The sequence below is a fragment of the Janthinobacterium sp. GW823-FHT03B06 genome, assembly GCF_058796955.1.
Map to the genome: position 1 here is coordinate 1 of NZ_JBXAJE010000012.1, position 57,671 is coordinate 57,671.

The 57,671-nt window shown below is 60.9% G+C and carries 49 protein-coding genes and 2 riboswitches (1 of these 51 running past the window's edge); of the genes, 9 read left to right on the forward strand and 40 right to left on the reverse strand.

The features are described from left to right. The 10 genes from AC1RBA_RS26415 to AC1RBA_RS26460 all read right to left on the reverse strand — a co-directional run. Nucleotides 1–2,478, reverse strand: a 2,478-nt coding sequence (locus AC1RBA_RS26415; RefSeq protein WP_492420379.1) for a two-partner secretion domain-containing protein, incomplete at its 3' end; no start/stop codon positions are given. Nucleotides 2,479–2,535: 57 nt separating this feature from the next. Beyond that, the gene (locus AC1RBA_RS26420) at nucleotides 2,536–3,084 is read right to left on the reverse strand and encodes a toxin-activating lysine-acyltransferase (RefSeq protein ID WP_070221506.1); all 549 of its coding nucleotides are present in this window, start codon (nucleotides 3,082–3,084) and stop codon (nucleotides 2,536–2,538) included. Nucleotides 3,085–3,100: 16 nt separating this feature from the next. Continuing rightward, nucleotides 3,101–4,873 carry a ShlB/FhaC/HecB family hemolysin secretion/activation protein gene (locus AC1RBA_RS26425; RefSeq protein WP_121669227.1) on the reverse strand — a complete coding sequence of 591 codons (1,773 nt, stop codon included), beginning with the start codon at nucleotides 4,871–4,873 and terminating at the stop codon, nucleotides 3,101–3,103. 597 nt (nucleotides 4,874–5,470) lie between these two features. Then, on the reverse strand, nucleotides 5,471–6,295 hold the full coding sequence (locus AC1RBA_RS26430; protein ID WP_492420382.1) for an immunity 49 family protein: 825 nt from the start codon (nucleotides 6,293–6,295) through the stop codon (nucleotides 5,471–5,473). After that, nucleotides 6,292–6,858 (reverse strand): hypothetical protein, encoded by a 567-nt coding sequence (locus AC1RBA_RS26435; RefSeq protein ID WP_070288032.1) that lies wholly within the window; start codon nucleotides 6,856–6,858, stop codon nucleotides 6,292–6,294. The genes AC1RBA_RS26430 and AC1RBA_RS26435 overlap by 4 nt, the downstream gene beginning before the upstream one ends. A 51-nt stretch (nucleotides 6,859–6,909) precedes the next feature. Further along, on the reverse strand, nucleotides 6,910–7,932 hold the full coding sequence (locus tag AC1RBA_RS26440; RefSeq protein WP_070288030.1) for a tyrosine-type recombinase/integrase: 1,023 nt from the start codon (nucleotides 7,930–7,932) through the stop codon (nucleotides 6,910–6,912). A gap of 398 nt (nucleotides 7,933–8,330) precedes the next feature. Beyond that, nucleotides 8,331–9,941, reverse strand: coding sequence for a glutamine-hydrolyzing GMP synthase (gene guaA, locus AC1RBA_RS26445; RefSeq protein ID WP_070288027.1), 1,611 nt, complete (start codon nucleotides 9,939–9,941; stop codon nucleotides 8,331–8,333). Nucleotides 9,942–10,011: 70 nt separating this feature from the next. Further along, on the reverse strand, nucleotides 10,012–11,472 hold the full coding sequence (gene guaB, locus AC1RBA_RS26450; RefSeq protein ID WP_034752206.1) for an IMP dehydrogenase: 1,461 nt from the start codon (nucleotides 11,470–11,472) through the stop codon (nucleotides 10,012–10,014). 133 nt (nucleotides 11,473–11,605) lie between these two features. Then, nucleotides 11,606–11,902: an RnfH family protein gene (locus AC1RBA_RS26455; RefSeq protein ID WP_070221508.1), complete on the reverse strand. Its 297-nt coding sequence runs from the start codon at nucleotides 11,900–11,902 to the stop codon at nucleotides 11,606–11,608. Further along, a complete protein-coding gene (locus AC1RBA_RS26460) occupies nucleotides 11,895–12,326 on the reverse strand; it encodes a type II toxin-antitoxin system RatA family toxin (RefSeq protein ID WP_035818194.1) in 432 nt (143 codons plus the stop codon). Before AC1RBA_RS26460 ends, AC1RBA_RS26455 begins: the two co-directional genes overlap by 8 nt. Before the next feature lie 93 nt (nucleotides 12,327–12,419). Here AC1RBA_RS26460 and smpB point away from each other — a divergent pair, with 93 nt between their 5' ends. Further along, nucleotides 12,420–12,869: an SsrA-binding protein SmpB gene (gene smpB, locus AC1RBA_RS26465; RefSeq protein WP_034784131.1), complete on the forward strand. Its 450-nt coding sequence runs from the start codon at nucleotides 12,420–12,422 to the stop codon at nucleotides 12,867–12,869. Nucleotides 12,870–13,174: 305 nt separating this feature from the next. On the opposite strand, the gene AC1RBA_RS26470 is transcribed toward smpB, so the two are convergent. The 5 genes from AC1RBA_RS26470 to ppsA form a co-directional block, all read right to left on the reverse strand. Beyond that, nucleotides 13,175–13,483, reverse strand: coding sequence for an H-NS histone family protein (locus tag AC1RBA_RS26470; RefSeq protein ID WP_010397665.1), 309 nt, complete (start codon nucleotides 13,481–13,483; stop codon nucleotides 13,175–13,177). 607 nt (nucleotides 13,484–14,090) lie between these two features. After that, nucleotides 14,091–15,035, reverse strand: a complete 945-nt coding sequence (locus AC1RBA_RS26475) for an SPFH domain-containing protein (protein WP_070221509.1) — start codon at nucleotides 15,033–15,035, stop codon at nucleotides 14,091–14,093. Nucleotides 15,036–15,050: 15 nt separating this feature from the next. Then, complete coding sequence (locus AC1RBA_RS26480; RefSeq protein WP_070221510.1) at nucleotides 15,051–15,467, reverse strand: NfeD family protein; 417 nt, start codon at nucleotides 15,465–15,467, stop codon at nucleotides 15,051–15,053. A 176-nt stretch (nucleotides 15,468–15,643) separates the two neighbouring features. Beyond that, nucleotides 15,644–16,141, reverse strand: a complete 498-nt coding sequence (locus AC1RBA_RS26485; protein WP_034752224.1) for a Dps family protein — start codon at nucleotides 16,139–16,141, stop codon at nucleotides 15,644–15,646. Nucleotides 16,142–16,286: 145 nt separating this feature from the next. After that, on the reverse strand, nucleotides 16,287–18,719 hold the full coding sequence (gene ppsA, locus AC1RBA_RS26490) for a phosphoenolpyruvate synthase (RefSeq protein ID WP_070221573.1): 2,433 nt from the start codon (nucleotides 18,717–18,719) through the stop codon (nucleotides 16,287–16,289). 152 nt (nucleotides 18,720–18,871) lie between these two features. On the opposite strand from ppsA, the gene ppsR reads away from it, so the two are divergent. Beyond that, nucleotides 18,872–19,720 carry a posphoenolpyruvate synthetase regulatory kinase/phosphorylase PpsR gene (gene ppsR, locus AC1RBA_RS26495; protein ID WP_070288024.1) on the forward strand — a complete coding sequence of 283 codons (849 nt, stop codon included), beginning with the start codon at nucleotides 18,872–18,874 and terminating at the stop codon, nucleotides 19,718–19,720. Between the two features lie 44 nt (nucleotides 19,721–19,764). Here the strand turns inward: ppsR and AC1RBA_RS26500 are convergent, their stop codons facing one another. The 17 genes from AC1RBA_RS26500 to rpsB form a co-directional block, all read right to left on the reverse strand. Continuing rightward, nucleotides 19,765–20,967 (reverse strand): aminotransferase class V-fold PLP-dependent enzyme, encoded by a 1,203-nt coding sequence (locus AC1RBA_RS26500; RefSeq protein ID WP_492420385.1) that lies wholly within the window; start codon nucleotides 20,965–20,967, stop codon nucleotides 19,765–19,767. Between the two features lie 11 nt (nucleotides 20,968–20,978). Then, nucleotides 20,979–21,764, reverse strand: a complete 786-nt coding sequence (locus AC1RBA_RS26505; protein ID WP_492420387.1) for a TrmH family RNA methyltransferase — start codon at nucleotides 21,762–21,764, stop codon at nucleotides 20,979–20,981. After that, nucleotides 21,761–22,399 carry a ribonuclease HII gene (gene rnhB / locus AC1RBA_RS26510; protein ID WP_070288016.1) on the reverse strand — a complete coding sequence of 213 codons (639 nt, stop codon included), beginning with the start codon at nucleotides 22,397–22,399 and terminating at the stop codon, nucleotides 21,761–21,763. The genes AC1RBA_RS26505 and rnhB overlap by 4 nt, the downstream gene beginning before the upstream one ends. A 44-nt stretch (nucleotides 22,400–22,443) precedes the next feature. Continuing rightward, a complete protein-coding gene (lpxB, locus tag AC1RBA_RS26515) occupies nucleotides 22,444–23,628 on the reverse strand; it encodes a lipid-A-disaccharide synthase (RefSeq protein WP_070288510.1) in 1,185 nt (394 codons plus the stop codon). Continuing rightward, nucleotides 23,612–24,403: an acyl-ACP--UDP-N-acetylglucosamine O-acyltransferase gene (gene lpxA, locus AC1RBA_RS26520; protein WP_070221515.1), complete on the reverse strand. Its 792-nt coding sequence runs from the start codon at nucleotides 24,401–24,403 to the stop codon at nucleotides 23,612–23,614. Before lpxA ends, lpxB begins: the two co-directional genes overlap by 17 nt. A 1-nt stretch (nucleotide 24,404) precedes the next feature. After that, the gene (gene fabZ, locus AC1RBA_RS26525) at nucleotides 24,405–24,899 is read right to left on the reverse strand and encodes a 3-hydroxyacyl-ACP dehydratase FabZ (protein WP_034752234.1); all 495 of its coding nucleotides are present in this window, start codon (nucleotides 24,897–24,899) and stop codon (nucleotides 24,405–24,407) included. Then, nucleotides 24,896–25,951, reverse strand: a complete 1,056-nt coding sequence (lpxD, locus tag AC1RBA_RS26530) for a UDP-3-O-(3-hydroxymyristoyl)glucosamine N-acyltransferase (RefSeq protein ID WP_070221516.1) — start codon at nucleotides 25,949–25,951, stop codon at nucleotides 24,896–24,898. The genes fabZ and lpxD overlap by 4 nt, the downstream gene beginning before the upstream one ends. Nucleotides 25,952–25,972: 21 nt before the next feature. Further along, nucleotides 25,973–26,491 carry an OmpH/Skp family outer membrane protein gene (locus AC1RBA_RS26535; protein WP_046684967.1) on the reverse strand — a complete coding sequence of 173 codons (519 nt, stop codon included), beginning with the start codon at nucleotides 26,489–26,491 and terminating at the stop codon, nucleotides 25,973–25,975. A gap of 51 nt (nucleotides 26,492–26,542) precedes the next feature. Next, nucleotides 26,543–28,879, reverse strand: coding sequence for an outer membrane protein assembly factor BamA (gene bamA / locus AC1RBA_RS26540; protein WP_070221517.1), 2,337 nt, complete (start codon nucleotides 28,877–28,879; stop codon nucleotides 26,543–26,545). A gap of 83 nt (nucleotides 28,880–28,962) precedes the next feature. Further along, complete coding sequence (rseP, locus tag AC1RBA_RS26545; RefSeq protein WP_099411123.1) at nucleotides 28,963–30,324, reverse strand: RIP metalloprotease RseP; 1,362 nt, start codon at nucleotides 30,322–30,324, stop codon at nucleotides 28,963–28,965. Continuing rightward, nucleotides 30,321–31,505: a 1-deoxy-D-xylulose-5-phosphate reductoisomerase gene (gene ispC / locus AC1RBA_RS26550; protein WP_492420390.1), complete on the reverse strand. Its 1,185-nt coding sequence runs from the start codon at nucleotides 31,503–31,505 to the stop codon at nucleotides 30,321–30,323. The genes rseP and ispC overlap by 4 nt, the downstream gene beginning before the upstream one ends. 8 nt (nucleotides 31,506–31,513) lie before the next feature. Next, nucleotides 31,514–32,347 (reverse strand): phosphatidate cytidylyltransferase, encoded by an 834-nt coding sequence (locus tag AC1RBA_RS26555; protein WP_070288002.1) that lies wholly within the window; start codon nucleotides 32,345–32,347, stop codon nucleotides 31,514–31,516. After that, on the reverse strand, nucleotides 32,347–33,114 hold the full coding sequence (uppS, locus tag AC1RBA_RS26560; protein WP_121669221.1) for a polyprenyl diphosphate synthase: 768 nt from the start codon (nucleotides 33,112–33,114) through the stop codon (nucleotides 32,347–32,349). The genes AC1RBA_RS26555 and uppS overlap by 1 nt, the downstream gene beginning before the upstream one ends. A gap of 100 nt (nucleotides 33,115–33,214) precedes the next feature. Continuing rightward, complete coding sequence (frr, locus tag AC1RBA_RS26565; protein WP_070221522.1) at nucleotides 33,215–33,775, reverse strand: ribosome recycling factor; 561 nt, start codon at nucleotides 33,773–33,775, stop codon at nucleotides 33,215–33,217. A gap of 166 nt (nucleotides 33,776–33,941) precedes the next feature. Then, a complete protein-coding gene (gene pyrH, locus AC1RBA_RS26570; RefSeq protein WP_034752258.1) occupies nucleotides 33,942–34,658 on the reverse strand; it encodes a UMP kinase in 717 nt (238 codons plus the stop codon). Nucleotides 34,659–34,805: 147 nt separating this feature from the next. After that, a complete protein-coding gene (gene tsf, locus AC1RBA_RS26575; RefSeq protein ID WP_070221523.1) occupies nucleotides 34,806–35,717 on the reverse strand; it encodes a translation elongation factor Ts in 912 nt (303 codons plus the stop codon). A 158-nt stretch (nucleotides 35,718–35,875) separates the two neighbouring features. Further along, nucleotides 35,876–36,628, reverse strand: a complete 753-nt coding sequence (rpsB, locus tag AC1RBA_RS26580) for a 30S ribosomal protein S2 (protein WP_010397614.1) — start codon at nucleotides 36,626–36,628, stop codon at nucleotides 35,876–35,878. 400 nt (nucleotides 36,629–37,028) lie between these two features. On the opposite strand from rpsB, the gene map reads away from it, so the two are divergent. The 4 genes from map to AC1RBA_RS26600 all read left to right on the forward strand — a co-directional run bounded on the left by map (nucleotide 37,029) and on the right by AC1RBA_RS26600 (nucleotide 42,168). Beyond that, nucleotides 37,029–37,841 carry a type I methionyl aminopeptidase gene (map, locus tag AC1RBA_RS26585; RefSeq protein WP_070221576.1) on the forward strand — a complete coding sequence of 271 codons (813 nt, stop codon included), beginning with the start codon at nucleotides 37,029–37,031 and terminating at the stop codon, nucleotides 37,839–37,841. Nucleotides 37,842–37,899: 58 nt separating this feature from the next. Then, nucleotides 37,900–40,467 carry a [protein-PII] uridylyltransferase gene (locus AC1RBA_RS26590; RefSeq protein ID WP_492420393.1) on the forward strand — a complete coding sequence of 856 codons (2,568 nt, stop codon included), beginning with the start codon at nucleotides 37,900–37,902 and terminating at the stop codon, nucleotides 40,465–40,467. 41 nt (nucleotides 40,468–40,508) lie between these two features. Then, on the forward strand, nucleotides 40,509–41,258 hold the full coding sequence (locus AC1RBA_RS26595; protein WP_034752263.1) for a pseudouridine synthase: 750 nt from the start codon (nucleotides 40,509–40,511) through the stop codon (nucleotides 41,256–41,258). A gap of 145 nt (nucleotides 41,259–41,403) precedes the next feature. Beyond that, complete coding sequence (locus AC1RBA_RS26600) at nucleotides 41,404–42,168, forward strand: flagellar brake protein (protein WP_083287073.1); 765 nt, start codon at nucleotides 41,404–41,406, stop codon at nucleotides 42,166–42,168. Nucleotides 42,169–42,263: 95 nt separating this feature from the next. Here the strand turns inward: AC1RBA_RS26600 and def are convergent, their stop codons facing one another. The 7 genes from def to AC1RBA_RS26635 form a co-directional block, all read right to left on the reverse strand. Then, nucleotides 42,264–42,800, reverse strand: coding sequence for a peptide deformylase (gene def / locus AC1RBA_RS26605; protein WP_070221525.1), 537 nt, complete (start codon nucleotides 42,798–42,800; stop codon nucleotides 42,264–42,266). Continuing rightward, nucleotides 42,797–43,690, reverse strand: coding sequence for a UTP--glucose-1-phosphate uridylyltransferase GalU (galU, locus tag AC1RBA_RS26610; protein ID WP_070221526.1), 894 nt, complete (start codon nucleotides 43,688–43,690; stop codon nucleotides 42,797–42,799). Before galU ends, def begins: the two co-directional genes overlap by 4 nt. 20 nt (nucleotides 43,691–43,710) lie before the next feature. Further along, the gene (ligA, locus tag AC1RBA_RS26615) at nucleotides 43,711–46,062 is read right to left on the reverse strand and encodes an NAD-dependent DNA ligase LigA (RefSeq protein WP_492420395.1); all 2,352 of its coding nucleotides are present in this window, start codon (nucleotides 46,060–46,062) and stop codon (nucleotides 43,711–43,713) included. Between the two features lie 14 nt (nucleotides 46,063–46,076). Further along, the gene (locus tag AC1RBA_RS26620; protein ID WP_492420397.1) at nucleotides 46,077–47,243 is read right to left on the reverse strand and encodes a cell division protein ZipA C-terminal FtsZ-binding domain-containing protein; all 1,167 of its coding nucleotides are present in this window, start codon (nucleotides 47,241–47,243) and stop codon (nucleotides 46,077–46,079) included. Further along, nucleotides 47,240–50,767 (reverse strand): chromosome segregation protein SMC, encoded by a 3,528-nt coding sequence (smc, locus tag AC1RBA_RS26625; protein WP_492420399.1) that lies wholly within the window; start codon nucleotides 50,765–50,767, stop codon nucleotides 47,240–47,242. The genes AC1RBA_RS26620 and smc overlap by 4 nt, the downstream gene beginning before the upstream one ends. Before the next feature lie 184 nt (nucleotides 50,768–50,951). Then, entirely contained in the window at nucleotides 50,952–51,587 is a 636-nt protein-coding gene (locus AC1RBA_RS26630; RefSeq protein ID WP_492420401.1) for a phosphatase PAP2 family protein, read from the reverse strand. A 161-nt stretch (nucleotides 51,588–51,748) separates the two neighbouring features. Further along, nucleotides 51,749–52,321, reverse strand: coding sequence for an ATP-dependent Clp protease proteolytic subunit (locus AC1RBA_RS26635; protein WP_070221578.1), 573 nt, complete (start codon nucleotides 52,319–52,321; stop codon nucleotides 51,749–51,751). A 169-nt stretch (nucleotides 52,322–52,490) separates the two neighbouring features. After that, nucleotides 52,491–52,577: riboswitch (glycine riboswitch) on the forward strand. A 26-nt stretch (nucleotides 52,578–52,603) separates the two neighbouring features. After that, nucleotides 52,604–52,709, forward strand: a riboswitch (glycine riboswitch). A 74-nt stretch (nucleotides 52,710–52,783) separates the two neighbouring features. Here AC1RBA_RS26635 and gcvT point away from each other — a divergent pair. From gcvT to gcvP, 3 genes are all read left to right on the forward strand, one after another. Further along, nucleotides 52,784–53,905, forward strand: coding sequence for a glycine cleavage system aminomethyltransferase GcvT (gene gcvT, locus AC1RBA_RS26640; protein ID WP_492420403.1), 1,122 nt, complete (start codon nucleotides 52,784–52,786; stop codon nucleotides 53,903–53,905). A gap of 73 nt (nucleotides 53,906–53,978) precedes the next feature. Continuing rightward, the gene (gene gcvH, locus AC1RBA_RS26645) at nucleotides 53,979–54,359 is read left to right on the forward strand and encodes a glycine cleavage system protein GcvH (RefSeq protein WP_070221532.1); all 381 of its coding nucleotides are present in this window, start codon (nucleotides 53,979–53,981) and stop codon (nucleotides 54,357–54,359) included. A gap of 118 nt (nucleotides 54,360–54,477) precedes the next feature. Further along, entirely contained in the window at nucleotides 54,478–57,378 is a 2,901-nt protein-coding gene (gene gcvP, locus AC1RBA_RS26650) for an aminomethyl-transferring glycine dehydrogenase (protein ID WP_492420405.1), read from the forward strand. A gap of 156 nt (nucleotides 57,379–57,534) precedes the next feature. On the opposite strand, the gene AC1RBA_RS26655 is transcribed toward gcvP, so the two are convergent. Beyond that, nucleotides 57,535–57,671, reverse strand: partial view of a hypothetical protein gene (locus tag AC1RBA_RS26655; RefSeq protein WP_162995629.1) — the 3' portion only. The gene runs 22 nt beyond the window's last position; the window shows 137 of its 159 coding nt (coding positions 23–159); its start codon lies off the right edge, out of view; it ends in the stop codon at nucleotides 57,535–57,537.

The window sequence follows — 57,671 nt, forward strand, 5'->3', positions numbered from 1 at the left end:
CAGGGCCAGCTGGCCCGCCGCCAGGTTTTGTCCCTTGGCCAGCAGCGCCTGTGCCGTCGTCACGCGCAAGTCGCCCGCCGCCAGCAAGCCGCCATCGGCCTTCACGCCCGCGCCCAGCAGGCTCGATGCCGAACTGTCCAGGCTGGCCGCCTGGAGCGTCGCATTGCCCTGCGCCGCGATCACGCCCGTATTCACAATGGCACCCGTCGCCTTGAGCGTTTGATGCGCGCCTGCGTACAGGCTGCCGCTGTTGTCGACCTTGCCGGCCGCAATCGCCAGGTCACCCGCCGCAAACACGCTGCCGGCCGTATTCCGCAAATCGCCGATGGCCAGGCTGGCCGCACCGGATACCGCCTGGATCTGGCCGCGCGTATTGTTCACGTCGCCAGCATTCAAGGTCAGGGAAAGTCCAGCAGCCAACACACCGCCCGTGTTGTTCAGGCCCCCGGCAACGTTCATGTTGACGGCCTGCGCTGCGGCAATGCGGCCATGCTCGCTCAGCACACTGGCTGCCGACAGGCCAAGACTGCCGTTGGTTTCCAGCCTGCCGCCGCTATTCTCCAGCCCCCGCGCAACATCCACCGTTGTTTGCTCGGTTCCCGTTTGAATGAGGCTGCCACCGCGGTTATCCAGCGTACCTGCTTGCACAGTCAGATGCCTGGCCAGCGTCGTCGCCTCGCGGTGGTCCACTGCGTCAGCCGCGAGCGCAAGGTCGCCATTGCCGGTTATCTGTCCACGCTGATTTGCCAGCGAGGCGGCATGAATAGCAAGGGCACCCGTGCCCGCATGTTCGATCTTGCCGCCTGTATTGACCAGCGCCGCCACATCCACGGTCAGGTTGTGGCTATTGGTGGCAATCCGTCCAGCACTATTATCGAGTTGACCAGGCAGACGAAGCGCAAGGTCGCCTTCGCCAAGTTGCAAAATCTGGCCCCCCACATTCGATATGTCATGCGCAGCAATACTCACCTCTCCGCCCGTTGCCTGCGCACCATCGGTACGCAGTAAACGCGTGGTCTGCAGCGCCAGCGTGTCGCGCGCGGCCAGCCCGGCGTGCCGGGCATCCAGGTCTCCCTGGCTTGCCACGGCAGAAAGCTGTCTGGCGGACAGATTAGCCCCGGCGAGATCGACTGCGGTTGCCGCAATCCGCACCGTATTGCCCGCGGCGCCGATGCCATGGATACCTGCACCTGCATTTGCCTCGACGGTCAAATCGCCCGTTGGACGAAGCATATTGTCAGCATTCAGGCCAGCAGCCAGCACCGCACCGGCGGCTGAATCAACGCGGCCGCCTCCATGCAGCGCAGTATTGCCAGCAGCAGCGATCACGCCGTTGTTGCTGATATCACCACCGCTTGAAATACCAGTATCGCCTGCGGCATAAATCGTGCCCGCATTTTGCAAATTCCCCGCTGCGCTGGCCTGTACCTGGCCACCTTCAGCACCAGACTGAATATAGCCACTGTTGCTGATCCAACCATCCGAATGCAGCACCACATTACCCACCGATGCGGCCACGGTTCCGGCGTTACGCGTACCGATACCAGCCTCGGTGCCTATCAGTGTAATTTTTCCGGCATACATGCCGCCCAACTGGGCGACATCCAGTGCAAACGCAGGCTTCGCGCCATCGCCAGATGCGGCAGCCTCGACCGCATGATTTGCATCCATCCGGTTCGCGCCCGTGACGACCCGCAGATCGTTGGCCCATATGCCAGCATTCACTTGCACAGCCCGAGCCAGAATGGACGTGTAATCGCTTTGTGACGTATCCAGTCCCCTGCCGCTGACGGTGACCATGCCCCGCTGCACCACATAGCCGTCGAGATTGCCGCCATTGACAATGGGAGAACCTGTCGTCAACGTCACGCGGCTGGCGTTGATAAAGCCGCCGCCATCCACAGCTACCCCGGAAGGATTGGCGATGATGACCTCTGCGCGTTGTCCCGCCACTTCGACATAGCCGCGCAACTGGCTGGGATTGGCGGAATTGACTTCGTTCAGGATGACGCGCGCGCTGCCGCCGGCCAGCCACGGATTGCCTTGTACCCAGCCACCGGTCTGGGTTTGCGTATTGCCACGGCTGTTATTCAGGATGACGCCATTGCTCTGCACGTCAAACTGGCTATACGTATTGCGCGACACGCCTGCCCCGCTCGGCGTCTGGATATTCACTTGCGGTATGCCATTTGCTGTCTGCAACACGGTTGGACGCTGGCCTCCCGGGGCATTGCGATCCGCCACGACCTGACCATGCGCAGCACCGGTCACAAAAAGCAGCATGCCCAAGGCACTGAATACCGCGAGGCAGGCCGGCCGCAACGTTGCCAGCGTCAATTCCGCGCCACCTCCCCCTGCACCCTCGTTCATGACACTTTCGCCGCCAGGAGCTTTACCTTGCGACGTGGCATTCTCGCCCACCACCATCAATTGGCCACGGCGTTGATTGAATATGATGCGGTACAGGTGCTTATTCATGGATTCTTCTCGTTGAGAACACCTAACAAAACTTGCTGCGCTAGGTGTTATAAATATTTAAATGGATGTCGTTTTGGCGTAATTGGCATGCATGGGCCTGGCGCTCCACCAGCTGGCCGCCTGCTCCTTGGAAACCGCGCAACCGCGGGATGTTTTTACTTGCAAACCCGTCTCGTCTCCCTTGTGATACAAAAACCGGTAACAGGATTCGGAAAGGCGTGTAGAAACTTCGCGTACGAACGATGCCGTGTGGCCAAATGGAGCGACCCAGTCCGTAATCCACATGCGGTCGCCGCTATTCCAGTCTTCCGGGCGCATCAAGGTATGGTTACCGTCTGCCAGATAGCGGCTTTCGGCATCGGCATCGAAATTTGCCCAGGCCACGTAAGCCACCGGCTGCTGAACGCCATCGAGCGACGTCAACGCCAGCATGAACTGCTGCTGTTTGATCGGATTCAACAAAGTCTGGCTGAAAGACGCTAGCGGCAGATCGCGATGATTCTTAGAATGCATGCAAAGCCATGTCAGCGCGCCAAACAGTTCTGCCTCGCTGTGCCCAGGCAAGCCCAAGGCGGGGGCGATAATGTCCAAAGAAGAGGTACTCATGGTGTCGGATATATGATTAAAAGCTCGCGTTCAAATTGAAGCCGGCCGTATGGCTGGCCGTACGGAACAGCTCAGGTTTGCGCACGGGCCAGCCGACAAAGGCGTCGTACTGCACGCCCAGCCACTGCCCGCGCAAGCCGACAAAGCCGCCCGTCAGGCGCCGCGCGATCAGCCATTCGGCGGACGGTCCCGCTACTTCGCCGTGGTCCAGGCCCGCATACGCTTCCTGGCCGCTGCTGCCCAGCGGCACGCCGAGCTCGTTGCGCAGCAGCCAGCCGCGTTCGGCCGACAGGCTGCTTTCGCCGTCGTAGCCGCGCACCGTGTAGCGCCCGCCGATGGCAAAGCGGTCCTGCGGCACCAGCGGCGTGCGGTTGTGCTGCATGCGCCAGCTGCCCGCGTAGCGCAGCGGCTGGCCGGCCAGCTTGAACGGCGCCGACAGGGCCGCGTCGGCCAGGATCAGTTTGAAACGCGACGTACCCTCGCCAAACGCTTCCTCGGGCGCCGCCATCGCATGCATCGCGCCCGTGCCGCGCCGGTATTGCAGGTTGAGGTCCAGGGTGGCCTGCCCCAGGAATTCGCGGTGGCCAAGGCCCAGTTCCCAGCCGGCCATGCGGCGGCGCTGCACTTCCACTTCCGTGTCGTCGATGAAGTTTTGCGCGGCGCGCTGCCAGCCGCGCAGGGACAGCGTCGTCTTGCGCGACGCGTCGCGGTACACCAGGCGCGACAGTTTCACTTCCTTGTTTTGGCTGGCGCCGCTGTAGTTGTAATCCTGGCTGATGCCGGCCACGGACTGGTGATAGCGGCTGTCGCTGGCCGTGAAGGCCAGCAGCCAGTAGGCGTAGGGAATCGAATAGTGGGCCACCATGCCGCCTGTGCCGCGCGGACCATTGCGGTTGCCGTCGACGTTCTGGTTCAGGCTCAAATAAAACAGATCGTTCAGGGTCAGCCAGTGGTCATACGACAGAGTCACGCTGCCCTGCAGTTTGCCCGTCGAGCGCGAACCGCCGTCGTCGAGGCCCAGCGCCAGGCGGAACGGCAAACCCTGCTTCCACTGGATCTGCAGGTCGCTCTCGCCCGGCTTCGCATTGCCGCCCTCGGCCGGCATGATCTGGATATCGGCTTCGGCCGTCGGCACGCGCTTGAAGTTTTCCAGCGCCTGTTCCGTATCGCGCACATTGAGCAAGTCGCCGGGCCGCGCCGGCACGGCATTCCACCAGGTGGCGCGGGGGTTGGTGCCGGGCGCAAAACCAATCTGGCGGATGCGGCCCGGTATCAAGGTCAAGGTTAAGGTGCCCTTGCTTAAATCCTGCGGCTCGGCCAGCACGCGCGTAGTGACAAAGCCGCGCGCGATGATGGCGTTCTGCATGCGCCCCATCAGCACATTGATGGCCTGCGTGCCCAGGCAGCGGCCCAGCGGCGAGTCCGGTGCCCCCAGGTCGTCGTGCCCGGCTGCGGCCAGCGCCCACTGGAACCGGGCGGCGTCCTCGCCCCGCAATTGCAGATGATCGATGGTAAAGCACGGCGATTCGCCTGTGGGCACGCGGTTGGCGGAAGCGGCCGCGGGCGCCTCGAGCAGGCGCACGTCGGGATTGCGCTCCTGCTGCTGGCGCAGGAGGCGCTCACGTTCTTGCTGGCGGATCAATTCTTGGCTGGCATCGTCGCGCTGGCTGCTGCCAGGCGGGGTGGGAAGGGGCGGCGCGATTTCGGGACGGGTCTGCGCGGACACGGCGGCACACAAGGTGCCGCTGAACAAAAATACACCGCACCATGGCGTCAAGCGCAGGTGCATATGTTGCCTTAAGTAATTATTTACGTAAGGAAATTATAAATTAATTATTTCTATGGGGCAACTTTATTTATTTCTTGAGAACTTTACCTGTTTGGTAACTGTCTTTCAACTATCCAATTACCACTAGTAAAACCCCGCGCGGCCCGGCGGCGGCACAGCAGGCAATGGCGTCCGGCATTGATGTATAAAAAAAAAGCCCTGTAAAAACAGGGCTTTGGCTTACTCGCTTTATTCGGAAATGCAAAGTTTCTTTATGGGGACTCGCTCCCACTCGATTGTCAACGAGCTGGCTAAACGCTTGATTTTTCAGTGTTTTCCACGTTATTCAGTTGCCGATACCCTCAGAAATACCCACACGGGATCAGTACTTCACTAGCGAGAACAATCAATCTCACAAACATATGGCCCAACAACTTTCTACGGCCTATACCATGCTCCACACTGCCGCCGCTTTTCACGTATCGAGCAAAACAGTCAGTCGAGCCGTATCGGTATTTAGTAAAGCGCACCTGCTGCAGATCAAGACGGCCAAGGCTGAGATCGTATATGAATGATGGACCTGCCCCCGGCCCGCTGCTGGCTCAGCAGCTTACCGAATTACTTAAACTGTCTTTTTAGCCAACGGAGAATGTCTGCGACGACACCTTGGGGAGCAGGAACCCATTCAGGAGCAAGAAATTCATAGACATCGTCATAGTGCGCCAAGGGGCGCACCGGCATCAATGCCATCGGTACCAGAGGGCTATCGATTTGGACAGGAATACCCCTGATCCAGCATAGCTTGGTCTGCAGTACACCCAGATAGGAAAAGAAATCCTCCTCGGCCACATCCGAGCTTTTGATGCTTGCGCTTCGCGTCTGTATGAAATTCTCCAAGCCAGCTTGGTCACGTTTAAGCAAAAGGGAGAAAAAATCCTGGCCTGCAGCACTATCGGCACGATCTGGCTTGCGGCCATTCTTGGCCACCTTCTCAATTTTGGACAGTAAGGCACCGTCGTCACCACGCAATGCAAGTTGGATCATGTGGACATGAAATGCAGTGAGGGTGGGGGCGTTACGCTGTCGAATAAGCTCTTCGGTTTCCGCAACTGCGATTGCTGCGATCACTTTCTCGTTGTCGGAAAGCATACCATACAACAATTCACCTCCAACACAGAAGCTCGCGCCACCATCCTGCACAATGCTCGCCAGTGTCAACCGGCTAGCGAGATAACAGTTCTGCTTGAACTTATCGAGATTTCTTTCCACGAAGAAACCGTAAATGGCGCACGCACGCGCGTGTTCAGCCAGAGTTGTGAGAACAGCACCTAGCCGCATTTGCTTGCGCCGATACATATAGCTATCAACGGAGTCGGGAACTCCCCCCTCAAAAATCGACAAAAGATTTTTCAACCTGTCTGCTGGACTACGTTCTACCGTCACTTTTTACCTCCATTTAATTTTATGACCACTGCCCCATCATCGCCAACACCTGTAACCATTTTTACAAGTCGACCGCTATTCTTCGCCTTGGTCAACAACGCGGCGGTCTGCATCAAAGTTTCGTCACCTGAGTCATTAAGACGCTTAATCGCTCCAGATATCCATTCATCGGTCATCTGTGCGTCCAGCTTAGTTCCGCTATTCGCTCCAGTGAGTTTTATCGACCCATTCGCATTCAACGGTTTGACCTCGTTGATATACACCAGATCCCCCTTGACATATACCCCATCAAAGCAATTTCTACCGCATTTACCCTCAAACGACGTGAATCCATTTCGCATGAAATAGCTATTGGCCACATACTCGCGCAGGTCGCCTTGCAGCGTCGTGTTGGGCAGTTTGCCTATTTGCGCAAGGACGGCTTGTTCCGACGGGAGCAATCGTAACGGCATGCTTTTATCGGTGATTTTACTGGCGCTCAGATTGCCGCCAGCCGACGAACTCACTTTCCCGGCCAAGGCCACATCCGCTCCCGCCCACCACCGCCCGAACGTGCCCGACAAGGTGTTGCCGAGCTTTCCCCCCAGCAGCCATTCCTCGGCCCAGTACTCCTTCTAAGCGGAACCATTCAAAGCAACAAAATAGTCGAGCCGGTTCTGGTCACGGGTCTCCACGCCAGGCATCACAGAACCAGGCGGTTGCATACCTAAAACGTCGTTGAGATATGGGTCGCTACGTTGCGATGGCGTGGCCCCGATATAGCTCTGCGGCGCCCCGTCCCCTGTCATAACGACGCCCCTCACCGTGATCAGCGTTCCCATGTAGGGCCGCAGCATGCTCTCCGCAGTTTGTAGTCGCGTCAAGTAGGACTGCAATTGACCGCGCGCACCCTCACTCCATGTTGCGTCCGTCAGTTCGGATTTGCGCACCATCGTGAGCAACAGTAATTTGCAAGCCAGGCGCAAGGTCGGCGCGCACTGCACGTACTCGATATGTTCGTAGAAAAGCGCGATCTCTTCGGCACCCAACGCGCGGTCGCGCGGCTCAAATACAGCAATGGATGAGGGAGCAACCAGATCCGCAGGATTTTCAACCTTCTTCCCTCTTTGTTCTGCGTACTTAAAGACCAGTTTCACGATATCGCGCGCATGCACGGCCGTCGCGGGGGCGCCACGTGCGAGGATGGCATCGCATACGGAACGCAACTCGTTGTGCGTAATTTCATGTAGCAGGAGACTGCCAAAGGGGCGTTTCAGATCGCGTTCGTACACCGCACGCCGCATGTCGCGCGTCGACTCCGCCATTTTGTACTTCAGTAACCAACGCTCCGCCCACACGCTAAAAGGCTCTCCATCGGCCAGCTGATTGCGCGATTGGGCTTTGAGCCGCGACGGGGACTTGCCTTCCGATTGCGCTTTCTTCGCGTCCTGCAGGCGCTCCCTCGCCTCTTGCAAACTCAAGCCACCGGCACCGTACCGTCCAAGCACCAAGGTTTCGTATCGGCCATTGAGGCGGTAGTTATAGCGAAACGAGATCGTGCCACTGGGAAGGACCGTTGCATACATTCCATCACGATCCGGCACCTTGTAGGCTTTTTCAGCTGGTTTCAGATTTTTCAATTTTGTATCGGTCAGCATGGGCACCTCCCATTCATTCACAAGTCTGTACCGGCACCGGACGCATTTCAAACAATCAATCGCTGAGTACGAAAAAAGTGATATCCACCACCACTCGCGAGGCCCAGATACCCTCGCCCCGACGAGCTTCCCCGGAACCTAAAATTAACCTTAAAATCAATGACTTGGCATAAAAAATACCCTCATTGATACCCTCGCGGTGGAAATGACCAGTAAGAACCAAATGTTAAATATTCCCTACGGCAATTTGAGTCCCCTTAAAAATACCCACAAAAAAGCGTGCTTGGCTCTGCCATGGGTTGCTTGGGTTTGCCAGACAAAATAAAAAAAGCCCCTGAAAAATCAGGGGCTTAGCTGTTGCATTGACCCGGCGTTACCTTACGGTGCCGGACGGGAGATTATTCCCACTCAATGGTCGCCGGCGGCTTGCCCGAAATATCGTAGACGACGCGGTTGATGCCGCGCACTTCATTGATGATGCGGTTCGAGACCTTGCCCAGCAGACTGTGCGGCAGGTGCGCCCAGTGAGCCGTCATGAAGTCCTGTGTCTGCACGGCGCGCAGTGCCACCACGTATTCGTAGGTGCGGCCATCGCCCATCACGCCCACCGATTTGACGGGCAGGAAGACGGCAAAAGCCTGGCTCGTCGCTTCGTACCAGTTGGTCGGCACGCTATCCTGGTCGAAGCCAGGCACCACCACCGGTTCATACGGCGTATTGCGCAGTTCTTCGATGAAGATGGCGTCGGCGCGGCGCAGCAGGTCGGCGTAGTCTTTCTTGACTTCGCCGAGGATGCGCACGCCCAGGCCCGGACCCGGGAACGGGTGGCGGTAGACCATGTCATGCGGCAAGCCCAGGGCCACGCCCAGTTTGCGCACTTCGTCCTTGAACAGTTCGCGCAGGGGTTCGAGGAGCTTGAGCTTCATGGTGTCCGGCAAGCCGCCCACGTTGTGGTGGCTCTTGATGGTCTGGCCCTTCTTGCCCTTGCCGGCCGATTCGATCACGTCCGGGTAGATCGTGCCTTGCGCCAGCCATTTGGCGTTGACCAGCTTGCCCGATTCGACCTGGAACACTTCGACGAACTCGCGGCCGATGATCTTGCGCTTTTGCTCGGGGTCGGTGACGCCGGCCAGGTGGCCCATGAACTGGTCTTCCGCATCGACGCGGATGACTTTCACGCCCAGGTTCTTGGCGAACATGTCCATCACCATCTTGCCTTCGTCCAGGCGCAGCAGGCCGTGGTCGACGAAGACGCAGGTCAGCTGGTCGCCGATGGCGCGGTGGATCAGGGCAGCGGCCACGGACGAATCGACGCCGCCGGACAAGCCCAGGATGACGTCATCGGTGCCCACTTGCGCGCGGATCTTTTCCACCGCTTCGCTGATGTAGTCAGGCATGTTCCAGTCCGACTTGCAGCCGCAGATTTCATGCACGAAACGGCCGATCATGGCCTTGCCCTGCACCGTGTGCGTTACTTCCGGGTGGAACTGCACGCCGTAGAACTGGCGCTCTTCATCGGCCATGGCGGCGATCGGGCAGCTCGGGGTGTTGCCCATCAGCTTGAAGCCTGGCGGCATTTCCAGCACCTTATCGCCATGGCTCATCCATACTTTCAGCATGCCGTGGCCTTCGTCGGTGACGAAGTCGGCAATACCGTTGAGCAGCTTGGTGTGGCTGCGGGCGCGCACTTCGGCGTAGCCGAATTCGCGCACCAGGCCGTTTTCCACCTTGCCGCCCAGCTGGGCCGCCATGGTTTGCATGCCGTAGCAGATGCCCAGCACGGGCACGCCCAGCTCGAACACGGCTTGCGGCGCGCGCGGCGAGTCGCCGTCCAGCGTGGAGTTGTGGCTGCCCGACAGGATCACGCCGGCGGCGCCATAGTTGCGCACGAATTCGTCGCTGACGTCATACGGAAAGACTTCGGAAAACACGCCGGAATCGCGCACGCGGCGGGCGATCAACTGGGTGACTTGGGAACCGAAATCGAGAATGAGGATTTTAGAATGCATGGTCGGAGCTTTATTCAGGGTCAATTGCAAAACCGGCGCACTGGGCGCCGGTCTGGACTTTCGTTACCGCTTACTCGGAGCGATAATTTGGCGCTTCTTTCGTGATCTGCACATCATGGACATGCGACTCGCGCATGCCGGCCGAGGTGATTTCCACGAATTCCGCTTTTTCGCGCAGTTCGTCGATGGTGGCGCAACCGCAGTAACCCATCGATTGACGCACGCCGCCCACCAGCTGGAAGATGATCGCCAGCACGCTGCCCTTGTAGGCCACGCGGCCTTCGATACCTTCAGGCACGAACTTGTCGGCCTTCATGGTGGCGTCCTGGAAATAACGGTCAGCCGAACCGTCGGACATCGCGCCCAGCGAACCCATGCCGCGGTACGATTTGTAGCTGCGGCCCTGATACAGGATCACTTCGCCTGGTGCTTCTTCCGTACCGGCAAACATGGAACCCATCATGACGGTCGAGGCGCCAGCGGCCAGCGCTTTCGAGATATCGCCCGAGAAACGGATACCGCCGTCGGCGATACATGGCACGCCCGTGCCTTCCAGTGCTTCGGCAACATTCGAGATGGCCGTGATTTGCGGCACGCCCACACCGGCGACGATACGCGTGGTGCAGATCGAGCCAGGACCGATGCCGACCTTGACCGCATCGGCGCCGTATTCCACCAGCGCCTTGGCGGCGGCGGCGGTAGCGATGTTGCCACCAATCACTTCTACTTGCGGGTACTTGGTCTTGATCCAGCGTACGCGGTCGAGGATGCCTTGCGAGTGGCCGTGGGCCGTGTCGACCACCAGCACGTCGACACCGGCGGCGACCAGCAGATCGATGCGCTCTTCATCCTTGGCACCGACGCCGACGGCAGCGCCGACCAGCAGTTTGCCCTGGCTGTCTTTCGACGCGAACGGGTGCGAGGTCGACTTCTGGATATCCTTGACGGTGATCAGGCCGCGTAATTCGAATGCGTCATTGACGACCAGCACGCGCTCGAGACGGTGCTTGTTCATCAGGCGCTTGGCTTCGGCCGTATCGGCGTCTTCCTTGACGACGACGAGTTTTTCGCGCGGGGTCATCTTGGCGGAAGCTTCCGCGTCGAGTTCCTGCTCAAAGCGCAAATCGCGGTTGGTGATGATGCCGACGACTTCCTTGCCTTTGACGACAGGGAAACCGCTGATGCCGTATTGTTCCGTCAGTGCGATCACGTCGCGGATTTTCATTTCCGGCGGAATCGTGATCGGATCACGCAGCACGCCAGCTTCGAAACGCTTTACGCGGGCCACTTCACGTGCCTGGTCCTTCGGATTCAAATTCTTGTGGATGATGCCGATGCCGCCTTCCTGGGCCATCGCGATCGCCAGACGGGCTTCCGTCACCGTATCCATGGCTGCGGACAGCAAGGGAATATTCAGGGTGATGTTGCGGGTCAGGCGAGTTTTGAGGGACGTATCGGCGGGCAGAACGTTGGAGTAGGCTGGGACGAGCAGCACGTCATCGAATGTGAGTGCTTTTTGAAGTAGACGCATAGCATTTCCTATTGGCGCAAAAGCAGATTATACAGAAAAAAGCGCCCTTCGTCCTTGCAGCATAGAAAAGATATTTGAAAATAGCAAAAAATGGCGCTCGCCAGGCAGCGGCCGCCCTGCCCGCCCTGCCCGCTCAGCCCTTCGCAGGCTTGCCGCTGGCCCTGCGCCGGCGCGCCTCTTTCGGGTCCGCCTGCAAGGGGCGGTACACTTCCACGCGGTCATGCTCGTGCAATACGGTATCGAGCGGCTTCTTCTTGCCATAGATGCCGACCATGTTCACGGCCAGGTCGATGCCGGGCATTTCCTGCAGCAAGCCGCTCAGCGCCACCGCCTGCCCGATGGTGGTGCCGGCAGGCACCGTCAAGGTGCGCAAAAAGCTGCTGTCCGGCAAGGCGTGGCACACTTGCACCTGCATGCTGGTCTCAGCCATACACGGTCTCCGCGCGCTTGCAAAAGGAATCGACCATGCTGTTGGCAATCATGCCGAAGACGGGGCCGATGATCTGTTCCAGTACGCGGCTGGAAAACTCGTAGTGCAGGTCCAGTTCGATCTTGCAGGCGTCTTCGCGCAGGGCCTTGAAGGTCCACACGCCGTCGAGGGTCTTGAAAGGACCGTCCACCAGCTTCATCTTGATGGAAGTCGGCGGCACGTTCTCGTTGGACGTGGTGAAGCTTTGGCGCACGCCGTGGTAATGTATGCCCACGCTGGCGACGACCGTGTTCTCGCCCCGCTCGCGAATCTCGACCGCACCACACCAGGGCAGGAATTTGGGATAATCTTCCACCGCCGCCACCAGCGCGAACATTTGTTCGGCGCTATAGCCGAGAAAAACTGATTTATGTACTACTGCCATTGAAGAACCATTTGCTATGATGTTGGATACATTTGATTTTATCGCGCTTGCGCGAGACAGTAGTTTAACCGACCCGCGCACATTTACCATCTCATGACCATAGCAGACAACAGAAAAGCCTTCCACGACTACTTTATCGAGGATCGCTACGAAGCGGGCATCGTGCTGGAAGGCTGGGAAGTCAAAGCCATCCGCGACGCCCGCGTACAAATCAAGGAAGCCTACGTCGTCGTCCGCGGCGATGAGCTCTTCCTGTTCGGCGCGCATATCAGCGCCCTGCCGACCGCCTCCACCCATATCCACCCGGAAGCCGTACGCACGCGCAAGCTGCTGCTGCACCGCGCTGAAATGGATAAACTGATCGGCAAGGTGGAACGCTCCGGCTATACCCTGGTGCCGCTCAACCTGCACTACAAGGGCGGCCGCGTGAAATGCGAGATCGGCCTGGCCAAGGGCAAGAAACAGCACGACAAACGCGCTGCGGAACGCGACCGCGATGGCGCGCGCGAAGTGCAAGCGGCCATGAAATCGCACCGCCGCTGATCCGGCACCGCGCGCAGCGTGCTGCGCCAATACCAACAAGCCCGGCTATATGCCGGGTTTTATTTTGCCGATTGCCTGCGGCAAGCGGGAAAAACTCAGCGCGACGGAATAAAGCAGGGAAAAGAAAGAAGTAAGGCGGGAAATAAAGCGGTATTGGCGAAAAAGCCATGGAGATACGGCGAAGGACATCAACTCTGCCTGCCTCGCCAAAGACAAAAAACGAGGAAAGTTCCGGATGCTTGCATGCTGCCTTATACACCTGTATTACCGCTCAGGACAAGCATCCGAATGAATGGCGTATTACATTACACCTTCAGCAGGTCACGCGACTTGCCCGAATCGGTCCACTCTTTGACCCATTTCGGTTGACGGCCACGGCCAGTCCATTGCTGCGTCGCATCATCCGGATTGCGATAGCGTACGGCAACCGTGCCCGTTTTAGCGCGGATACCCGTACCAACCAGATCTTTTACGGAAACGCCGACGCTCTGTGCGATCGCCAGGATTTGTTCACGCGCTTTGGACAGATCGTCTTGTTCGCGTTTTTTCATTTGCTTCTTGATGTCGTCCTGCAAGGTGCGCAGTTCGGACAGGGATAAGCTGGACAGATCCATGATATTTCCTTGTGTGAGTTGAAAAATATAACTGAACAGTTAAATTCTATCCAATTGTAACGCGATTGAGGTGATTTTTTCTGAAGATTTGATTGTTTTTTACAATTCTTTTCCCAAAAACCCCACTTCCCGGCTTTCAGGCGATGCAAGTCTTCAATCAAGGGGACGGACACCGCAGTGTACCGTCTGCGCCAGTACCTGTATTTTGTGCGGCGGCGATTCAATACAGCGCCATCGGTCACATTTATTCTGCAGTATTTTTTGTTTCATTGCAATTTATAGTAATTAAAAATTGCAATTCAAAACATACACGGGGCCAATACTATCGGCCACCATGCACCGGCCTCCAATCCCGCGTCGTCGTCCATCGCGGACATCGGTGCAGCAGATTCCACTTCAATCAAAAAGATAAGCGTCGCACGACAACATATAACCCAGAAAGTGCGCACAGCATAGCATAAAGAAAATATTCTCAGCGCTACTGATTTCAACGCTGATACTCCAGCTCTGCTGCTGCCATATATTCCAGTGGCGCAAATGAAAACTGCCCGCGATATGGCGGGCAGTATTGACGAAAACTTGCTACGAGTTTGCTATTCACCGGCAATCAAGGAATCGCCACGCCACCTTTCGGCTTCTGGGTTTTGACCACCTGCATTGCCGCGGCGATCAAACCACTCATATCGCCCAGATTGGCCGGCACAATAATCGAGTTATTTGTCTTCGCCAATTGCGCGAAGGCGCCCACATACTGTTCGGCCACTTTCAGGTTGACGGCATCTTCGCCGCCCGGCTCGCGGATGGCGGCGCCGACCTGGCGCAGCGCCTCGGCACTGGCCTGTGCCAGCGCAACGATGGCTGTGGCCTGACCTTCGGCGCGGTTGATCGATGCCTGCTTCTCGCCTTCGGAGCGGGCAATGTTCGCTTCGCGCTCGCCGCTGGCGATATTGATCTGCTCCTGCTTGCGTCCTTCCGAGGCGGCAATCAGCGCGCGCTTTTCACGCTCGGCCGTGATCTGCGCCTGCATCGCATGCAGGATTTCCTTGGGCGGCGTCAAATCCTTGATTTCATAGCGCAATACCTTGACGCCCCAATTCGCCGCCGATTCATCGATGGCATTCACGATGGCAGTATTGATATGGTCGCGCTCTTCAAATGTCTTGTCGAGTTCCATTTTACCGATCACCGATCGCAAGGTCGTTTGCGCCAATTGCGTAATGGCGGCAATATAATTCGACGAACCATATGAAGCACGCATCGCATCGGTAATCTGGAAATACAGAATGCCATCGACCTGCAATTGCGTGTTGTCACGCGTAATGCACACCTGCGGCGGCACGTCGAGTGGAATTTCCTTGAGTACATGCTTATAAGCGATGCGGTCAACAAAAGGCACGACAATATTCAGGCCAGGCCCCAATACCGCATGGAACTTGCCCAGCCGTTCCACCACCCAGGCATGCTGCTGCGGCACCACATTGACCGTCTTGAAGACAAATACCAACGCCAGCAATAACAAGATCAGCGACACGCTTCCGATGCTTACTTCCATAATCTATTCTCCAGGTTATCCAACAATCAAACGGCTGCCACGCACGGCACGTATGGTGTAATGACCGGCCTGCGTATCGCTGCCGGGAATCAATTCCACATCCCATAAGGCGCCGCGATACATGACGCGCGCCGCGCCATCGACCCAGTGCGCGACCGCCACGCTTTGGCCGATATCGAGATTCACATTCGGATCCTGCGCCGCATCGCGCCGCGCCGCCCTGCCAAAACGGCTGCGCCGCAATAACAGCGTAGCCGCCACGCCGACAATGGCGGCCGTCAGGGCCTGCCAGCTGCCATTTCCGCCCGCCAGCGCCACCAATCCTCCGGCGCTGACGCCGATGGCGATCATCAGCAGATAAAACGTGCCCGTAAACAGCTCCAGGATCAATACCGCGCCAGCCGCGACAAACCAGCCCACCCATTCAGCCATGATGCCTCCATCCTTGTGAATCCAAAATAAAAAACCCCGCAGCCTATATAAGCGACGGGGTTTAATGCGCTGCACTGCCTGATATTATTCTTGCCAAACACCTATATACAAGCAGTCTAACGCAATTCCGGATGACGTCAATAGCCGGCGGCGAATTAGCGCCGCCGGCCCGGCGTTTATTCCTCGAGCAGGCTGCGCAACATCCACGCCGTCTTCTCATGCAAATCGAGGCGCTGCGTGATCAAATCGGCCGTCGGCTGGTCATTGGCTTTCTCGAGCAACGGGAACAAACGGCGCGCCGTGCGCGCGGTCGCTTCCTGTGCCGACACCAGGTGGCTGACCATGTCCAGCGCCGGCGGCACGCCGTCGATTTCCTTGATCGAAGCGAGCTTGACGAATTCCTTGTAGGTGCCCGGCGCCGGATAGCCGAGGGCGCGGATACGCTCGGCGATCAAGTCCAGCGCGGCCCACTGCTCCGTGTATTGCGTCATGAACATCAGGTGCAGGGTGTTGAACATCGGCCCCTTGACGTTCCAGTGAAAATTATGGGTCATCAGGTACAAGGTGTAGCTGTCGGCCAGCAGGCCGGACAGGCCTTCCGCAATTTTCGCGCGGTCCGCTTCGGAAATGCCGATATCGATCTTTGCCACTTTGCTCGGTTTCTTGCTTGCCATGTGAACTCCCGTTTCAATGTATTGGTGGAATCATTTTAGCTGATCTGGCGCAAGCCCATCAAATACTGCCGTGCGCAGCATGGCAGGCATAAAAAACCCGCTGCCAGGTCAGTGGCAGCGGGTTTTCAGAGGGCGGGAAAGACGCTTACGCTTTCAGCGCAGCGAGCTTTTGCCAGGTGTCGATCACCGAGTCGGGATTCAGGGACATCGATTCGATGCCCTGCTCCATCAGCCAGACGGCGAAGTCCGGATGGTCGGAAGGCCCCTGGCCGCAGATGCCGATGTACTTGCCGCGTGCCAGGCAAGCCTTGATGGCCAGGGCCAGCAGGGCTTTCACGGCGGGATCGCGCTCGTCGAAATCGGCGGCCAGCAATTCCATGCCGGAATCGCGGTCCAGGCCCAGGGTCAGCTGGGTCAGGTCGTTGGAACCGATCGAGAAGCCGTCGAAATGGTCGAGGAACTGGTCTGCCAGGATGGCGTTCGACGGCACTTCGCACATCATGATGACGCGCAGGTCGTTCTCGCCGCGCTTCAGGCCATTCTTTGCCAGCAGGTCGATGACTTTTTCGGCCTGGCCCAGGGTGCGCACGAACGGCACCATGATTTCCACGTTCGTCAGGCCCATGTCATTGCGCACGCGTTTCATCGCTTCGCATTCCATGTTGAACGCTTCGGAGAAGTCGGCCGACAGGTAGCGCGCCGCGCCGCGGAAGCCCAGCATCGGGTTTTCCTCGTCCGGCTCGTAGCGCGAACCGCCGATCAGCTTCTTGTACTCGTTCGACTTGAAGTCGGACAGGCGCACGATGACTTTTTTCGGCCAGAACGCGGCGGCGATGGTAGCGATACCTTCAGCCAGCTTGTCGATATAGAACGCCTTCGGCGAAGCATGGCCGCGCGCCACCGATTCCACGGCCTTTTTCAGGTCGGCATCGATGTTCGGATATTCCAGGATCGCGCGCGGATGCACACCAATATTGTTATTGATGATGAATTCCAGGCGCGCCAGGCCCACGCCCGCATTCGGCACGGACTGGAAGTCGAACGCCAGCTGCGGATTGCCCACGTTGAGCATGATCTTGGTATCGAGCTTCGGCAATTCGCCGCGCGACACTTCCGACACTTCCGTTTCCAGCAAGCCGTCGTAGATCTTGCCTTCGTCGCCTTCGGAGCAGACGACGGTGACGAACGTGCCGTCTTTCAGCACGTCGGTCGCGTCGCCGCAGCCGACGACGGCCGGCACGCCCAATTCACGGGCAATAATTGCTGCGTGGCAAGTACGGCCGCCGCGATTGGTGACGATGGCCGATGCGCGCTTCATGACCGGTTCCCAGTTCGGGTCCGTCATGTCGGCAACGAGCACGTCGCCTGGCTGCACGCGCTCCATGTCGGCCGGGTCGTGGATCACGCGCACGGGGCCGGCGCCGATCTTCTGACCGATGGCGCGGCCGGACGTCAGCACGGTGCCCGTGCTTTTCAGCTTGAAGCGTTCCTGCACGTCGGTCGCCTTTTGCTGCGACTTGACGGTTTCAGGACGCGCCTGCAGGATATACAGCTTGCCGTCGCGGCCATCCTTGCCCCACTCGATGTCCATCGGACGGCCGTAGTGGTTTTCGATGATGACGGCGTACTTGGCCAGCTCCACCACTTCGCTGTCGTTCAGCGAGTAGCGGTTGCGCATTTCGACCGGCACGTCGACGGTTTTCACGGAACGGCCGGCTTTCGCTTCGTTCGTGAATTCCATCTTCAGCAGCTTCGAGCCGATATTGCGGCGGATCACAGGCGACTTGCCTTTTTCCAGCATCGGCTTGTGCACATAGAATTCATCGGGATTGACGGCGCCCTGCACCACGGTTTCGCCCAGGCCATAGCTGGAAGTGACGAAGACCACGTCCTTGAAGCCCGACTCGGTATCGATGGTGAACATCACGCCGGCCGCGCCCAGGTCGGAACGCACCATGCGCTGCACGCCGGCCGACAAGGCCACTTCAGCGTGCGTAAAGCCCTTGTGCACGCGATACGAGATGGCGCGGTCGTTGTACAGCGACGCGAACACCTGTTTCATGGCTTCGAGCACGTTGTCGATGCCGACCACGTTCAGGAAGGTTTCTTGCTGACCAGCAAAAGAGGCGTCCGGCAAGTCTTCCGCCGTGGCCGAGGAACGCACGGCAAACGACATTTCGGTGTCGGAATCGGCCACCAGCTTGGCGTAGAACTGATCGATTTCAGCGGCCAGGCGTGGCTGGAACGGCGTTTCGACGATCCATTGACGGATCTCGGCGCCGGCTTGCGCCAGCGCGCGCACGTCATCGATGTTCAGCCCTTCGAGGCGCTGGGCGATGCGTTCGGCCAGCGGCAAGCCGCCGTTGGCGCTATACGAAAGGAAATCGCGGAATGCCTGCGCCGTGGTGGCAAAGCCACCGGGCACGCGCACGCCGGCTTCCGCCAGCTGGCTGATCATTTCGCCCAGGGAGGCGTTCTTGCCGCCGACGGATTCGACATCCGTCATGCGCAAATGCTCGAACGAGGCAACATACACCGCGTCCTTGTCTTCCTGCTGTTGCGATACTGCGTTGGTCATAATGACACCCTTACTGATGATAGAAATCTTTACGCGCGGCGCACAGACAGTCTTCTTGTTATTCTTGGCGTCGTGCAGCACAATCATACCGTTGCAGCCATTTTACCTTGTGCGGCGCAAATTGACGACGCACAATCTTGATCCGAAAACCCATGACACAAGAACCACGCCCTCCTCTGCCCTCCGCGGCCCGCACCGTCTTCTTCGTTTCCGACGGTACCGGCATCACCGCCGAGACGTTCGGCCACTCGGTGCTGACGCAGTTCGACCTGCGCTTCCGTCAGATCCGCCTGCCCTTCATCGACACCATGGACAAGGCATACGATGCGGCGCGCAAGATCAACGAAGCCTTCGCCGCCGATGGCCAGCGCCCGATCATTTTCTCCACCCTGGTGAAGAACGACCTGTCGGCCGTGATCCGCAAGTCCAGCGGCATGCACATGGACCTGATCCAGACCTTTGTGGCCCCGCTGGAGCAGGAGCTGGGCGTGATGTCGACCCATACCATCGGGCGCTCGCACAACATCGTCGACAGCGAGGAATACAAGAACCGCATCGAGGCGATCAACTATTCGCTGGCGCATGACGATGGGCAGTCGCACAAGAACCTGTCCTCGGCCGATGTCATTCTGGTGGGTGTTTCGCGCTCTGGCAAGACCCCGACCAGCCTGTATCTGGCCATGCAATACGGTATCAAGGCGGCCAATTATCCGCTGATTCCCGACGATTTCGAGCGCGACAAGCTGCCATCGGCCCTGCTGGAATTTAAGAATAAAATTTTCGGATTGAGCATTACGCCCGAACGTTTGTCGGAAATACGCAACGAAAGACGCGCTGGAAGCAAGTATGCGGCGATTGAAAACTGCCGTTACGAAGTCAACGAGGCGGAAAAAATGATGAAACGCGAGGGTATCCGCTGGCTCTCCTCGACCACCAAGTCGATCGAAGAGATCTCCACGACGATCCTGCAAGAGATCAAGCCGAACCGCCGCGAGTACTAGAACACCTGACCAAACCTGCTGCGCGTGCGCTCGCGACGGTTTTGTCAGGCGTTCGCCTCGCTGGACAGCACCGTCAGCGCCGCCACCAATTGGTCCAGTTCAGCGGTGGTGGTGGTGATTGCCACCGTGGCGCGCACGATGTCGGCATCGCCAATATTGCGCTGCACGGTAAATATTCCAAAACGCTGCAGCAAGGCTTGCTGCAGATCGCGCGCGCCCATGCCGTCGACGGCAAAGGCGACCAGCGCCGTGCCGCGTTTGGCATCGAGCGGCGACAGGATGCGCACGCCGGGCAACTGCGCCGCCCGCTCGACCCAGTAATTGCGCAGCCAGGCCAGGCGTTCGTTCTTGGCCGGCGTGCCGCCCAGGCGCGCATGGAAGTCCAAGGCGGCAGGCGCGGCCAGGATGGCGCCGATCGGCGGCATGCCCATGTGCAGGCGGCTGCGGATATCGTCCAGCGGATAATCGTCGTCGCCACAATGCGGCTCGATCTTGTGCAATTGCGATGCGCGGATATACACGACACCGAGTCCCGCCGGGGCCCCCAGCCATTTGTGCAGATTGAAACCGGCGAAATCGACGCCCATGGCCTGCACGTCCACGTCGACCTGCCCCAGCGCATGGGCGCTGTCGAGCAGCACGTCGATACCGTGTTCGCGCGCCAGCGCCATGATTTCCTGTAGCGGCAGTTGCTGGCCATTAGCCGGCGTCACCTGCGACAGCAGCAGCAATTTGGGCTTGACGGCCTGGCGCATGGCTTGCGCGTAGCGGGCGATGATCTCGTCATCGCCGATGGGCAAGTTCAATGCGACTGGCGTGCTGGTGACGCCACGGCGCTGCGCCAGCCAGCGCATGGCCGTGCGCATGGCCGGATAGTCGAGATTACTCCACAGCACGGTATCGCCGGGCGCCAGGCCGTGGTATTGCGTGATCAGCACCTGCATCGACTCGGTGCCGCTGCGGGTCAGCAGGATTTCATGCGGTTCCGCATGGATCAGCGCGGCGACGCGCCGGCGCAGAATATCCACATGCGTGCGCGTGAATTCGCCGCGCACGAAAGGACTCAGTTGCTCGTTGGTGTAGCGCACGGCCTGCTCGAAGGCCGCTTGCACGGGGGCGGCCATGGCGCCGAAATAGCCGTGCTCGAGATTGACGATGGCGTCCGGCGGCGCGGGATAAAACCTGGCTACCTGGCGCCACCAGGCCTCGTCACGTGCGGCGCCGTCGGCCAGCGGAGGGATGGACATGGCTACCCTGTTCAGGCCTGGCCCTGGCGCAGCTGCTCGAAGAAGCACACGGCGGCGCAGGCGGCCACGTTCAGCGATTCGATCTGGCCCAGGTGGGGAATGACCACCTGGTGCGTGGCCATCGACAGCAGGTCGTCGGCGACGCCCTGCCCTTCATGGCCGAACAGCCAGGCGACGGGCTGGCGCAGGTCAACGTCGTACAGACGCTGCGTGGCGTAGCCGCTGGTGGCCAGCGTCGCCACCTTGGCATTCGATACGAGTGCCGCCAGGTCGACGTTTTCAAAGATGTCGAGCACGAAGTGCGCGCCCATCGCCGCGCGCAGCACCTTGGGCGACCAGCAGAAAGCCGTGCCGGCGCTGCAGTACACCTGCGTGATGCCGGCGGCGGCCGCGCTGCGCAGGATGGAGCCCACGTTGCCCGGGTCTTGCAGGTTATCGAGCAGCACGGCCGACACGCTCAGGGGCTGCGTGACGGCCCGTTCCGGCGTTTCGACGAGGAACATCACGCCCACGCCATGTTCGACCTGGCTCACCGCGTTATACAGCGCATCGGGCAAGCCCAGTACGTGCGCGCGCCGGCTTTCCAGCTGGCCGACGATCTCCGCCACTTCCGGGTTCTGCAAGGCGCTTTCGCTGACGATGCACTGCTCCGGCATGCCGCGCAGCTGCAGATAGGATTGGCACAGGTGCACGCCGTCGAGCAGGGTGCGGCCCGACTTGCGGCGCGCCTGCGAACTGCCCGCCAGCTTCAATAAATCCTTGTATTGCGCATTGTCGCGCGAGGTAATCGTCTTCATGCCGCCACCTCCTGCCCGCCAAACAGCGCGATCACGTTGCGCACGGGCGCGAACGAGCGGCGGTGCACGGGCGAGGCGCCGTGCAGGTGCAGGCGCTCCAGGTGCAGCTTGGTGCCATAGCCCTTGTGCTGGTCGAAGCAGTACTCGGGATAGGCCGCATGCAGGTGCACCAGCGCCGCATCGCGCGCCGTCTTGGCAAGGATGGAAGCGGCAGAAATGGAATCGACCTTGTCGTCGCCGCCGATGATGGCCATGCCGCGTATCGGCATCACGGGGCAGCGGTTGCCGTCGATCAGGGCCAGGGTCGGCACGGTCGCCAGGGCCTCGACGGCGCGGCGCATGGCCAGCATCGACGCCTGCAGGATGTTCAGGCGGTCGATTTCCTCTTCCGACGCTTCGGCGATGGCCCAGGCCAGGGCCTTGGCCTTGATTTGCGGCGCCAGCAGGTCGCGCCTGGCTTCGCTGAGTTTTTTCGAGTCGCGCAAGCCGTCGATGGGCTGGTTCGGATCGAGGATCACGGCGGCGGCGAACACGGGGCCGGCCAGCGGACCGCGGCCTGCCTCGTCGACGCCGCAGATGATTTCATCGAGCGAGAATGGCAAGTCGTCAAACAGGCCGGGATAGATATTTTTCACGTTGAATCTTTGGTTGGTGCTGCGGTTGAAGCGGTGATTCGGGCTTACTTGCGGTTGGCGGCGATGACCTGCATGACGGCGTTGGCGCTTTCGCGCGCGCTGTCGCGCAGCAGACTGTGGTGCATGTCCGTGAAGCGCTGCACCAGGCGCAAACGGCCCGGCACGTCGCTCAGCTGCTGCCACATGGCGTCGGCGAGTGCTTGCGGGCTGGCCGCGTTTTGCAGCAGCTCGGGCACCAGGTAATCGCGCGCCAGGATGTTCGGCAAGCCTATCCACGGCTGGTAGCCCATGTGGCGCATGATTTCCCACGAAGCGCGCATCATCTTGTAGGCGATGACCATCGGTTTCTTGTACAGCGCCACTTCCAGCGACGCCGTACCGGAAGCCACCAGCACCGCATCGGCGGCGCAGATGGCCGTGTGCGAGCCGCCATCGGTGAGCAATATCTCGACGTCCTGCAAGCCCGCCTCACGGATCAGTTGCAAAAAATACTGGCGCTGCTTTTCGCCGGCCATGGGCGCGACGAAACGCAGGGAGCGGTCGCGCGCCAGCAGCAGCTTGCAGGCGCCGACAAACGCCGCGGTATTGTATTTGAGTTCGCCCATGCGGCTGCCCGGCATCAGGGTCACGACATTCGCGTCTTGCGGCAAGCCCAGGACACGGCGCGCGGCCGCCTCGTCGGGCTGCAAAGGGATCATCTCGGCCAGCGGATGGCCGACATAGGTGACGGGCACGCCCGCCTTGCGGTAGATCTCTTCCTCGAACGGGAAAATCACCAGCATGTGCGAGACGGCCTTGATGATTTTCTTGATACGGCCGCCGCGCCAGGCCCATATCTGCGGCCCGATGTAGTGCACGGTAGGGATGCCGCCTTCCTTCAGCTGCTGCTCAAGGCCCAGGTTAAAGCCCGGGTAGTCGGCGCCGATGAAGACGGCGGGACGCTCCGCCAGCAGCTGGTCGCGCAGCGCGTTCTGGATGCCCTTGATTTCGCGGTAGCGGGGAATGATCTCGAACAGGCCGCGCACGGTCAGTTTGTCGAGCGGCCAGTCGGACACGAAGCCCTGCCTGGCCATGTGCTCGCCGCCGATGCCGTGGAAGCGCGCGCCGGGCAGCTGCGGCACGAGGCCGGACAGCAGCCGGCTGGCCAGCAAATCGCCCGACACCTCGCCGGCGACGATGGCGACATTGGCGACACCGAGGCCGCGGTCCTGGTCAGCGGACGATGCCACGCGACGCCACGCCAAGGAATTCGCGCATGGCGCGAATGTGTTGCGCCACCTCGGGCGAGGAAGCCTGCTCTTCTTCGAACAGGGCCGCCTTGGACTCTTCCAGCGTCAGTCCCGCGCGGTAGATGAGCTTATACGCGGCGCGGATGCCGTTGATCTGCTCGCGCGTAAAGCCGCGGCGTTTCAATCCTTCGATGTTGACGCCATGCGCCTGTGCCGGATTGCCGTTCAACAGGACGAACGGCGGCACATCCTGCGTCAGGCTGGTGCTCATGCCGACAAAGGCGTGCGCGCCGATCTTGCAGAACTGGTGCACATTGGCAAAACCGCTCATGATGACCCAGTCGCCGATTTCCACGTGGCCCGCCAGCTGCGCGTTGTTCGAAAAGATAGTGTTGTTGCCCACCAGGCAGTCGTGCGCCAGGTGCACATACGCCGAGATCCAGTTGTCATTGCCCAGGCGCGTCACGCCGCCGCCCTGCACGGTGCCCGTGTTGAAGGTGCAGAACTCGCGGATGGTGTTGCGGTCGCCGATTTCCAGGCGCGTCGCCTCGCCCGCCCATTTTTTATCCTGCGGCTGCGCGCCGATGGAAGAAAACTGGAACAGGTGGTTGTCGCTGCCGATCGTCGTATGGCCGTCGATCACCACGTGCGGGCCGACCCTGGTGCCGGCGCCGATGCGCACGTGCGGACCGATGATGGTGTACGGACCCACCTCGACCGAGCTGTCAAGCTCGGCCTTCGGATCGATGACTGCCGTGGAGTGGATGGCCGCCATGTTACTGCCCCGCTGGCTGGCTCGCAGACTGGCTGGCATCCTGCGCGCTGCGGATGGTGCACATCAGTTCCGCTTCCACCGCCAGCTTGCCGTCAACCGTACCGACGGCCTTGTATTTCCAGATGCCGCGCGAGACGCGCAGGATTTCCACATCCATCTTCAATTGGTCGCCCGGTTCGACTGGACGCTTGAAGCGCGCATTGTCGATGCCGACGAAGTACACCACCGAATTTTCATCCGGTTTCACGCCCATCGACAGGAACGACAGCAAAGCTGCCGTCTGCGCCAGCGCTTCGATCATCAGCACGCCGGGCATGACCGGCTTGTGCGGGAAATGGCCCTGGAAGAACTCTTCGTTGACCGTCACGTTCTTGATGGCGGTGATGGTTTTATCGGCTTCCCAGTCCAGCACGCGGTCGACCAGCAGCAGGGGGTAGCGATGCGGCAGCAGCGATTTGATGGCGAGGATGTCGAGGGTCTTTTTTTCAGTAGTCATTTTTCGTCTTGCGTGGTCAGTGTTTTAATTGTTTTTTCAAGCGCGCGGATCTTCTCGCGCATGCTTGACAGGTTGCGCACGATGGCGGCGCTCTTTTCCCAGTCGGCGTTCTTGGCCAGCGGATAAAAGCCCGTGTACTGGCCCGCTTCCAGGATCGAACGCGAGACCATGCTGCCCGAGCCCACGTGGACGCGGTCGGCAATGGTCAGGTGGCCCAGCACCATGGCGGCGCCGCCAAAGGTGCAGTACTTGCCGATGATGGCGCTGCCGGCCACGCCGACACAGCCGGCCATGGCCGTGTGCGCGCCGATATGGCAGTTGTGGCCGATCTGGATCTGGTTATCGAGCTTGACGCCATCTTCGATGATGGTGTCGGCCAGTGCGCCGCGGTCGATGGTGGTGTTGGCGCCGATATCGACATCATCACCGATCACCACCCTGCCCGTCTGCGGTATCTTGATGTAGACGCCGCCTTCGTTGGCGAAGCCGAATCCGTCGGTGCCGATCACGGCGCCCGAATGGATGATGCCGCGCTGGCCGATCACGCAGCGCGCGTGAAAGGTCACGTTGGCGAACAGCTGGGTACCGGCGCCGATGACGGCGTCGCGCCCCACCACGCAGCCGGGGCCGATGACGCAGCCGGCGCCGATCACGGCGCCCGCTTCGATCACCGCATGCACGCCGACGGAGGCGCTGGCGTCAACCTGCGCGCTGGCGTCGACAAAGGCGCCCGGATGGATGCCGATTGGTGCCGTGATCTCGTGCAGGGCGGCGAAATACTGCGCCGCGCGCGCGAAATACACATAGGGATTCGGGGTGACGATGCGCGCGCCGGCGTAGTCGACGCCGATCAGCGCATCGTCGGCCGGCGTGAGGATCAGCGCGGCGGCGCCGCTCTGGGCCGCCTGTGCGCGGAATTTGCTATTGCTGAGAAAGCTGATGTGCGAAGCGCCGGCGTCGGCCAGCGGTGCGATACCTGACACTTCCAGGTTGGGATCGCCCGCCAACTGCCCGCCGAAGCGTTCGACCAATTCTCCTAGTCGAGTGCCCATCTAATTACCTCTATTCTAATATCACTTGTCCAGCGCCTTCAATACCTTGTCGGTAATGTCGATGCGCGGGCTGGCCCACAGGGCTTCCTGCAGCACGATGTCATATCCTTCGATATGCGCCATCTGCTGGATGATGGTGTTGGCCTTTTCCGCGATGGCGCTGCGCTCTTCATTCGTGCGCTGGCTCAGGTCTTCGCGGAACTCGCGCTGGCGGCGTTGCAGTTCCTTGTCCAGCTCGAAAAACTCGCGCTGGCGCTTGGCGCGCTCCGCCTCGCTCAGGGTCGGCATGTCCTTTTCCAGGGCTTCGTTGGCCACCTTGAAGCGGGCAGCCAGTTCCTGCACGGCTTTTTCGCGCGAGCGGAACTCTTCGGCCAGCTTGGCGCTGGCCAGCTTGGCCAGCCTCGATTCGTTATAAATACGTTCGCTGCTGATCCAGGCGATCTTCGACTCCTGAGCCTGCGCCTGCACCGGCAACAGCGAACTCCAGCACAATGCGATCACGGCAAGGGTCTTGGGCAGGGTAGCGGATGCGGTGTTCATGATACTCCATGGTCAAAAAGTAAAAGCTGTCGCCCCCGTTCAGATGGCCGGTTAGAAACCGGTGCCCATCTGGAACTGGAAGCGCTCCAGGCGGTCCGTCGGCTTGGCGTTCAGCGGCTTGGCGTAGCTCAGCTTGAGCGGGCCCACCGGTGAAATCCAGCTGATGCCCAAGCCAGCAGAATAGCGCAATTGCGAGATCCGCATTTTTTCGCCTTCCTGGTAGACCTGGCCGCCGTCAAGGAAACCGAACCAGCGCAAGCTGCGGTCATTGCCCGAACCGGGGAATGGCATCTGCAGTTCCGCGTTACCGATCAGGCGCGAAGCGCCGCCCAAGGCATCGTTGGTGCTCGGTTCGACCGCGCCCAGCGAGGAACTCAGGTAGCCGCGCACCGAACCGATGCCGCCGCCGTAGAAGTTCTTGAAGACCGGATACACGTGCTTGCCGATACCGTGGCCGTAATCGATCTCGCCCTTCAGCGCCAGGGTGACCTTGCTGAACAACGGACGGAAATACTGGTGCTCATAAATGGCGCGGAAGTATTTCTGGTCGCCGATCAGGTCGGCCTCGAGGTTGACGCGTTGGTAGCGGCCGATCGATGGCGTCAGGGCGCTGTCGCGGCTGTCGCGCTGCCATGCCGCCGTCAGCGGGATGGAATTCGTGGTGGCCGAACCGATACCGTCGGACGGGCCGCCATTGTCGATCACGTACTGCTTGAAGCGGATCGGGCTGGTGATGTCCGTTTCGATGCGTGAGCGCTCGGCGCCGATGCCGAAAAAGACGGTGTCGACTTCCGAGAACGGCACGCCGAAACTGACGCGGCCACCGGTCTGCTTGATCTTGTAGCTGCCGATGTTCAGCGCCGGCGGTTCCGTCGTGCGCAGATAGACTTCGAAGCTGCGCGAAATGCCGTCGTCCGTGAAGTACGGATTGGTTTGCGAAAACGCGATCGTGCGGCTGTAATGGCTGGTATTGAGTTCGATGCCGACCGTGTTGCCGCTACCGGCGAAGTTGGCTTGCGAAATCGAGGCCGACAGGGTGAATTTTTCCGATTGCGAGAAGGCGCCGCCGATCAGGAAGTTACCGGTGGGTTTTTCCACCACCGTCACGTTGACGTCGACCTGGTCGGTCGTGCCCTGCGCTTCCGGCGTGTCGATGGTCACGTCCTTGAAGTAGCCGAGGCGGTCGACACGGTCGCGCGACAGCTTGATCTTGTTGCTGTCGTACCAGGACGATTCGAACTGGCGGAATTCGCGGCGGATGACTTCATCGCGCGTGGTGGTGTTGCCGGCGATATTCATGTGGCGCACGTAGACGCGCTTGCCCGGATCGATGAAGAAGGTGAAACCGACTTCATGCTTTTCGCGGTTGATTTCGGGATTGGCGTTAACGTTGGCAAACGCATAGCCGAACGTGGCCAGGCGGTCCTGGATGCGCTTGTTCGTCGCCGTCAGGCGCGCGCCCGAGTAGATGTCGCCTTCGCGCATCAGGTTCAGCGCTTTGAGCTCTTCTTCGCGGCCGAACATCTCGCCTTCGAACTTGGTGCCGGCGATCTTGTACTTTTCACCTTCGGTGATGTTGATCGTCAGATAAATATCTTTTTTATCGGGCGTGATCGACACTTGCGTCGAATCGACCTGCATCTCGATGTAGCCGCGGTCCAGGTAGTAGGACTTCAGCGCTTCGATGTCGCCCGTCAGCTTGGTCTTCGAATACTGGTCGGCCTTGGTGTACCAGCTGAACCAGCCGCCCGTGTTCAGGGCCAGCTGCTCGCGCAGTTCCTTGTCCGTGAAGGCCTTGTTGCCGACGATGTTGATCTGCTTGATGCGAGCCACGTCTCCCTCGTCGACGGCGAACACCACGTTGACGCGGTTGCGCTCGATCGGCGTGACGGTGGTGGTGATCTTCACGCCGTACAGGCCATGCGACAGGTACTGGCGCTTGAGTTCCTGTTCCGCGCGGTCGACGGAGGCCTTGTCGAAAATCTTGGCTTCACCGACGCCGATTTCCTTCAGCGCCTTGACCAGCACGTCCTTTTCAAATTCCTTGGTACCGGTAAATGCCACGCTGGCGATGGCCGGACGTTCCTCGACCAGCACCACCAGCACGTCGCCATCGGCTTCCAGGCGCACATCCTTGAACATGCCCGTCGCATACAGGGCCTTGATGGCGGCAACGCTCTTCTCGTCGGAGAACGTTTCGCCGACCCGCACCGGCAGGTAGGCAAAGACGGTGCCCGCTTCAGTACGCTGGATCCCTTCGACCCGGATGTCCTTGACAGTGAACGGCTGGACGGCCAGCGCGTGGCCGGAACAGATGGCCATGACGGCGGCGCCGATCAGGCTGCGGCGAAAGGAAGGCAAGGCAAAACGAGCAGAATGTAATTTCATTGGGGTTATTCAATGGGTAAATCAATGGACAACATACACAAAAGATTGCTTGTGCGACTCACGCAATGGCCTCAACCAGCGCCCTAATTCAGCAATCGCAACACGTCATTAAAGACGGCAAGCACCATCAAGGTCAGCAACAAACCTATCCCCAGGCGCTGGGCAATCTCGCCTACGCGCTCCGGCAAGGGGCGTCCGGTCAAAACTTCCAGCGAATAATACAGCAAATGCCCGCCATCCAGAACAGGAATGGGTAGCAAATTCATCACGCCCAGACTGATACTGATGAAGGCGATGAAGCTCAGGTAGCTTACCAAGCCGATGCGCGCCGTCTGGCCCGCGTAATCGGCGATGGTAATGGGCCCCGTCACATTCTTCAGAGAAACCTGGCCGGTGATCATTTTGCCCAACATTTTCAGGCTCATGACACTGGTATCCCAGACCTTGGCGGACGCCTTGCCCACGGCAGAGATCGGTCCGGAGGCCACGGTGATCATATCCGGCACCTGTCCCAGCTTTGCTTGTATCTTACCAACTGTTACAGCTCCCTCTGCCCCGGCGCCCTGCACGGCGTCCGGCGTAATGGGCAAGGTCAAGTCCTGGCCCTGGCGCAAGAGCTGCAATTGCAAGGTGCGACCCGGCGCCTGGCTCAGGGTGGCGATGACGGCCGCCACGTCGTGCACGGGTTGTTCGTCAATGGCCAGGATCTGGTCGTTTTTCTGCAGGCCGGCGCGCGCGGCGGCGCCATCGGGCATGATTTCCATCAGCGTGGGCGCGGAACGGGCCAGGGTCAACCCCAGCTTGCCCAGCACGTCGCCTTCCAGGTCCGTCTCCGTCAGGCTGGCCGTCGGCAAGGTCGCTTCCTGCTGACCACGGTCGGGACGGCGCACTTCGATGCGCGCCGGCAACTTGTCGAGGGTAGCCTGGATCAGTTCCCAGCGCAGCTCGGACCAGCTGGCCACGGGCTTGCCATTTACCGACTCGACCGTATCGCCGCTGCGCAAGCCGGCCGCATAGGCGGCAGTCTGTTCGGCCACGGGACCGAGCTTGCTCGACGGCTCTTCGATGCCATGCATGAACAGGCCCGCGTACAGCACGATGGCGACGAGGAAGTTGGCCAGCGGGCCGGCGGCCACGATGGCGATGCGGCGCCACACGCTCTGGCGCGTGAATTCGCGGCGCAATTCGCTTTCCGGCAAGTCGCTGAGGTCTTGCGCGCGGCTGTCGAGCATGCTGACATAGCCGCCCAGCGGCAGCGCGGAGATCGCCCATTCCGTCTGGTCCTTGCCAAACTTGCGCGAATACACCACTTTTCCCATGCCGATCGAGAAACGCAGCACTTTCACACCGCACCAGCGCGCCACCAGGTAGTGGCCCAGCTCGTGCAGGGTAATCAGCGAACCGAGCGCGACGATAAAGGCCAGCAACGTGGTGATGAGCGTCATGCAGCAAGCCTTTGCGCGATATACGCTTGCGCGGCCGCTCTGGCCCGGCGGTCCTGCTCCATCACGGCGTCGATGCTCGAAGCGGCGCCATGCGGCACCGTCTCGATCACGTGCGCGATGACCCTGTCGATCTGGCGGAAGCCGATCTGTTCGTCAAGAAACGCTTGCACGGCCACTTCATTGGCCGCATTGAGCAAAGCCGGCGCCGTGCCGCCCGCACGCAAGGCGTCAAAGGCCAGCGCCAGGCAGGGGAAACGGCGGAAATCGGGTCGTTCGAACTGCAAGGTGGCCACTTGGGCCAGGTCCAGCTGCGCTACGCCGGAAGCGATGCGCTGCGGATACGCCAGCGCATGGGCGATCGGCGTGCGCATGTCCGGATTACCCAGCTGGGCCAGCACGGAACCGTCGATGTACGAAACCATCGAATGGATCACGCTTTGCGGGTGGATCAGCACCTCGATCTGGTCGGCCGGCGCGCCGAACAGCCAGTGCGCCTCGATCACTTCCAGGCCCTTGTTCATCATGGTGGCCGAATCGACGGAAATCTTGCGCCCCATGGCCCAGGTCGGATGCTTGCATGCCTGGTCCGGCGTGACCGTGTCGAGCGTCTCGACGTCGCGCGTCAGGAAAGGGCCGCCGGAAGCCGTCAACACGATTTTCGCCACGCCCGCGGCGCCCGGCGCGCGGCCATGGGCGTGCGGCATGCATTGGAAGATGGCGTTGTGTTCGCTGTCGATGGGCAGCAGCACGGCGCCGTTGTCATGCACGGCATCGATGAACAGCTGGCCGGACATGACCAGCGCTTCTTTATTGGCCAGCAACACTTTCTTGCCGGCACGCGCTGCCGCCAGGGTGGGCGCCAGGCCGGCCGCGCCGACGATGGCCGCCATCACGCCCGTCACCTGCGGCGCGCTGGCGATGTCGCACAGGGCGTCCACGCCGTACTCGACTTGCGTATCGACGCCCTGCCCGCGCAGCAAGCGCGTCAGTTCAAGGGCGGCGTCGGCCGTGCCGACGACGGCGCGCCGGGGGCGAAATTGCAAGCACTGGGCGGCCAGTTCGGCCACGCGGCTGTGGGCGCTCAGCGCATACACGCTGTATTGCTCCGGATGACGCGCGAGCACGTCCAGGGTGGACACGCCGATCGAGCCGGTCGCGCCAAGAATGGTGATGTATTGCATGAGTTTCCTTAAAGCCAGCTGGCCACGAGGGCGGCAAATGGCAAGACCGGGATCAGCGCATCGATACGGTCGAGTACGCCGCCATGGCCGGGCAGCAGCTTGCTGCTGTCCTTGATGCCGGCGCGGCGCTTCAGCTGGGATTCGAACAGGTCGCCGACGATGCTGGCCGCAACGATCAGCAGCAGCACCAGCAAGGCCACCAGCCAGCCGCGGCGCAATTGCAGCTGCACGGCGAAGGTGTCTTGCAAGACCGGCAGCGATGGCGCGGCCACGATGGTGATGGCGGAGATGACCAGCACGGCGATGCCGCCGCCGATGGCGCCTTCCCAGGACTTACCTGGGGAAATACTTGGCGCCAGCTTGCGCTTGCCGAACGCCTTGCCCGAGAAATAGGCGCCGATATCGGCGATCCACACGAGGGCCATCACGGACAGCAGGTACAAAGGGCTATGCAGGAACAGGGCGATGATGGCGACGAAGCAGCCGACGATGGTCACCGGGTACACGAAGCTGAGCAAGGTATTGCCCAGGCCTTCGGTGGGCGGCAAGCCTGTTGCCAGCGAAGGCACGAAGCGGATCAGCCAGATGGCCACGCACAGGGCGAACCAGAAATTGAGCTGCGCCATGCCGTTGCCGACAAAAAAAGTATACGCGAAGGCGGCAGTCCAGACGGCGGCGATCAGCAGCGCCTGGCGATTTTTGAAGATGCGGAAGCTTTCCCATACGGCGGCGCCGAAGAACGCCGTGGCGATCACGGCGAAGGCGGGGAAATAATTCAGATACAGAACCGGCAGCAAGACCGCCAGGAGGACCAGGGCGGTGATTATCCGTGTTTTCAGCATCAGTTTGTCTTTTCAGTTAATTGCGCGCTGGTACGGCCAAAGCGCCGTTCGCGCTGCTGGTAAGACGCGATTGCCGCGTCGAGGCACTCGCCATTGAAGTCGGGCCAGAAAGTTTCGGTGAAAAACAACTCAGTGTACGCCAGTTGCCACAGGAGGAAATTGGAAATGCGCTGCTCGCCGCCCGTGCGGATGAACAGGTCGGGCTCGGGTGCGTAAGCCATGGCCAGGTGCGGCGCCAGTTGCTCTTCCGTGTAAGCGTGTCCGGCAGACTGGCCATCGGCGAGCACCTGGGCCGTCATTTTATTGACTGCCTGCATGATGTCCCAGCGGCCGCCGTAGTTGGCGCAGATGGACACCGTCAGGCGCGTGTTGTTCGCCGTCTTGCGCTCCGCATTGGCGATCAGGGTTTGCAGCTCGTCGTTGAAGCGCGACAAGTCACCCACCACCTTCAGGCGGATGTCGTTCGCATGCATCTTGACCACTTCGCGTTCCAGCATCGTGACGAACAGGCGCATCAGCATCGACACCTCTTCTTCCGGGCGGCGCCAGTTTTCCGAGCTGAAAGCAAACAGGGTCAGGTATTCGACGCCGCGCTCGATGCAAGCCTCGACGATGCCGCGCACGGCATCCGCGCCCTTGACGTGGCCAGCCACACGCGGCAGGAAGCGCTTGGTTGCCCAGCGACCATTGCCATCCATAATGATTGCCACATGGCGCGGCACCGTGCCCACTTCAGGTACTGCCGTTGTCGAACTCGAATAGATCATGAAAACACGAATACCAAAAAATAAAAGATAACTATTATGCTCCAAATAGCACTGCCCGGAAAAGCCGTGCTTTTCCGGGCAGCGCCAAAAGGACTGAAAACTAGACGGTCAGCACTTCTTTTTCTTTGTCGACAACCATCTTGTCGATGTCGGCAATAAACTTGTCCGTCAGCTTCTGCACTTCTTCCGACGAGCGACGCTCATCGTCCTCGGAGCAGGCTTTTTCCTTGACCAGTTTTTTCAGCGACTCATTCGCATCGCGGCGAATGTTACGCACGGCGATTTTCGCGTCTTCCGCTTCGCTCTTGACCAGCTTGACCATTTCCTTGCGGCGCTCTTCCGTCAGCGGCGGCGTCGGAACGCGGATCAGGTCGCCCTGTGCCGATGGGTTCAGACCCAGGTCGGCGTCGCGGATGGCTTTTTCGATGGTGTTGGCCATCTTCTTCTCGTACGGCTGCACGCCGATGGTGCGCGCATCGATCAGGGTCACGTTGGCCACCTGGGTCAACGCCGTCGGCGAACCGTAGTACTCGACCATCACGTGGTCCAGGATACCCGTATGGGCGCGGCCGGTACGCACTTTGGCCAGGTCGGCCCGCAGTGTTTCCAGCGACTTCGTCATGCGTTCCTGGGTATTTTTCTTAACGTCAGCTAAGGACATTGCTGTACTCCTTGTCTTGATAATAATGAATATTGCTACTTCGCTTGCGATGAAAACACCAGCGCAGTCGGGAGTGCCGAAAACCGTTCAGGGCAAGGCGCGGCGCCGAATGTACGGCAAGGCACTGCAACGCAGCCATGGACGGCTTCTCGGCGCTCCGCTTCCCTTATACGTGAACCAAGGTGCCTTCGTCTTCGCCCATGATGACGCGCATCAGCGCGCCCGGCTTGGTGATCGAAAACACTTTAATCGGCAGTTTCTGGTCGCGGCACAGGGCGAATGCGGTGGCATCCATTACTTGCAGATGCTTGGCGATGGCGTCGTCGAACGTAATCGTGTGGAACAGGGTGGCGTTCGGATCCTTCTTCGGATCGGCTGTGTAGACGCCGTCGACCTTGGTGGCCTTCAGGACGATCTCGGCGCTGATCTCGGAACCGCGCAGGGCGGCTGCCGTATCGGTGGTGAAGAACGGATTGCCGGTACCGGCGGCAAAGACGACCACTTTGCCTTCTTCCAGGTATTGCAGGGCTTTCGGGCGGACGTACGGCTCGACCACTTGTTCGATGCCGATGGCCGACATGACGCGCGCGGTAATGCCGACATGGCGCATGGCATCGGCCAGGGCCAGTGCGTTCATCACCGTGGCAAGCATGCCCATGTAGTCGGCGGTGGCGCGGTCCATGCCTTGCGCACCAGGCGCGACGCCGCGGAAGATATTGCCGCCGCCAATCACGATTGCCAGTTCCACACCCAACTTCGCCACCTCGGCCACATCGGCCACCATGCGCTCGATCGTGGCGCGGTTGATGCCGTAGGGATCATCGCCCATCAGGGCTTCGCCGGACAACTTGAGGAGGACGCGCTTGTAGGCTGGTTTTGACATGAGCTGGGGCTCCATAAATGAGGTTATTCGAGTATGACATGGCGCAGCGCCTTGCAGCGCCGGATAGGCGGGAGGAAGCTGCCCATGCCGCCGCCCGGCACACAGGTGCGGGCGGGCCAAAAAAACGGGCCTCTCGGCCCGCTTTACTTACGCTCCCTGGGAGGCAGCCATCTGTGCTGCGACTTCTGCTGCGAAGTCGTCTTGCTTCTTCTCGATGCCCTCGCCCACTACGTACATGGCGAAACCTTTGACGCTGGTGTTAGCCGCCTTCAGCATTTGCTCAACCGACAGCTTGTCGTTTTTCACGAAAGCTTGGTTCAGCAGGGAAACTTCTTTCAAGAACTTCTGTACGGAACCTTCCAGGCGCTTGGCCAGGATTTCCGGCGATTGCGCTGGCTTGCCTTCGGCGGCCGCTTTGGCTGCGTCTTCTTCGGCTTTCAGTTGTGCAACCGAACGCTCTTTTTCGATCAGTTCCGCAGGAACTTCGTTCGACGACAGCGACACTGGCTTCATGGCAGCGATGTGCATGGCCACGTCTTTGCCCACTTGCTCATCGGGGCCGTCGAATTCGACGATCACGCCAATGCGCGAACCGTGCAGGTACGAAGCCAGCTTGGCGCTGGTTTCGAAACGCTGGAAGCGGCGGATGGTCATGTTTTCGCCGATTTTGCCGATCAGGGCAGCGCGCACGTCTTCCAGGGTCTTGCCATCGAGTGGCAGGGCCAGCAGGGCAGCGACGTCAGCCGGGTTGTGTTCCGCTACCAGACGGGCAGCGTTGTTGGCCAGTGCCAGGAAATCGTCGTTTTTCGCAACGAAGTCGGTTTCCGAGTTCACTTCGACCAGGGCGCCTACGCCATTGGCGATGTAGGTTGCCACGACGCCTTCAGCGGTGATGCGTGCCGATGCTTTCGATGCCTTGCCGCCCAGTTTGACGCGCAGGATCTCTTCCGCACGAGCCATGTCGCCTTCGGCTTCGGTCAGTGCTTTTTTGCATTCCATCATTGGTGCGTCGGTTTTGCCGCGCAATTCGCCTACCATCGCTGCTGTAATCGCTGCCATGTGTTTCTCCTGATTCGGTGAGTCGATAGTCGCGGCCGGGCATGCATGCCTCGCCAGCGGTCACTATCGTTTTTTTGTTAAAAAAAAGGGGGAGCTGCTGCCACCCCTTTTCCCTTACTGCTGTGCTTACAAACGGCTATCTTGCGATAGCCTGGCCATTAAGCCTGTTCGTTAACTTCGACGAATTCGTCGCCAGCGGCTGCTTTAACCATTTCAACAACTTCGTTACCGGCAGCTGCACGGCCTTCGATGATTGCGTCAGCAACACCGCGAGCGTACAACATGATGGCTTTCGAGGAGTCATCGTTACCTGGGATCACGAAGTTCACGCCTTCTGGGGAGTGGTTGGTATCGACAACGCCGATGACCGGGATACCCAGTTTAGCTGCTTCGGTGATCGCACCTTTGTGGTAGCCGACGTCGACGACGAAGATTGCGTCAGGAATGCCGCCCATGTCCTTGATGCCGCCGATCGATTTTTGCAGCTTGATCATTTCGCGGGAGAACATCAGCGCTTCTTTTTTCGACAGCTTCTCGATCGAACCGTCTTCGATCATCACTTCCATGTCTTTCAGACGCTTGATCGAGGTTTTGATCGTTTTGAAGTTGGTCAGCATGCCGCCCAACCAACGTTGATCAACGAAAGGCACGCCAGCGCGTTGTGCTTCAGCAGCGATGATTTCGCGAGCTTGACGCTTGGTGCCAACCATCAGGATGGTGCCACGGTTTGCAGCCAGTTGACGCACGTGCTTCATTGCGTCCTGGTACATCGCCATGGTTTTTTCCAGGTTGATGATGTGGATCTTGTTGCGATGGCCGAAGATGAACGGTGCCATTTTTGGATTCCAAAAACGGGTTTGGTGACCAAAGTGGACACCGGCTTCCAGCATTTCGCGCATTGTTACGGACATTATTAACTCCAGGGTTGGGTCTGGAATCCGATCAGTCACCATACAGGCACCCTTGTCGACCGGATTCGCGTGTTTATATAAATTAAAGACACTGTTTTACTGCATTGCTTAAAAGAGAATTCAAGCAACCCGGGATTCTACACTGAAATGCCTGCCGCATCAAGTCCGCACCGCAAATCGCGCGCCCGGCGGAAACGGCCGGCGCACCACGATGGTGCAAGGCGTGGCTGCACCGCCTTTTCATCCGCTTTCTCCCCACAAATCCCCTCCCGGCCATAGGAAGGAGGCGGCGGATTCAGGGCGCCTCGTTTATAATTTCGGCATATTTGCAGACTTTTCCCCATACAGCAGGAATCGTCTGTGCTTTTCACCTGAATTCTTGCAGATTGCGAATTACACCATGTCCACCATCCGTATCAATACCGCCGCCGACATCGAAGGCATGCGCATTGCCGGCAAGCTCGGCGCCGAAGTGCTCGACTACATCACCCCCTTCGTCAAGGTGGGCGTCACGACGGGCGAACTCGATCGCCTGTGCCACGAATACATGGTCAACGTGCAAGGCACCATCCCTGCCCCGCTCAACTACTGCCCGCCCGGCTACACGCCCTATCCGAAAGCCATCTGCACCTCCGTCAACGACGTCATCTGCCATGGCATTCCCGGCGACAAGGTCCTGAAAAGCGGCGACTCCGTCAACCTAGACATCACCGTCATCAAGGATGGCTACCACGGCGACAACAGCCGCATGTTCCTTGTCGGCACGCCGACCATCCTGGCCAAGCGCCTGTCGGAAATCACCTATGAGTGCATGTGGCTGGGCATCGATCAGATCAAGCCGGGCGCCCACCTGGGCGATATCGGCCACGCCATCCAGCAGCACGCGGAAAAGGCCGGCTACAGCGTGGTACGCGAATTCTGCGGCCACGGCATCGGCAAGGTCTTCCATGAAGAGCCGCAAGTCTTGCACTACGGCAAGCCAGGCACCCTGGAGCGCCTGGAAGCGGGCATGATTTTCACGGTGGAACCGATGATCAACTCGGGCCGCCGCGAAATCCGCGAAATGAACGATGGCTGGACCATCAAAACCAAGGACCGCAGCCTGTCGGCGCAATGGGAGCACACGGTGCTGGTCACGGAAACGGGCTATGAAGTGCTGACCGTCTCGCCGGGCATGCCGCCGCCGCCCGCCTTTATCGGCAATAAAGCCTGATAAGCGTCATTATTAATCAAGCCTGACCCCACCCGACCCACCGCCACCCAGGGCCCAGATGAAAAAGCAAGTTCGGGAACAGCTGAAACAGCAACTGAAAGCCGACCGCCAGGTCGTCATTGCGGCCTTCCAGACCGACGGCAAGCCTGAAAAACTGCTGCGCAGCCTGCGCCACAGCGTCGATGGCGTGCTGGCGCGGGCCTGGCAGGAAGCGGGCTTGCCGCCAGGCACGGCCCTGGTGGGCGTGGGCGGCTATGGCCGGGGCGAGCTGTTTCCGTATTCCGACGTCGACCTGCTGATCCTGCTGCAACAATCGCCGGACGCCGCCACGCAGGAAAAGCTCGAGGAACTGGTGCAACTGCTGTGGGACCTGGGCCTGGAAATTGGCCACAGCATCCGCACCGTCGATGAATGCCTGGTCGAATCGAAGGCCGACATCACAGTGCAGACGAGCTTGCTCGAAGCGCGTCTCGTGTGCGGCAACGCGGACCTGTTCGCGCAATTGCAGCAGCGCTATGACGCGGCCATGGACGCGCAAGCCTTCTTCCAGGCAAAAACGGCGGAGATGCGCCAGCGCCATGCCAAGTACGAAGACACGGCTTTCAGCCTGGAACCGAATTGCAAGGAAAGCCCGGGCGGCCTGCGCGACCTGCAGGTGATCCTGTGGGTGGCCAAAGCGGCCGGCCTGGCGAACTCGTGGCGCACCTTGGCCACGGGCGGACTGATCACCCTGACGGAAGCGCGCCAGCTGATGGAAAAGGAGCGCGCCTTCAAGGATATCCGCGTGCGCCTGCACCTGCACGCGGGGCGGCGCGAAGACCGCCTCGTGTTCGACGTGCAGACGGCGATCGCCGAATCGCTGGGCCTGCAAGCGACGGGCAGCGGGCCGCACATGCGCCGCGCCAGCGAATTCCTCATGCAACGCTACTACTGGGCCGCCAAGACGGTGACCCAGCTCAACACGATTTTGCTGCAAAACATCGAAGCGCGGCTGTTCCCGCAGGACGACGTGGCCGTGCCCATCAACGAGCGCTTCAATGAAGTCAACAGCCTGATCGACATCAGCGCCGACGACACGTTCGAGCAATACCCATCGGCCATGCTGGAAGTCTTCGTGCTCATGACGGAGCGCCCGGCCCTGAAGGGCATGACCTCGCGCGCCACGCGGGCCCTGTGGCACGCGCGCTTCAAGATCGACGCCGCCTTCCGCCAGGATCCCGTCAACCGCGCCCTGTTCCTGCGCATCATGCAAGCCCCTGTCGGCATCATCCACGCGCTGCGGCGCATGAACGAGATGAGCATCCTGGGGCGCTACCTGCCGAATTTCCGCCGCATCGTGGGCCAGATGCAGCACGACCTGTTCCACGTGTACACGGTCGACCAGCACATTCTGATGGTGGTGCGCAACATGCGCCGCTTCACCATGAGCGAACACGCGCACGAATATCCGTTCTGCAGCCAGCTGATGGCCGATTTCTCGCAATCGTGGCTGCTGTACGTGGCGGCCCTGTTCCACGACATCGCCAAGGGCCGCGGCGGCGACCACTCGAAGCTGGGCGTGGCCGACGCCACCCAGTTCTGCCAGGACCACGGCCTGTCTGCCGAGGACACGGAACTGGTGGCTTTCTTGGTGGAAAATCACCTGACCATGTCGCAAGTGGCGCAAAAGCAGGACTTGTCCGATCCCGACGTCATCGCCGCCTTTGCGAAAGTGGTCAAGGACGAGCGCCACCTGACGGGCTTGTACCTGCTGACGGTGGCCGACATCCGCGGCACCAGCCCGAAAGTGTGGAATGCCTGGAAGGGCAAGCTGCTGGAAGACCTGTACAAGATCACCCTGCGCGTGCTGGGCGGCGAGCCGCACACGGCCGACCGCGAGCTTAAAAACCGCCAGCAGGAAGCGCTGGCCACCCTGCGCCTGTATGGCTTGCCGCCCGATGCGCACCTGAAACTGTGGCAACAGCTGGACGTGGCCTATTTCCTGCGCCACGACGCGTCCGACATCGCCTGGCAGACGCGCTCGCTGTATGACAAGCTCGACAGCAAGTTGCCGGTGGTAAAATGCCGGCTGGCGCCCATCGGCGAAGGCTTGCAGGTGGCCGTGTACATTCCCGACCAGCCAGACCTGTTCGCGCGCATCTGCAGCTATTTCGACCGCAAGAATTTCAGCATCCTCGACGCGAAGATCCATACGACGAAAAATGGCTATGCGCTCGACACCTTCCTCGTCACCGAGCAAAACTTCGCCAAGAGCTACCGCGACATCATCAGCCTGATCGAGCATGAGCTGGGCGAGCTGCTGCAGTCGCAGACGCCGCTGCCGCCGCCGGGCAAGGGACGGCTGTCGCGCCTGTCGCGCACCTTCCCCTTCCAGCCGACGGTGGACCTGCGGCCCGATGAAAAAGGCCAGTACTACCTGCTGTCGGTGGCCGCCAACGACCGCACGGGCCTGCTGTATGCGATCGCCAACGTGCTGACCAAGTACCGCATCAACTTGCACACGGCCAAGATCATGACCCTGGGCGAGCGGGTCGAAGACGTCTTCCTCGTCGACGGCCCCGCGCTCAACAATGCCCGCAACCAGATATTGCTGGAAACCGATTTACTCGATGCGCTGAAAGTGTAAGCTTTCCGCGCAACGCCTACCCTTACTGAAACTGAAACAACATGACCGAAGAATTATTACGCTTGTCCAAACGCATGTCCGAACTGGGCCTGTGCTCGCGCCGCGAAGCCGATGAATGGATCGCCCGCGGCTGGGTCCGCGTGGATGGCAAGGTGGTGTCCGAACTGGGCAGCAAGGTCTACCCGAGCCAGAGAGTCACCGTGGAACGCCAGGCGGCGGCCGAGCAATCGAAGCGCGTCACCGTGCTGATCAACAAACCCGTCGGCTACGTCAGCGGCCAGGCCGAAGACGGCTACACGCCCGCCGTGGCCCTGATCAAGGCGGAAAACCGCTGGGCGGAAGACCGCAGCCCGGAACAATTCCATCCGACCCAGCTGCGCAGCCTGGTGGCAGCGGGACGGCTGGACATCGATTCCGTCGGCTTGCTGGTCCTGACGCAGGACGGCCGCGTGGCCAAGCAGCTGATCGGCCACGATACCGACATCGACAAGGAATACCTGGTGCGCGTGAGCTACACCAAGGGCGGCACCCTGCCCGACAGCGAGCTGAAAAAGCTCAACCACGGCCTGTGGCTCGACGGCAAGCCGCTGTTGCCGGCCAAGGTGCGCTGGCAAAACGAAGACCAGCTGAGCTTTACCTTGCGCGAAGGCAAGAAACGCCAGATCCGCCGCATGTGCGAAGCCGTGGGTCTGAAGGTGCTGGGTTTGAAACGCGTGCGCATCGGCAAGGTCAAACTGGGCGACTTGCCGACCGGCCAATGGCGTTATTTGAGCGCAGACGAACAGTTTTAAGCGGCGACGTCAAGGCGGCATGCCAGGCCTGCATACATAAGCAACAGGAATATAGTGATATAAAATCAATTATTGTGATTTACTTAGTAAATATTGCCTTAAACCTATACACTATTCCCCATTAGAACAAAAGAGATACGCTGTCGTGAACGATCCCATCCCCAATCCCCTGCGCAAGGGCGCGCCCAGTCTGGCTGACGTGGCCGAGCCGATGGCCCCCGGCACCAAGCCGCACCATATGAGCGATCCGTGGGATATCGGCGAAACCTTGTGCAGCCTGGCTGACAACGGCGACGCCATCTCCATCTACCCGGCTGGCGGCGAAGACCTCATCCTGGGGCGCGTCCTGTCCGTTGACGATGACTTGCCGCAATTCGTGCTGGAACTCAATGAAGGTGCGACCCTGCCGCCTGGCGGCGCCACGTTTGTGTCGTGGGTACAAAACGCCAAACTGCAGTTCACCATCAATGGCGAATGGCAAGCGTATCCCGAGCGGCCGAACGTCTACCTGACGAACTTTCCCAGCCATTGCCTGGTCCTGGAGCGGCGCGAATCGGCCCGCCTGGAAACACCGCTGGGCGTGTACTACCTGGCCGCCTTCGTGCTCGAGGGCCGTCCATATGAATTGCAGCTGTATGATTTCTCGGCCGGCGGCATCGGCATGCGCGCCCATCCGCGCGACACGGTAGGCCTGTACGTGGGCCGCAAGCTGTCGCGCGTGCGCCTGGAGCTGGGGCCGGACAAGGTCATGATCGCCGACCTGGAAATCCGCCTGTCGCGCACCTTCCGCTCCTTCCTGCTGGGCGAGCAGGTGCAGATCGGCTGCCGCTTCCTGAACCTGACGGATGCCATGCAGGATGAGCTGAAGGCATTGCTCGATAACCTGGGCAGCAGCCGCAAGGTGCGCTAGTTTAGTACTGGGGTCAGACCCTCAACACCGCCAACACATAGCTTTGCGCTAACGCATCCGGGGGTCTGACCCCGGACGTCCAGGTTAAGCGGCAATTAATCGTCGTCGTTCGGATCCAGGTCGGGGAACATGACCTCGGTATAGCCGAACTGCGTGAAGTCGACGATACGCATCGGATACAGGATGCCGTGCAGGTGGTCCACTTCATGCTGCACCACGCGCGCATGGAAGCCGTCGCAGTCGCGGCTGATGGGCTGGCCGAACTGGTCGACGCCTTCGTAGTGCAGCTCGCTCCAGCGCGGCACGCTGCCGCGCAGGCCGGGCACGGACAGGCAGCCTTCAAAACCCTCTTCCTTGCGTTCCGACAAAGGCGTCAGCACGGGGTTGATCAGCACGGTTTCCGGCACTTGCGGTGCGTCGGGATAGCGCAGGTTCTGCTTGAAGCCGTAGATCACCACTTGCAGGTTGACGCCGATCTGCGGCGCCGCCAGGCCTGCGCCATTGGCCGCGTGCATGGTGTCGAACATGTCGGCGATCAAGGCATGCAGTTCGGGCGTATCGAATTCACGCACGGGCTCGGCCATCCGCAGCAGGCGCGGATCGCCCATCTTCAGGATTTCACGTACGGTCATTTTGCGTCCAGTGTCGATTGCAGTTCTTGCAGGTAAGTGCGGAAGGCCGCGCCCGTTTCCGGGTGTTTCATGCCCATCGCCGTCGTTGCCTTCAGATAACCGAGCTTGGAGCCGCAATCATAACGCTGCCCCTTGTAACGGTAAGCCAGCACGCGCTCTTCACGCATCAGGGCGGCGATGCCGTCCGTCAACTGGATTTCACCGCCGGCGCCCGTACCGATTTTCTCCAGGTGCTCGAAGATGCGGCTGGTCAGCACATACCGGCCGACCACGGCGAGGGTCGACGGCGCCTCTTCCGGCACGGGTTTTTCCACGATCCCCGACACCAGCTCCAGGTCAGGCTGATAATGCTGGGCGCTGACGATACCGTACTGCCTGGTTTCCGCGCGCGGCACGTCCTGCACCGCCAGCAGGGAACAGTTTTCATACTGGAACACATCGGCCATCTGCGCCAGCACGGGGCGCACGCCCTCTTCCACATCCATGAAATCGTCGGCCAGCAAGACGGCAAACGGCTCGTCGCCGATCACGGGACGCGCGCACAGCACGGCATGCCCGAGGCCCAGCGGCGCCGACTGGCGGATGTAAATACAATTGATGTGCTTGGGAATGACGTTTTGCACCATTTCCAGCAACTGGCGCTTGCCGGCCGCTTCCAGTTCCGACTCGAGCTCATAGGCCGTATCGAAATGGTCTTCGATGGCGCGCTTGTTGCGGCCGGTGATGAAGATCATTTCCGTGATACCCGCGGCCACGGCTTCCTCGACCGCGTACTGTATCAATGGCTTGTCAACGATAGGCAACATTTCCTTCGGTTGCGCCTTGGTCGCAGGCAAGAAACGGCTGCCCAGGCCGGCGACGGGAAAGACTGCTTTTCTGATTTTTTTCATGGGTCTTCTGTAATGAATGATTAGTCTTGCGCCAACAGGGTCAGCAGACCAGCCTCGTCGAGTATGGCCACACCCAGCTCCTGCGCCTTGGCCAGCTTGCTGCCGGCGTCCGAACCGGCCACGACGTAAGCGGTTTTCTTCGACACGGAACCGCTGACCTTGCCGCCGGCCGCCTCGATCAACTCCGCAGCCTCGTCGCGGCTCATGTTGGGCAAAGTGCCCGTCAAAACAAAGGTCTTGCCGTCCAGTTTGCCGCCAGCAGCTGGCATTTCAGGCAATTGTGACAGTAATTCATTTCGTAGCGCGTCCAGTTGACCAAGCAGCTTGACATTGCACTCATCGGCCAGCCATTGCGCCAGCGCTTCGGCCACGGCGGCGGGCAAGCCCGCGTGGAAGCTGGCACCTTGCGCCGCCAGACTGGCCAGGGTCACGCCCCGCTCCACCAGCTGTTTGCTGCGCGGCTCCGTCAGCTTCGGAATACCGATGGCGGCCAGCAAGGTGGTTTGTTCGAGCTGCGCGCGCAGCTTGGCGCTGGGCGCGTGTTCGCCTTGCGGCGTGACACCAGCGTCCAGCAATGCCTGCAACGCCTGCTGGTTCTTTTCTTCGGCAAAGAAATCGGCAATCGACTCGGCCACTGTGCCGCCGATGTCGGGCAGCACGCGCAGCAAGGCGGCCGGCGCCCGGCGCACATAATCGAGGCTACCCAACCACTCGGCCAGGGTCTTGGCCGTCGATTCGCCCACGTGGCGGATGCCCAGCGCAAACAGGAAACGCTCGAGCGGCGGGCGCTTGCTCGCTTCGATGCCTGCCAGCAGATTTTCCGCCCACTTGGTGGGAATCTTGCCTTGTTGCACTGTTTCCGGCGTCGAACCGTCGCGCTCGTCGGCGCGCAGCTTCATTTCCAGCAATTTATCCAGGGTCAGGCTGTACAGGTCAGCCAGGCCATGCACGTATTCGAGTTCGACCAGGGTATCGATATAACGTTCCCCCAGACCTTCGATATCCATCATGCGGCGGCCCGCGAAATGACGGAACGCTTCCTTGCGCTGCGCCGAGCAGAACAGGCCGCCCGAGCAGCGGGCGATGGCCTCGCCCTCTTCGCGCACCACGTGCGAGCCGCACACGGGGCACGCTTCCAGCATCTTGAACGGCAGCGGCGCCGGCGCCAAGCGTTTATCCAGCACCACGCTCAGCACTTCCGGGATCACGTCGCCGGCGCGGCGCACGATGACGGTATCGCCCACGCGCACATCCTTGCGCAGCACTTCGTCTTCATTGTGCAAGGTGGCGTTGGTCACCGTCACACCGCCCACGGACACGGGCGCCAGGCGCGCCACGGGCGTCATGGCGCCCGTGCGGCCCACCTGGATATCGATGCCCAGCACTTGCGTCAGCGCTTCTTCGGCGGGGAACTTGTGCGCCAGCGCAAAACGCGGCGCGCGCGACACAAAGCCCAGCTCCTGCTGGTCTTCCGTCGCGTTCACCTTGTAGACGACGCCGTCGATTTCATACGGCAAGGAGGGCCGGCGCGCGCCGATATCGGCGTAGTAGGCAAGCAAGCCCTGCGCGCCCTGCACCACCTTGCGCTCCTTGGACACGGGGATGCCCAGGGTTTCGTACCAGTCCAGCAAGGCCGAATGCGAGGCAGGCATAGCGGCGCCTTCCAGCGCACCGATGCCGTAGGCATAGAAACGCAGCTTGCGCTGCGCCGTGATGCGCGAATCGAGCTGGCGCAGGCTGCCGGCCGCCGCATTGCGGGGGTTGGCGAATTCTTTCTGCCCCGCTTCGCGCTGGCGTTCGTTCAGGCGGGCAAAATCGCCCTTGAACATCATCACTTCGCCGCGCACGTCGAGCACGGCTGGAATCTTGTCGCCATGCAAGCGCAGCGGGATGCCGGAAATGGTGCGGATATTCGCCGTCACGTCCTCGCCCGTGGCGCCATCGCCGCGCGTGGCCGCCTGCACGAACAGGCCGCGCTCATAGCGCAGGTTGATGGCCAGGCCGTCGAATTTCACTTCGGCAGCATAGTCGACATCCGTACCATCAAGGTCCAGGCCTTCGCGCACGCGGCGGTCGAAGTTGATGATATCGTCATCGGTGAAACCATTGTTCAGCGACAGCATCGGCACCGTGTGCGTGACTTGCTCGAATTGCGGCAAAGGCGCCGCGCCCACGCGCAAGGTGGGCGAATCGGGCGTACGCAAGTCGGGATGGGCCGCTTCCAGCGTTTGCAGTTCGACGAACAGCTTGTCGTACTCGGCGTCGGGGATGGTGGGATTGTCGAGCACGTGGTAGGCGTGCAGGTGCCGGTTGAGTTCGGCCGTGAGTGCCAGGACGCGCGCTGCGGCATCCTGGTTGATCGGATCAGTCATTGTTGCAGGATTCTTCAGCTAAATAAACGCAGGGCGCGGGTGGAACCGGCCGGAATGTCGGCCGCGTCCATTTCCTGGTAAAACTCTTGCACCTGGCCAGCAATCTCGGCCAGCGCCGCATCGGACAAGGCCTGGTTGTAATCGTCGACGATGGTGGCGTCGAGGCGGCCCACCAGCGCCTTGGCGCAGGCGACCATGGCGCCGAAACCGTCGCGCGCGGGCGCCACGCATGGCACGTCCAGCAGCAGTGTCAAACGGGGCGTCGTTTCCTCGGCCAGGGTGACATTCGTCGACAGCGAGAACAGATGGCTGCCTTCGCCGTCGGGCATGACGAAACGGCCGTCCGGACGCACGTCGAAGCCCTGTTTTTCCAGCGCGAACAGCAAGGTGGAAATGGCCCATGGCGCGCCATTCGTGTGCAGGTTGACGCCCAGCTGGGCGTCGTGACCGGCGACGAAACGGTGCAGATTGCGCGCTTCGGCCATCACTTCCATCATGTCGGGCACTTCCGGCTCGGCGCCGATCTCGTCGGCAACGCCGCGCAGGCGCGTAACCAGTTCCGAGTATTCGAGTTCATTCAGGGCCGTACTGCGGCTGGCCAGCTGTACGCCACCCTGCATCTTGGTGTAGACACCGCCATGCGTGATCGGTTCCCAGTCGCCATTCACGTGTAAACCAATGAAGTGGACGGGCTTGTTGCCCACCAGGCGCAGGGTTTGCAGCACGGGCAGGATCTTGTCGCCGCGCACGGGCGCTTCCAGCGACAAAGGCAGCAGGCAATCGATGAGCGGGTCGACCAGGCTGGTCGCCTGCTCGCTGGCGGCGCTCACTTCCTGCTGCAGCGGCGCGGCCACGGCAGCAGGCGCTTCCACGCCGGCATCGCCGAGCGACGGTTCCGCATGCACGGGGGCGTCCGGCACGGCGCTAGCGGGGGGCGCGCCGAACGATGGTTCGGCCTTGGCGGCGGGCGCGGCGTCAAAGCGCGGTTCCTGACGCAAGACGGGTTCCTGGGCTTCCACCGCAGGGGCGTCGCCCTCGCGCATCAGCACGTCATCGTGGTCGGTGGAAAAAGCCCGCTCCACGCTTTTCTTGGCCTTGTATTCCTGCCATTTGTTGTACGAGAAAACGCCGACGATAAAGACGCCGCCGGCGCCGAACAAGGTAATTTGAAGGTCTGTCATGCTGCTTGTGCCTCGGTTGCAAAATTTGCGGCGGACTCCATGTCCACCGCCACGATGCGCGATACGCCCTGCTCCTGCATCGTCACACCGATCAATTGATGGGCCATTTCCATCGCAATCTTGTTATGCGAAATGAAAAGGAATTGGGTCTGGTCGGACATGCGCTTGACCATGCGGCAGAAGCGTTCCGTGTTCGAATCGTCCAGCGGTGCATCGACTTCGTCGAGCAGGCAGAACGGCGCCGGATTCAGGCGGAACATGGAAAACACCAATGCGGTCGCGGTCAGCGCCTTCTCTCCACCGGACAACAGGTGGATGGTGGCATTTTTCTTGCCGGGAGGCTGCGCCATGACTTGTACACCGGAATCGAGAATCTCGTCGCCCGTCATAGTCAGCCTGGCCTGTCCCCCGCCGAACAGGATGGGGAACAGCTCGGAAAAGTGGTGGTTGACCTTGTCGAACGTGTCTTGCAGCAAGTCGCGCGTTTCCTTGTCGATCTTGTGAATCGCGTCTTCCAGCGTGTTGATCGCTTCCGTCAGGTCGGCGTTCTGGGCGTCGAGGAAATTCTTGCGCTCCGACGCCTGCGCCAGTTCGTCCAGCGCGGCCAGGTTGACGGCCCCCAAGGACGTGATGGCATTGGTCAGGCGCGTGACTTCGCCCTGCAGATACGATGGACGCATATCCGGATGCAGTTTTTCCGTCAAGGCCGCTTCATCGGCGCCCGACTCCAGCAGTTGCTGGGCGAATTGCTCCTGGTTCAGGCGCGCGGCCTGTTCCTTGAGCTGCATTTCCATGATCTTGTCGCGCTGCGGCTGCAGGCTGCGTTCCGATTGCGTGCGCGCATCTTCGGACAGGCGCAGCTGCTGCGTAATTTGATCGAGTTCGTGACGCGCGTCGGCCAGCGCCCGCTCCTGCGTCGTGCGGCGCTCGAGCAGATCCTGCAAGCCGTCGGCGGCCGCGCCGCTTTCCAGGCTGGCCAGTTCCTGCTGGCCAGCTTCCAGGCTTTCCGTCACTTGCTGGGCCTGCGTACTGGCCGTGGCGATATTGCGGCGCAATTCCTCGATCTTCGCGCGGTGGGCTTTTTCCGCGTATTCCGTATCCTTGGCGGCCCGCTCCAGGTCGCGCAAGGCTTCGCGCGCCTCGGCCAGCCGCTGTTCCTTCTGCAGGAAATCCGTGTGGCCGTCTTCGTGCGCTTCCTGCAAGTTGCCCAGCTCCATGTCGAGCTGTTCGAATTTCTCTTCCGATTCGGCCTTGATCTGCTGCTGCTCCGCTTCCTGCGCGGCGATCTCCGCCAGGTCGGCGCCGATCTGCGTGCTGCGCTGGTTGAAGCGCGCTTCCACTTCCGACAGTTTCACCACGTCCAGTTGCAGGGTATGCACGGAGGAGGTGAGCTGCTGTATGCGCAGGCGCAAGTCGGACAGGTTGCGCGTGAGCGTCGCCACGGCGGCGTCGGCCCGCACGGAACGGGCGCGCGCCTCTTCGGCCAGCAATTGCTGGGCGCGCAGCTGCTTGCCGATATTGTCGATTTCCTGCTGGCGGCCCAGCATGCCTTCCTGCTCCGAGTCGGCCGCATAGAAGCGCACGCTGGTGGCCGTGACCACGTGACCCGCGCGCGTGACGAAATAGCCGCCCGGCGGCAATTTCGCCCGTTCGGCCAGCGCCTCGGCCGCGTCTTCCACGGCGTAGGCGTTGTACAGCCAATCCTGCAGCAAGCCGCGCAAGCCGGGATCGTTGAGTTTCAACAAGTTCAAAAACGGTTTCAGGCCTGGCACATCCGGCAACGGCAGCGGCGCCACGGTCGATGGCGCGTACAGGGCCAGCTTGGCCGGCGGCGCGTCCGCAAAGAAAGCCTTGGCCCAGTCGATATTCGACAGTTGCAGGGCCGACGTACGCTCGCGCAGGATCGACTCCATGGCCGCTTCCCAGCCCGCTTCGATCTGCAGCTTTTGCCACAGACGGGGCAAGGTGTCGAGTTCGTGCTTTTTCAGCCACGGCTGGACCTTGCCCTGCGTCTGCACCCGTTCCTGCAATTGTTTCAAAGCAGAAAGACGCGCTTCCAGCTGGGCGTTGGCGGCCGTCTCGGCATTGACTTGCGCCTGCGCCTCGGCCCGCTCCTGCTCCAGCTTCGGTTGCTGCTCCAGCGCTTCTTCCAGGTAGAAACCCTGCTCTTCCAGGGTTTGCTGCTTTTCTTCCAGCTGCAGTTTCAGGTTTTCCAGGTGGCTGCTATCGGGCAAACTGAGGCTGTTCTTTTCCTGCTGCAGCCGCTCGCGGCGCGTCAACAGGCTGGCCAGGATGTTCGATGCATTGCGCTGGTGCGCCGATTCCAGTTCCAGCTGCTGCTGGGCCTGCATAATCCGCGCGCGCGATTCCGTGCTCTTGTTTTGCGCGGCGCGCCAGGCCGCGTCCAGCTCGGGCAATTGCTCGCCCTTCTGCTCGGCCATCATTTGCGACTGTTCCACCTTGGCCGCCAGTTCCTCGAGGTGGAACTCCGCCTCTTCGATCTGTTCCTGGTATTCGCTACCCTGTTGCGTCCACTGGTCGCGCTGGGCCGTCAGGGTGGCCAGCTGTGCCTGCAGGCGGGCGCGCGATTCGATGACGAACTTGATCTGCGCTTCCAGGCTGCCGATTTCCGCATTCGTCTGGTACAGATGGCCTTGCGCCGTATGCAAACGGTCGCCCACGGCAAAGTGCGCCTGGCGCATCTGCTCCAGGGTCAGTTCCACATGGCGCAGCTTGGCCGTCTGCTCTTCCAGGTCCGTCTGCGCCTGTTCCACTTCGCGGAAGTAGCGCGTCTGCTCGTTTTGCGCCTCGTTCTTGCGCAGCAGCCACAGCAATTTCTGTTTTTCTTCCTGGTCCGCCTGCAAGGCGTGGAAACGCGTGGCCACGGCCGCCTGCGCTTCCAGCTTTTCCAGGTTGGCATTGAGTTCGCGCAAGATGTCTTCCACGCGCAGCAAATTCTCGCGCGTGTCCTGCAAGCGGTTTTCCGTCTCGCGGCGGCGCTCCTTGTATTTGGAGACGCCGGCCGCTTCTTCGAGGAAGACGCGCAATTCTTCGGGGCGCGATTCGATGATGCGCGAAATCATGCCCTGGCCGATGATGGCATAGGCGCGCGGACCGAGGCCCGTGCCGAGGAAGATATCCTGGATGTCGCGCCGGCGCACGGGCTGGCCATTGATGTAATAGGTGGACGTGCCGTCGCGCGTCAAGGTGCGCTTGACGGCGATCTCGGCGTACTGGCCCCACTGGCCGGACGCCTTGCCGTCGTTATTGTCGAACACCAGTTCCACGGAAGCACGGCCGGCAGGTTTACGGTGGGTGGAGCCGTTGAAAATGACGTCCTGCATCGATTCACCGCGCAATTCGGACGCTTTCGATTCGCCCAGCACCCAGCGCACGGCGTCGATGATGTTCGACTTGCCGCAGCCATTCGGCCCGACCACGCCCACGAGCTGGCCTGGCACCTGAAAATTGGTGGGATCGACGAAAGACTTAAATCCCGACAACTTGATGGAAGAGAGACGCACGTGTTTTAGAGTTCCTGGCCTATGCTGGCGGTTATATTATGGGTGAACCCGGTTCATGTTCAGTTCAGATGCCGCATCGCGACGGCAGCCTGGCCGCTCGCCGCAAAAAAAGTGGTTCATCATACCATTTCCTGATGCTTTTCTGGCCAAAAAACCGTCGCGCCAGGTGCCTGCCGGCAGCGGATCAGGGGGCAGGACGGCCATCCTGCGCCAGTTTCCAGTCCGCGCGGGAAAAAACGCGCTCATGGCCGGACAGCACCATGGCCAGTTTTTGCAGCCATTGCTCGGTCGGCATGGGTTCGGCCTTGAAGCTCAGCGCCACCATCAGTACCAGGCTGGCCAGGGCCAGCGCATGGCTGACGGCGAAATTGACGGCGCCACGGGCATTCCACATGAAACCCAGCGCCAGTGCCAGGCCCAGCACGCAGCCGCTGACGGCTTCCGACACGCTGTGCGCATGCACGACCACGCGCGAAATGGCCACCAGCACGGCAAAGGCCACGCCGACGAGCACGCCGGCATGGCGCCAGCGCGGCTCGGCCCGCTGCAGCAGCACATACATCAGCACGGGAAACACGGCGCCGGCGCGCATGGCGTGGCCGCTGAAACCGGTAAAATCGAGCGTGCTGCTGCCCACGCCCCAGCTCATGAAAGCCAGCTTCGACAGCACCACGAGGGCCAGGCCGCCGCCGTACCACAAGCTCCAGCTGAGTACCAGCCGCCACTGGCGCGACACGAGCAGCCACAGGGCAATCGCCACGCCAGCCGGCCCCATCACGGACATGTCGGCCGCAAAAGAAATCCCATTCCACCAAGTCATCGTGCCTACGCTTATTTCATGATCAGCGTGCACTATGCCACGACTGGCCCCGCTTGCGCCCGGGTTTTCATCAACTACGGAGAAGAATTACATTCCATTACAATTTCCACCTCAGAAATTGCCATATGAAAATATCTCGCGGATGCCGCACCGGCGGCGCGTCAGATATTCGTCAGGCGCTTGCCCTTGGGCGGAGCAAAGTCGCGGATCGATTCGACCATGCCCACTTCCAGCGCCTGGTCGGCCGTCAGGTGCAGGTCCGAATATGCGTGCACCTGCCACTGCTCGTCCGTCAGCTTGACGTGGCCGCGCAGGATGCGCTCGGTGCGCATGTCGTCGGCGCGCAAGCCCTCGACGATGATGCTGAGCGCATCGGGGCGCGAACCGGGCGAGGCGGTCGCATGCGACTTGTGCACCATGAAACGGGCCGTGTCGCTGGCGTGGCGGTGCCGCCCCGCCAGGAACAGGGTGACGGCGATGGACGCCACGGCGCCCGCGTTGTAGGTAATGATGTCGAGCGGCAACTTGCTGAGGAAGTTGTACAGACAGATGCCATCGCTGACATAGCCGCCGTTGGACTGGATCAGGATATGCGCGGTGGTGAGCTTGTCTTCCGTGATGTCGGCGGCGGCATTGAAGACGCGCCGCACCATGTCGCTGTTGACGTCGCCCGAGAGGGTAAAGTAACCGTGCTGCTCGGTGTTGTTTTGCGTCTCGCTTTGTGTAGTGTTCATGGCAGGCACCCGCAAGAAAGCCAGGATTTCATCATAGCGCATTCCTGCGCGGCCGGGCGCCCTTTTGCAGCGGAACATTCCCCTCGCCAGCCCCGCAAACCGGGGCTTTTGCTGCAATTTGGCAACGTCTTTACAGATTGACAGAAACACCCTGCTGGCATATATTCCTCCCACTTGATCGGGAGAGGGCAACCCAGCGTTGCCGCCGAAGGGGCACTACCCAAAAACTCTCAGGCAAAAGGACCGATCAGGCGGACTGAAGTTGTTGCTTTGGCGACACTACAGCTCAACTCTGGAGAGCGGCCGCGGCACATGCCGGCGGCCCACCGAAGGGGCGCACGGGGCAAGCCCCCGTAATCTCTCAGGTACAAAGGACAGGGGGGTCAGTGATCACGCTGGAAAGCCGTGTTTGGCTATTCTATGTTTTGTTAACTTCCCCTTTACCTTCGTCCCGAGGAATCCATGACGCTCAAAGCGACCCCACTCAACAACGCCCACCGTACCCTCGGCGCCCGCATGGTCGATTTCGGCGGCTGGGACATGCCCGTCAACTACGGCTCGCAAATCGAAGAACACAACGCCGTGCGCGGCGACGCCGGCATGTTCGACGTGTCCCATATGTGCGTGGTCGATATCGAAGGCCCGAACGTGCGCGCCTTCCTGCGCGGCTTGCTGGCCAACAACGTCGACAAGCTGCAAGTGTCGGGCAAGGCGCTGTACTCGTGCATGTTGAATGCTGAAGGTACCGTCATCGATGACCTGATCGTCTACTTCTTCAGCGAAAACTGGTTCCGCCTCGTCGTCAACGCGGGCACGGCTGAAAAAGACGTGGCGTGGATGCAGCAGCAAAACACCAACACCAACAGCGGCCTGACGATTACCGAGCGCCGCAATGTCAACAATCCAATGGCCCTGGTGGCCGTGCAAGGCCCGAACGCGCGCGCCAAAGTGTGGCAAGTGCTGCCGGAAACGCAAGCCGCGTCCGAAGCCATCAAGCCGTTCAATGTCGTCATCGTCAAGGACACGGCCTTCGGCGAAGTCATGCTGGCGCGCACCGGCTACACGGGCGAAGACGGCTTTGAAATCGGCGTGGCCGCCACCCAGGTGGAAGCGCTGTGGAACGCCCTGATCGCCGCCGGCGTCAAGCCGGCCGGCCTCGGTGCGCGCGACACCCTGCGCCTGGAAGCGGGCATGAATCTGTACGGCCAGGACATGGACGAAAGCGTCAACCCGCTCGACGCGGGCCTGGCGTGGACCATCGACCTGGTCAGCGAGCGCGACTTCATCGGCAAGGCCGCCCTGCTGGCGAAAGGGCAGAACGCGCAATTCGTGGGCCTGATCCTGCGCGAAAAAGGCGGCGTGCTGCGCGCGCACCAGAAAGTCATCATCGCCGGCAGCGACGCCGCGGGTGAAATCACCAGCGGCACCTTCAGCCCGACGATGCAGGAAGCCATTGCTCTCGCGCGCGTGCCCAACGGCGTCAACGTGGGCGACACCGTGCACGTGGAAATCCGCGGCAAGCAGCTGGCCGCTTCCGTCGTCAAGCTGCCTTTCGTGCGTAACGGTAAAATCCTGGCTGCGTAAGCGTATTTATAGAGCCGCCCGCAAGACCGTACAACCATAATCAATAACGAACACTTACCATCTGGAGCCACACATGAACATTCCTGCAGACCTGAAGTACACCGCTTCCCACGAATGGGTACGCCTTGAAGGCGACGGCACCATCACCGTCGGCATCACCGAGTACGCGCAGGACGCGCTGGGCGATATCGTCTTCGTCGAACTGCCAACCGTGGGCAACAGCTATGGCGCCGGCGACGACGCCGCCGTGGTGGAATCGGTCAAGGCAGCGAGCGACATCTACGCACCGATCGCCGGCGAAGTCGTGGCCGTCAACGACGACGTGGTCAACTCGCCTGAATCGATCAACGCCGACGCCTACGCCAACTGGCTGTTCAAGATCAAGCCAGCCGACGTGTCGGCCCTGGACGGCTTGCTCGACGCTGCCGCCTATGGCGCCACCACCAGCGCGTAATCGCGTTTGACTCACGGGCCGCGTTTGCGGCCCGTTTGCATTTAATTTTGTAGCTATACCCCGCCGCCGCGCCCGCGCGCCGCCTCCCGGTTTTTCAGTCTTTTTTGGCCTCTATATCATGACCCGCACCAGCCTGACCCAACTCGAAGCACGCGATGCCTTCATCGCCCGCCACATCGGCCCTTCCGCCACCGAACAGCAAGCCATGCTGGCGACCCTCGGCTATCCATCGCGCGCCGCGCTGATCGACGCCCTGGTGCCAAGCAACATCCGCAACAAGGGCGCCCTGCCCTTGGGCGCGTACTCGCAGCCGATGCCGGAACAGGAAGCCCTGTCGCGCCTGAAAGCCATCGCCGGCAAGAACCAGGTATTGAAGTCCCTGATCGGCCAGGGCTATTACAACACGTTTACGCCAGGCGTCGTGCTGCGCAACATCTTTGAAAACCCGGCCTGGTACACGGCGTACACGCCTTACCAGCCCGAGATTTCGCAAGGCCGCCTGGAAGCGATCCTGAACTTCCAGCAAGTGATCACGGACCTCACCGGCATGGGCATCTCGAACGCCTCGATGCTGGACGAAGGCACGGCCGCCGCCGAAGCGATGACCCTGATCCAGCGCGTGGGCAAGTCGAAGTCGAACGTGCTGTACGTCGCCAATGACGTGCTGCCGCAAACCTTGGAAGTGGTGCAGACGCGCGCCCAGCCGATCGGCATCGAAGTGCGCACCTTCGACCCGGCCGAAATCGAGTCGCTGGACGCCTGCTTCGGCGTGCTGCTGCAATACCCTGGCGTAAACGGTGTCGTGCGCGACTACCGCGCCGGCGTGGAAAAGCTGCACGCGAATGGCGCCATGGTCATCGTCGCGGCCGACCTGCTGGCCCTGACCATGCTGACGCCGCCTGGCGAATGGGGCGCCGACGTCGTCGTCGGCAACAGCCAGCGCTTCGGCGTGCCGCTCGGTTTCGGCGGCCCGCACGCAGGCTATTTGTCCACGCGCGATGAATTCAAGCGCAATATGTCGGGCCGCCTGGTGGGCGTGACCGTCGATGCGCAAGGCAACAAGGCGTATCGCCTGGCCCTGCAAACGCGCGAACAGCATATCCGCCGCGAAAAAGCGACGTCCAACATCTGCACGGCGCAAGTGCTGCTGGCCGTGATGGCCTCGATGTACGCCGTCTACCATGGCCCTGCCGGCTTGCTGCAGATCGCCCAGCGCGTGCACCGCTTTACGGGCGTGCTGGCCGCCAACCTGAAGACCCTCGGCTACGGCGTCGTCAACGCGAGCTATTTCGACACATTGACCGTCAACGTGGCCGATGCGGCGCAGCTGCACGCGACGGCCATGCACCACGGCGTCAACCTGCGCAAGATCGACGCCACCCACGTCGGCGTGTCGCTCGACGAAACCACCACGCGCGACGATATCGCGCTGCTGTGGAAAGTGTTCGCGCACGGCCTGGCCAACGCGCCTGCCGCGCCGGACCTGGACGTCGTCGAAGCGGCGGTGACCAGCGCGCTGCCGGCGCAGCTGGCGCGCGAGAGCGCCTACCTGACCCACCCCGTCTTCAACAGCTATCACTCGGAACACGAAATGCTGCGCTACCTGCGCAGCCTGGCCGACAAGGACCTGGCGCTGGACCGCACCATGATCCCGCTCGGCTCGTGCACCATGAAGCTGAACGCGACGAGCGAAATGATTCCCGTCACCTGGCCCGAGTTCTCCAACATCCACCCGTTCGCCCCCGACGCGCAAACGGTGGGCTACCGCGAAATGATCGCGCAGCTGGAAGAGATGCTGTGCGCGCTGACGGGCTACGCGGCCGTCTCGCTGCAGCCGAACGCCGGCTCGCAGGGCGAATACGCGGGTCTGCTGGTGATCAAGGCCTACCACGAATCGCGCGGCGAAGGCCACCGCAACATCTGCCTGATTCCCTCGTCGGCGCACGGCACCAACCCCGCATCGGCCAACATGGTCGGCATGCAGGTCGTCGTCACCAGCTGCGACGCCAACGGCAACGTGGACCTGGCCGACCTGAAAGCCAAGGCGGAAAAGCACAGCGCCAACCTGGCTTGCGTGATGGTCACCTATCCATCCACCCACGGCGTGTTTGAAGAAGGCATCCAGGAACTGTGCGAGATCATCCACTCGCATGGCGGCCAGGTCTACATCGACGGCGCCAACATGAATGCGCTGGTCGGCGTGGCCGCTCCCGGCTCTTTCGGCGGCGACGTGTCGCACCTGAACCTGCACAAGACCTTTTGCATCCCGCACGGCGGCGGCGGACCAGGCGTCGGCCCGATCGGCGTCGGCGCCCACCTGGCGAAATTCCTGCCGAACCAGCGTTCCTCGGGCTACCAGCGCGATGCGGCAGGCATCGGCGCCGTCAGCGCCGCGCCATTCGGCTCGGCCAGCATCCTGCCGATTTCGTGGATGTACATCGCCATGATGGGCGCGGAAGGCTTGACGGCAGCGACCGAGACGGCGATCCTGGCGGCGAACTACATCGCGCGCCGCCTGGCGCCGCACTACCCTGTGCTGTACTCGGGCCACGACGGCCTGGTCGCGCACGAGTGCATCCTGGACCTGCGCCCGATCACGGACGCCACCGGCATCAGCAACGAAGACGTGGCCAAGCGCCTGATGGACTTCGGTTTCCATGCGCCGACCATGAGCTTCCCCGTGCCGGGCACGCTGATGATCGAGCCGACGGAAAGCGAATCGAAAGTGGAAATCGACCGCTTCATCGACGCCATGATCGCCATCCGCGGCGAAATCGCCAAGGTCGCCAGCGGCGAATTCGACCACGACGACAACCCGTTGAAGAACGCGCCGCACACGGCACAGGTATTGATGTCGGACAGCTGGGAGCGCAAGTACAGCCGTGAAATCGCGGCCTACCCCGTCGCTTCCTTGCGTCAACGCAAATACTGGCCACCGGTCGGCCGCGCCGACAACGTGTACGGCGACCGCAACCTGTTCTGCGGTTGCGCACCGATCAGTTCGTACGAGGAAGAGTAAGCGCCACGCGCCCGCTTAGGCGGGCGTGCCAGCGATAGAAAGGCAGGCCACGCGGCCTGCTTTTTTTATCGTAGGTCGGATTAGGCCCGAAGGGCCGTAATCCGACAACATGGTTGGCGTATATGGTGATGTCGGATTACGCTGCGCTAATCCGACCTACAACGCCAGCAATGCCGCGCCCGGCAATCCCAGGGCGGTGCCCAGCATCGTCAGCAACACGACATCGCGCCGCTCGCAGCGCGTGCGGTGCGAACTCCAGGCGGCAAACAGCAAGGCCACGGCCACGCCGCTGA

What these genes read in the sequence shown, in the direction of transcription:
- AC1RBA_RS26420 (WP_070221506.1), bottom strand. Translation starts at nt 3,084, where the DNA reads ATGAGTACCTCTTCTTTGGACATTATCGCCCCCGCCTTGGGCTTGCCT.
- AC1RBA_RS26425 (WP_121669227.1), bottom strand. Translation starts at nt 4,873, where the DNA reads ATGCACCTGCGCTTGACGCCATGGTGCGGTGTATTTTTGTTCAGCGGC.
- AC1RBA_RS26440 (WP_070288030.1), bottom strand. Translation starts at nt 7,932, where the DNA reads ATGCTGACCGATACAAAATTGAAAAATCTGAAACCAGCTGAAAAAGCC.
- guaA (WP_070288027.1), bottom strand. Translation starts at nt 9,941, where the DNA reads ATGCATTCTAAAATCCTCATTCTCGATTTCGGTTCCCAAGTCACCCAG.
- guaB (WP_034752206.1), bottom strand. Translation starts at nt 11,472, where the DNA reads ATGCGTCTACTTCAAAAAGCACTCACATTCGATGACGTGCTGCTCGTC.
- AC1RBA_RS26455 (WP_070221508.1), bottom strand. Translation starts at nt 11,902, where the DNA reads ATGGCTGAGACCAGCATGCAGGTGCAAGTGTGCCACGCCTTGCCGGAC.
- AC1RBA_RS26460 (WP_035818194.1), bottom strand. Translation starts at nt 12,326, where the DNA reads ATGGCAGTAGTACATAAATCAGTTTTTCTCGGCTATAGCGCCGAACAA.
- smpB (WP_034784131.1), top strand. Translation starts at nt 12,420, where the DNA reads ATGACCATAGCAGACAACAGAAAAGCCTTCCACGACTACTTTATCGAG.
- AC1RBA_RS26470 (WP_010397665.1), bottom strand. Translation starts at nt 13,483, where the DNA reads ATGGATCTGTCCAGCTTATCCCTGTCCGAACTGCGCACCTTGCAGGAC.
- AC1RBA_RS26475 (WP_070221509.1), bottom strand. Translation starts at nt 15,035, where the DNA reads ATGGAAGTAAGCATCGGAAGCGTGTCGCTGATCTTGTTATTGCTGGCG.
- AC1RBA_RS26480 (WP_070221510.1), bottom strand. Translation starts at nt 15,467, where the DNA reads ATGGCTGAATGGGTGGGCTGGTTTGTCGCGGCTGGCGCGGTATTGATC.
- AC1RBA_RS26485 (WP_034752224.1), bottom strand. Translation starts at nt 16,141, where the DNA reads ATGGCAAGCAAGAAACCGAGCAAAGTGGCAAAGATCGATATCGGCATT.
- ppsA (WP_070221573.1), bottom strand. Translation starts at nt 18,719, where the DNA reads ATGACCAACGCAGTATCGCAACAGCAGGAAGACAAGGACGCGGTGTAT.
- ppsR (WP_070288024.1), top strand. Translation starts at nt 18,872, where the DNA reads ATGACACAAGAACCACGCCCTCCTCTGCCCTCCGCGGCCCGCACCGTC.
- AC1RBA_RS26500 (WP_492420385.1), bottom strand. Translation starts at nt 20,967, where the DNA reads ATGTCCATCCCTCCGCTGGCCGACGGCGCCGCACGTGACGAGGCCTGG.
- AC1RBA_RS26505 (WP_492420387.1), bottom strand. Translation starts at nt 21,764, where the DNA reads ATGAAGACGATTACCTCGCGCGACAATGCGCAATACAAGGATTTATTG.
- lpxA (WP_070221515.1), bottom strand. Translation starts at nt 24,403, where the DNA reads ATGGCGGCCATCCACTCCACGGCAGTCATCGATCCGAAGGCCGAGCTT.
- fabZ (WP_034752234.1), bottom strand. Translation starts at nt 24,899, where the DNA reads ATGACTACTGAAAAAAAGACCCTCGACATCCTCGCCATCAAATCGCTG.
- lpxD (WP_070221516.1), bottom strand. Translation starts at nt 25,951, where the DNA reads ATGGGCACTCGACTAGGAGAATTGGTCGAACGCTTCGGCGGGCAGTTG.
- AC1RBA_RS26535 (WP_046684967.1), bottom strand. Translation starts at nt 26,491, where the DNA reads ATGAACACCGCATCCGCTACCCTGCCCAAGACCCTTGCCGTGATCGCA.
- bamA (WP_070221517.1), bottom strand. Translation starts at nt 28,879, where the DNA reads ATGAAATTACATTCTGCTCGTTTTGCCTTGCCTTCCTTTCGCCGCAGC.
- rseP (WP_099411123.1), bottom strand. Translation starts at nt 30,324, where the DNA reads ATGACGCTCATCACCACGTTGCTGGCCTTTATCGTCGCGCTCGGTTCG.
- ispC (WP_492420390.1), bottom strand. Translation starts at nt 31,505, where the DNA reads ATGCAATACATCACCATTCTTGGCGCGACCGGCTCGATCGGCGTGTCC.
- AC1RBA_RS26555 (WP_070288002.1), bottom strand. Translation starts at nt 32,347, where the DNA reads ATGCTGAAAACACGGATAATCACCGCCCTGGTCCTCCTGGCGGTCTTG.
- uppS (WP_121669221.1), bottom strand. Translation starts at nt 33,114, where the DNA reads ATGATCTATTCGAGTTCGACAACGGCAGTACCTGAAGTGGGCACGGTG.
- frr (WP_070221522.1), bottom strand. Translation starts at nt 33,775, where the DNA reads ATGTCCTTAGCTGACGTTAAGAAAAATACCCAGGAACGCATGACGAAG.
- pyrH (WP_034752258.1), bottom strand. Translation starts at nt 34,658, where the DNA reads ATGTCAAAACCAGCCTACAAGCGCGTCCTCCTCAAGTTGTCCGGCGAA.
- tsf (WP_070221523.1), bottom strand. Translation starts at nt 35,717, where the DNA reads ATGGCAGCGATTACAGCAGCGATGGTAGGCGAATTGCGCGGCAAAACC.
- rpsB (WP_010397614.1), bottom strand. Translation starts at nt 36,628, where the DNA reads ATGTCCGTAACAATGCGCGAAATGCTGGAAGCCGGTGTCCACTTTGGT.
- map (WP_070221576.1), top strand. Translation starts at nt 37,029, where the DNA reads ATGTCCACCATCCGTATCAATACCGCCGCCGACATCGAAGGCATGCGC.
- AC1RBA_RS26590 (WP_492420393.1), top strand. Translation starts at nt 37,900, where the DNA reads ATGAAAAAGCAAGTTCGGGAACAGCTGAAACAGCAACTGAAAGCCGAC.
- AC1RBA_RS26595 (WP_034752263.1), top strand. Translation starts at nt 40,509, where the DNA reads ATGACCGAAGAATTATTACGCTTGTCCAAACGCATGTCCGAACTGGGC.
- def (WP_070221525.1), bottom strand. Translation starts at nt 42,800, where the DNA reads ATGACCGTACGTGAAATCCTGAAGATGGGCGATCCGCGCCTGCTGCGG.
- galU (WP_070221526.1), bottom strand. Translation starts at nt 43,690, where the DNA reads ATGAAAAAAATCAGAAAAGCAGTCTTTCCCGTCGCCGGCCTGGGCAGC.
- ligA (WP_492420395.1), bottom strand. Translation starts at nt 46,062, where the DNA reads ATGACTGATCCGATCAACCAGGATGCCGCAGCGCGCGTCCTGGCACTC.
- AC1RBA_RS26620 (WP_492420397.1), bottom strand. Translation starts at nt 47,243, where the DNA reads ATGACAGACCTTCAAATTACCTTGTTCGGCGCCGGCGGCGTCTTTATC.
- AC1RBA_RS26630 (WP_492420401.1), bottom strand. Translation starts at nt 51,587, where the DNA reads ATGACTTGGTGGAATGGGATTTCTTTTGCGGCCGACATGTCCGTGATG.
- AC1RBA_RS26635 (WP_070221578.1), bottom strand. Translation starts at nt 52,321, where the DNA reads ATGAACACTACACAAAGCGAGACGCAAAACAACACCGAGCAGCACGGT.
- gcvT (WP_492420403.1), top strand. Translation starts at nt 52,784, where the DNA reads ATGACGCTCAAAGCGACCCCACTCAACAACGCCCACCGTACCCTCGGC.
- gcvH (WP_070221532.1), top strand. Translation starts at nt 53,979, where the DNA reads ATGAACATTCCTGCAGACCTGAAGTACACCGCTTCCCACGAATGGGTA.
- gcvP (WP_492420405.1), top strand. Translation starts at nt 54,478, where the DNA reads ATGACCCGCACCAGCCTGACCCAACTCGAAGCACGCGATGCCTTCATC.